At 47.5% G+C, this 57,671-nt stretch carries 60 protein-coding genes (1 of these 60 running past the window's edge); 39 read left to right on the forward strand and 21 right to left on the reverse strand.

The features are described 5' to 3' along the window. From METPAY_RS11865 to METPAY_RS11885, 5 genes are all read left to right on the forward strand, one after another. Positions 1–173: hydrogenase iron-sulfur subunit (locus tag METPAY_RS11865; RefSeq protein WP_048148153.1), on the forward strand; the 173-nt coding region annotated here is incomplete at its 5' end. A gap of 6 nt (positions 174–179) precedes the next feature. Further along, complete coding sequence (locus tag METPAY_RS11870; RefSeq protein ID WP_048152786.1) at positions 180–593, forward strand: molybdopterin dinucleotide binding domain-containing protein; 414 nt, start codon at positions 180–182, stop codon at positions 591–593. After that, positions 594–1,931 carry a formylmethanofuran dehydrogenase subunit B gene (locus tag METPAY_RS11875; RefSeq protein WP_013330389.1) on the forward strand — a complete coding sequence of 446 codons (1,338 nt, stop codon included), beginning with the start codon at positions 594–596 and terminating at the stop codon, positions 1,929–1,931. Then, entirely contained in the window at positions 1,924–3,636 is a 1,713-nt protein-coding gene (locus tag METPAY_RS11880) for a formylmethanofuran dehydrogenase subunit A (protein WP_048152787.1), read from the forward strand. The genes METPAY_RS11875 and METPAY_RS11880 overlap by 8 nt, the downstream gene beginning before the upstream one ends. Positions 3,637–3,646: 10 nt before the next feature. Beyond that, on the forward strand, positions 3,647–4,447 hold the full coding sequence (locus METPAY_RS11885; protein WP_048152840.1) for a formylmethanofuran dehydrogenase subunit C: 801 nt from the start codon (positions 3,647–3,649) through the stop codon (positions 4,445–4,447). A 93-nt stretch (positions 4,448–4,540) separates the two neighbouring features. Here METPAY_RS11885 and METPAY_RS11890 read toward each other — a convergent pair whose 3' ends face one another. From METPAY_RS11890 to METPAY_RS11955, 14 genes are all read right to left on the reverse strand, one after another. Beyond that, a complete protein-coding gene (locus METPAY_RS11890) occupies positions 4,541–5,695 on the reverse strand; it encodes a hypothetical protein (RefSeq protein ID WP_048152788.1) in 1,155 nt (384 codons plus the stop codon). 333 nt (positions 5,696–6,028) lie between these two features. Continuing rightward, positions 6,029–6,598, reverse strand: coding sequence for a type IV pilin N-terminal domain-containing protein (locus tag METPAY_RS14370; protein ID WP_052418804.1), 570 nt, complete (start codon positions 6,596–6,598; stop codon positions 6,029–6,031). Then, positions 6,595–7,596: a type IV pilin gene (locus METPAY_RS14375; RefSeq protein ID WP_052418805.1), complete on the reverse strand. Its 1,002-nt coding sequence runs from the start codon at positions 7,594–7,596 to the stop codon at positions 6,595–6,597. Before METPAY_RS14375 ends, METPAY_RS14370 begins: the two co-directional genes overlap by 4 nt. A 22-nt stretch (positions 7,597–7,618) precedes the next feature. Beyond that, positions 7,619–8,272 carry a type IV pilin N-terminal domain-containing protein gene (locus METPAY_RS14380; protein WP_052418806.1) on the reverse strand — a complete coding sequence of 218 codons (654 nt, stop codon included), beginning with the start codon at positions 8,270–8,272 and terminating at the stop codon, positions 7,619–7,621. A gap of 3 nt (positions 8,273–8,275) precedes the next feature. Further along, entirely contained in the window at positions 8,276–9,001 is a 726-nt protein-coding gene (locus METPAY_RS14385; protein WP_052418807.1) for a type IV pilin, read from the reverse strand. Positions 9,002–9,017: 16 nt separating this feature from the next. Next, positions 9,018–9,632 (reverse strand): type IV pilin N-terminal domain-containing protein, encoded by a 615-nt coding sequence (locus METPAY_RS14390; protein WP_052418808.1) that lies wholly within the window; start codon positions 9,630–9,632, stop codon positions 9,018–9,020. 2 nt (positions 9,633–9,634) lie between these two features. Then, positions 9,635–10,420, reverse strand: a complete 786-nt coding sequence (locus METPAY_RS14395) for a type IV pilin (protein WP_052418809.1) — start codon at positions 10,418–10,420, stop codon at positions 9,635–9,637. Between the two features lie 635 nt (positions 10,421–11,055). Beyond that, positions 11,056–12,237, reverse strand: coding sequence for a cytochrome c biogenesis CcdA family protein (locus METPAY_RS11925; RefSeq protein WP_048152789.1), 1,182 nt, complete (start codon positions 12,235–12,237; stop codon positions 11,056–11,058). A 266-nt stretch (positions 12,238–12,503) separates the two neighbouring features. Continuing rightward, positions 12,504–13,124, reverse strand: coding sequence for a type IV pilin N-terminal domain-containing protein (locus METPAY_RS14400; protein WP_052418810.1), 621 nt, complete (start codon positions 13,122–13,124; stop codon positions 12,504–12,506). Continuing rightward, the gene (locus tag METPAY_RS14405; RefSeq protein ID WP_157199075.1) at positions 13,121–14,071 is read right to left on the reverse strand and encodes a type IV pilin N-terminal domain-containing protein; all 951 of its coding nucleotides are present in this window, start codon (positions 14,069–14,071) and stop codon (positions 13,121–13,123) included. Before METPAY_RS14405 ends, METPAY_RS14400 begins: the two co-directional genes overlap by 4 nt. 17 nt (positions 14,072–14,088) lie before the next feature. After that, positions 14,089–14,700, reverse strand: coding sequence for a type IV pilin N-terminal domain-containing protein (locus tag METPAY_RS14410; RefSeq protein WP_052418812.1), 612 nt, complete (start codon positions 14,698–14,700; stop codon positions 14,089–14,091). Between the two features lie 3 nt (positions 14,701–14,703). Continuing rightward, the gene (locus tag METPAY_RS11945) at positions 14,704–15,447 is read right to left on the reverse strand and encodes a type IV pilin (RefSeq protein WP_048152790.1); all 744 of its coding nucleotides are present in this window, start codon (positions 15,445–15,447) and stop codon (positions 14,704–14,706) included. A 15-nt stretch (positions 15,448–15,462) separates the two neighbouring features. Beyond that, complete coding sequence (locus METPAY_RS14415; protein ID WP_052418813.1) at positions 15,463–16,083, reverse strand: type IV pilin N-terminal domain-containing protein; 621 nt, start codon at positions 16,081–16,083, stop codon at positions 15,463–15,465. 3 nt (positions 16,084–16,086) lie between these two features. Further along, entirely contained in the window at positions 16,087–16,842 is a 756-nt protein-coding gene (locus METPAY_RS11955) for a type IV pilin (protein ID WP_048152791.1), read from the reverse strand. 306 nt (positions 16,843–17,148) lie between these two features. On the opposite strand from METPAY_RS11955, the gene METPAY_RS11960 reads away from it, so the two are divergent. The 8 genes from METPAY_RS11960 to METPAY_RS11995 all read left to right on the forward strand — a co-directional run bounded on the left by METPAY_RS11960 (position 17,149) and on the right by METPAY_RS11995 (position 23,350). Then, positions 17,149–17,763 carry a DUF7226 domain-containing protein gene (locus METPAY_RS11960; RefSeq protein WP_048152792.1) on the forward strand — a complete coding sequence of 205 codons (615 nt, stop codon included), beginning with the start codon at positions 17,149–17,151 and terminating at the stop codon, positions 17,761–17,763. Between the two features lie 87 nt (positions 17,764–17,850). Further along, entirely contained in the window at positions 17,851–18,903 is a 1,053-nt protein-coding gene (locus METPAY_RS11965; RefSeq protein ID WP_048152793.1) for a FecCD family ABC transporter permease, read from the forward strand. Beyond that, the gene (locus METPAY_RS11970) at positions 18,900–19,685 is read left to right on the forward strand and encodes an ABC transporter ATP-binding protein (RefSeq protein ID WP_048152794.1); all 786 of its coding nucleotides are present in this window, start codon (positions 18,900–18,902) and stop codon (positions 19,683–19,685) included. Before METPAY_RS11965 ends, METPAY_RS11970 begins: the two co-directional genes overlap by 4 nt. A gap of 228 nt (positions 19,686–19,913) precedes the next feature. After that, entirely contained in the window at positions 19,914–20,567 is a 654-nt protein-coding gene (locus METPAY_RS14420) for a type IV pilin N-terminal domain-containing protein (protein WP_157199076.1), read from the forward strand. A 2-nt stretch (positions 20,568–20,569) separates the two neighbouring features. After that, a complete protein-coding gene (locus METPAY_RS15365; protein ID WP_052418815.1) occupies positions 20,570–21,142 on the forward strand; it encodes a type IV pilin N-terminal domain-containing protein in 573 nt (190 codons plus the stop codon). A 9-nt stretch (positions 21,143–21,151) separates the two neighbouring features. Further along, positions 21,152–22,054: a type IV pilin N-terminal domain-containing protein gene (locus METPAY_RS11985; protein WP_048152795.1), complete on the forward strand. Its 903-nt coding sequence runs from the start codon at positions 21,152–21,154 to the stop codon at positions 22,052–22,054. Between the two features lie 4 nt (positions 22,055–22,058). Beyond that, positions 22,059–22,598 (forward strand): type IV pilin N-terminal domain-containing protein, encoded by a 540-nt coding sequence (locus METPAY_RS15370; RefSeq protein WP_052418816.1) that lies wholly within the window; start codon positions 22,059–22,061, stop codon positions 22,596–22,598. A gap of 95 nt (positions 22,599–22,693) precedes the next feature. Then, the gene (locus METPAY_RS11995) at positions 22,694–23,350 is read left to right on the forward strand and encodes a class I SAM-dependent methyltransferase (RefSeq protein ID WP_048152796.1); all 657 of its coding nucleotides are present in this window, start codon (positions 22,694–22,696) and stop codon (positions 23,348–23,350) included. A gap of 32 nt (positions 23,351–23,382) precedes the next feature. Here the strand turns inward: METPAY_RS11995 and METPAY_RS12000 are convergent, their stop codons facing one another. After that, positions 23,383–24,258, reverse strand: coding sequence for a Rossmann-like domain-containing protein (locus tag METPAY_RS12000; RefSeq protein ID WP_048152797.1), 876 nt, complete (start codon positions 24,256–24,258; stop codon positions 23,383–23,385). A gap of 268 nt (positions 24,259–24,526) precedes the next feature. On the opposite strand from METPAY_RS12000, the gene METPAY_RS12005 reads away from it, so the two are divergent. After that, positions 24,527–25,270 (forward strand): class I SAM-dependent methyltransferase, encoded by a 744-nt coding sequence (locus METPAY_RS12005; protein WP_281174107.1) that lies wholly within the window; start codon positions 24,527–24,529, stop codon positions 25,268–25,270. Between the two features lie 10 nt (positions 25,271–25,280). On the opposite strand, the gene METPAY_RS12010 is transcribed toward METPAY_RS12005, so the two are convergent. After that, positions 25,281–25,859, reverse strand: coding sequence for an FmdE family protein (locus METPAY_RS12010; protein ID WP_048152798.1), 579 nt, complete (start codon positions 25,857–25,859; stop codon positions 25,281–25,283). 211 nt (positions 25,860–26,070) lie between these two features. Here METPAY_RS12010 and METPAY_RS12015 point away from each other — a divergent pair, with 211 nt between their 5' ends. The 21 genes from METPAY_RS12015 (at position 26,071) to METPAY_RS12110 (ending at position 48,136) form a co-directional block, all read left to right on the forward strand. Continuing rightward, a complete protein-coding gene (locus METPAY_RS12015; protein ID WP_157199078.1) occupies positions 26,071–26,889 on the forward strand; it encodes a hypothetical protein in 819 nt (272 codons plus the stop codon). Positions 26,890–26,911: 22 nt separating this feature from the next. Next, a complete protein-coding gene (locus tag METPAY_RS12020) occupies positions 26,912–27,685 on the forward strand; it encodes a hypothetical protein (protein WP_157199079.1) in 774 nt (257 codons plus the stop codon). Positions 27,686–27,754: 69 nt separating this feature from the next. Next, a complete protein-coding gene (locus METPAY_RS15025; protein ID WP_157199080.1) occupies positions 27,755–27,949 on the forward strand; it encodes a hypothetical protein in 195 nt (64 codons plus the stop codon). Positions 27,950–27,961: 12 nt separating this feature from the next. Continuing rightward, positions 27,962–28,795, forward strand: a complete 834-nt coding sequence (locus METPAY_RS12025; RefSeq protein ID WP_084600871.1) for a radical SAM protein — start codon at positions 27,962–27,964, stop codon at positions 28,793–28,795. A gap of 265 nt (positions 28,796–29,060) precedes the next feature. Further along, the gene (locus tag METPAY_RS12030; protein WP_048152855.1) at positions 29,061–29,372 is read left to right on the forward strand and encodes a nucleotidyltransferase family protein; all 312 of its coding nucleotides are present in this window, start codon (positions 29,061–29,063) and stop codon (positions 29,370–29,372) included. 49 nt (positions 29,373–29,421) lie between these two features. After that, positions 29,422–29,709, forward strand: coding sequence for a HepT-like ribonuclease domain-containing protein (locus METPAY_RS12035; RefSeq protein ID WP_048152802.1), 288 nt, complete (start codon positions 29,422–29,424; stop codon positions 29,707–29,709). A 357-nt stretch (positions 29,710–30,066) separates the two neighbouring features. Next, complete coding sequence (locus tag METPAY_RS14435) at positions 30,067–30,867, forward strand: type IV pilin (RefSeq protein ID WP_052418819.1); 801 nt, start codon at positions 30,067–30,069, stop codon at positions 30,865–30,867. Positions 30,868–30,869: 2 nt separating this feature from the next. Further along, positions 30,870–31,520, forward strand: coding sequence for a type IV pilin (locus tag METPAY_RS14440; RefSeq protein WP_052418820.1), 651 nt, complete (start codon positions 30,870–30,872; stop codon positions 31,518–31,520). A gap of 203 nt (positions 31,521–31,723) precedes the next feature. Further along, a complete protein-coding gene (locus tag METPAY_RS12050) occupies positions 31,724–34,192 on the forward strand; it encodes an oligosaccharyl transferase, archaeosortase A system-associated (protein WP_048152803.1) in 2,469 nt (822 codons plus the stop codon). A 193-nt stretch (positions 34,193–34,385) separates the two neighbouring features. After that, complete coding sequence (locus METPAY_RS12055; RefSeq protein WP_048152804.1) at positions 34,386–35,075, forward strand: GTP-binding protein; 690 nt, start codon at positions 34,386–34,388, stop codon at positions 35,073–35,075. After that, the gene (locus METPAY_RS12060; protein WP_048152805.1) at positions 35,072–36,130 is read left to right on the forward strand and encodes an ATP-binding cassette domain-containing protein; all 1,059 of its coding nucleotides are present in this window, start codon (positions 35,072–35,074) and stop codon (positions 36,128–36,130) included. The genes METPAY_RS12055 and METPAY_RS12060 overlap by 4 nt, the downstream gene beginning before the upstream one ends. Before the next feature lie 57 nt (positions 36,131–36,187). Further along, positions 36,188–36,961: a DUF364 domain-containing protein gene (locus tag METPAY_RS12065; RefSeq protein WP_048152806.1), complete on the forward strand. Its 774-nt coding sequence runs from the start codon at positions 36,188–36,190 to the stop codon at positions 36,959–36,961. Positions 36,962–36,978: 17 nt separating this feature from the next. Beyond that, a complete protein-coding gene (locus METPAY_RS12070) occupies positions 36,979–38,055 on the forward strand; it encodes a hypothetical protein (protein ID WP_157199081.1) in 1,077 nt (358 codons plus the stop codon). 132 nt (positions 38,056–38,187) lie between these two features. After that, on the forward strand, positions 38,188–39,402 hold the full coding sequence (locus tag METPAY_RS12075) for an ABC transporter substrate-binding protein (RefSeq protein WP_211251537.1): 1,215 nt from the start codon (positions 38,188–38,190) through the stop codon (positions 39,400–39,402). 156 nt (positions 39,403–39,558) lie between these two features. Next, on the forward strand, positions 39,559–40,437 hold the full coding sequence (locus METPAY_RS12080) for a proline iminopeptidase-family hydrolase (protein WP_048152859.1): 879 nt from the start codon (positions 39,559–39,561) through the stop codon (positions 40,435–40,437). 293 nt (positions 40,438–40,730) lie between these two features. Further along, the gene (locus tag METPAY_RS12085; protein WP_306413937.1) at positions 40,731–42,443 is read left to right on the forward strand and encodes a formylmethanofuran dehydrogenase subunit B; all 1,713 of its coding nucleotides are present in this window, start codon (positions 40,731–40,733) and stop codon (positions 42,441–42,443) included. Next, on the forward strand, positions 42,440–44,140 hold the full coding sequence (locus METPAY_RS12090) for a formylmethanofuran dehydrogenase subunit A (protein ID WP_048152809.1): 1,701 nt from the start codon (positions 42,440–42,442) through the stop codon (positions 44,138–44,140). Before METPAY_RS12085 ends, METPAY_RS12090 begins: the two co-directional genes overlap by 4 nt. A 57-nt stretch (positions 44,141–44,197) precedes the next feature. Next, positions 44,198–44,791 carry a PH domain-containing protein gene (locus METPAY_RS12095; RefSeq protein ID WP_048152810.1) on the forward strand — a complete coding sequence of 198 codons (594 nt, stop codon included), beginning with the start codon at positions 44,198–44,200 and terminating at the stop codon, positions 44,789–44,791. A 62-nt stretch (positions 44,792–44,853) separates the two neighbouring features. After that, complete coding sequence (locus tag METPAY_RS12100; protein WP_013330356.1) at positions 44,854–45,039, forward strand: hypothetical protein; 186 nt, start codon at positions 44,854–44,856, stop codon at positions 45,037–45,039. A 29-nt stretch (positions 45,040–45,068) separates the two neighbouring features. Then, positions 45,069–46,280, forward strand: coding sequence for a molybdopterin molybdotransferase MoeA (locus tag METPAY_RS12105; RefSeq protein ID WP_048152811.1), 1,212 nt, complete (start codon positions 45,069–45,071; stop codon positions 46,278–46,280). Next, positions 46,274–48,136, forward strand: a complete 1,863-nt coding sequence (locus METPAY_RS12110; protein ID WP_048152812.1) for a substrate-binding domain-containing protein — start codon at positions 46,274–46,276, stop codon at positions 48,134–48,136. The genes METPAY_RS12105 and METPAY_RS12110 overlap by 7 nt, the downstream gene beginning before the upstream one ends. Positions 48,137–48,220: 84 nt before the next feature. Here METPAY_RS12110 and METPAY_RS12115 read toward each other — a convergent pair whose 3' ends face one another. From METPAY_RS12115 to METPAY_RS12125, 3 genes are all read right to left on the reverse strand, one after another. Continuing rightward, positions 48,221–49,657, reverse strand: a complete 1,437-nt coding sequence (locus METPAY_RS12115; RefSeq protein WP_211251538.1) for an APC family permease — start codon at positions 49,655–49,657, stop codon at positions 48,221–48,223. Positions 49,658–49,873: 216 nt separating this feature from the next. Continuing rightward, positions 49,874–51,310 (reverse strand): APC family permease, encoded by a 1,437-nt coding sequence (locus tag METPAY_RS12120; RefSeq protein ID WP_084600877.1) that lies wholly within the window; start codon positions 51,308–51,310, stop codon positions 49,874–49,876. Positions 51,311–51,322: 12 nt separating this feature from the next. Beyond that, positions 51,323–52,717, reverse strand: a complete 1,395-nt coding sequence (locus tag METPAY_RS12125) for a glutamate decarboxylase (RefSeq protein ID WP_048152813.1) — start codon at positions 52,715–52,717, stop codon at positions 51,323–51,325. A gap of 321 nt (positions 52,718–53,038) precedes the next feature. Between METPAY_RS12125 and tsaA the strand changes: the two genes are divergently transcribed. The 4 genes from tsaA to wtpC all read left to right on the forward strand — a co-directional run bounded on the left by tsaA (position 53,039) and on the right by wtpC (position 56,537). Then, complete coding sequence (tsaA, locus tag METPAY_RS12130; RefSeq protein WP_048152814.1) at positions 53,039–53,584, forward strand: tRNA (N6-threonylcarbamoyladenosine(37)-N6)-methyltransferase TrmO; 546 nt, start codon at positions 53,039–53,041, stop codon at positions 53,582–53,584. Between the two features lie 106 nt (positions 53,585–53,690). Continuing rightward, complete coding sequence (gene modA / locus METPAY_RS12135; RefSeq protein ID WP_048152815.1) at positions 53,691–54,518, forward strand: molybdate ABC transporter substrate-binding protein; 828 nt, start codon at positions 53,691–53,693, stop codon at positions 54,516–54,518. A 163-nt stretch (positions 54,519–54,681) separates the two neighbouring features. After that, positions 54,682–55,476, forward strand: coding sequence for an ABC transporter permease (locus METPAY_RS12140; protein WP_048152816.1), 795 nt, complete (start codon positions 54,682–54,684; stop codon positions 55,474–55,476). Between the two features lie 11 nt (positions 55,477–55,487). Continuing rightward, entirely contained in the window at positions 55,488–56,537 is a 1,050-nt protein-coding gene (gene wtpC / locus METPAY_RS12145) for a tungstate ABC transporter ATP-binding protein WtpC (RefSeq protein WP_048152817.1), read from the forward strand. A 4-nt stretch (positions 56,538–56,541) separates the two neighbouring features. On the opposite strand, the gene METPAY_RS14780 is transcribed toward wtpC, so the two are convergent. Both METPAY_RS14780 and METPAY_RS12155 read right to left on the reverse strand, forming a co-directional pair. Then, positions 56,542–57,225 (reverse strand): molybdopterin-guanine dinucleotide biosynthesis protein B, encoded by a 684-nt coding sequence (locus tag METPAY_RS14780; protein ID WP_084600879.1) that lies wholly within the window; start codon positions 57,223–57,225, stop codon positions 56,542–56,544. Between the two features lie 13 nt (positions 57,226–57,238). Next, positions 57,239–57,671, reverse strand: the 3' portion of a protein-coding gene (locus tag METPAY_RS12155; RefSeq protein ID WP_048152818.1) for a hypothetical protein. The gene runs 158 nt beyond the window's last position; only the last 433 of its 591 coding nucleotides appear in the window; the start codon falls outside the window, past its right edge; the stop codon is at positions 57,239–57,241.

The raw sequence follows: 57,671 nt of genomic DNA on the forward strand, positions 1-57,671 counted from the left end.
AATGCGCAAAGCGTATGTTCCTTATCAAGAACGTGCTCAAGAACATCGGTCTCGACGACAACAGGATCCGTATGACATTCGTATCCGCATCGGAAGGTGCAAAATGGGGTATGGTCATGGAAGATGTCGTCAAGACGGTTAAAGAACTGGGCCCGAGCCCGCTGAAGAGGTGAATCGCAATGGCTAAGCAGATATTATTGAATATGATTACCCAGCGCGCTGTCGAAGAGGGTATCGCAATGGAGATCGGTAAAACATCTCCACAATACTTTGAGGCCTGTTCACTTATTGAGATGAACGAGAGCGATATCGAGGATCTCGGTATCACACCCAACACCAATGTCAAAGTGACAAGCGAGAGCGGCGAAGTTATTGTAAAAGCCGTAATTGCACGCCAGACCTGCTACAAGGGTCTCTGTCATATCAGGCAGGGTGTCTGGGCAAATCAGGTCGTTCCCCCGAGGACACAGTCCACAGGAGAGCCCCAGTACAGCGGTTTCCCTGTAATCGTGGAACCGGCCCCTAATGAGAAGATCAAGACTGCCCTTGAATGTGTTCAGGGAGCAGTCGGTCTCTGGATAGGTGATGAGTAAATGCCAAAAGTAATCAAGAACGTCGGATGTCCGTACTGCGGCTGCTCATGCGATGATGTTGAGGTAACTGTTTCCGATGACGGAAAGCATGTTCTCGAAGTCAAGAACGTATGTGCAATCGGTACAGAGATCTTCATGCACGGCGGTGACCGCGAGGGCCGTATCAGGCTTCCGCGTATGCGCCAGGAAGACGGCACATTCAAGGACGTCAGCTTTGAAGAGGCAACAGACTTCATGGCAAAGACGCTCCTGAAGGCAAAGAAGCCTCTTATGTATGGTTTCGGATCAACAAACTGCGAAGGACAGGCTGCAGCGGCCCGTGTCATGGAGAGGGCAGGCGGAATGCTCGACAACTGTGCATCAATCTGCCACGGAAGTTCATTCCTTGCAATCTTCGACAACGGTTACCCGTCCTGTACACTCGGTGAAGTCAAGAACCGTGCAGACGTAATCGTGTACTGGGGATCAAACCCTGCACACGCACACCCGCGCCACATGTCACGTTACTCGATCTTCCCGCGTGGATACTTCTCAGGAAAGGGACACAAGGGCAAGACCGTTATCGTCGTGGACCCGCGTTTCACAGACACTGCACGTGTCGCAGATCATGTCCTCCAGGTAAGGCAGGGTCATGACTACGATCTGTTCTGTGCATTCCGTATGGTCCTTCACGGACACGCAGACGATATCCCCGATGTCGTTGCAAACATCCCGAAGGAGAAGATCCTCGAGGTTGCAGAGATCCTGAAGAACGCACGTTTCGTAAACATCTTCTTCGGAATGGGTCTCTGCCACTCCGACGGAAGGAACCACAACATCGACATCGCCATCTCGATGACACGTGACATCAACCAGTTCACGAAGTGTACGATCATGGCAATGCGTGGACACTACAACATTGCAGGTCCCGGTCAGGTATGGTCCTGGGTCTTCGGATTCCCGTACTGTCTCGACCTGACGAAGAAGAACATGGCTCACATGAATCCCGGTGAGACAAGTTCGGTCGACCTTGCAATGCGTGACGAAGTCGACGCATTCGTTAACATCGGTACGGATGCAGGTGCTCACTTCCCGATTCCGGCAGTCCAGCACTTAAAGAAGCACCCGTTCATCACAATCGACCCCAGCGTCAATATGGCAAGTGAGATCTCCGATCTTCACGTCCCGGTAAAGATCTGTGGTGTGGATGACGGCGGTATCGTATATCGTATGGATAACGTTCCTATTCAGTTCAGGCAGGTAGTAAACGCACCCGACGGTGTTCCCTCGGATGAGGAATTCCTCGACGGAGTTTATGAACGCATGGTAGAGCTTGAGGGGGAGAAGTTCGATGAGTGAAATGATCATCAAAAACGGATTTGTTTTTGACCCTCTGGCAGGCATCAAAGGCGAGAAGAAGGACATCGGAATTAAAGATGGCAAGATCGTCGATGCCTCGGAAGTCAAAAAGGGCAAAGAGATCGATGCATCCGGCAAGACCGTAATGGCCGGCGGTGTGGATATCCACACGCACGTTGTCGGACCTAAGGTCAATGTCGGCCGCCTGATGCGTCCCGAGGACAAGCTCTTCAGGAGCAGGACCAAAGAGCGCAACACAAGGATGCAGATGGGATTCGCCGTCCCGAGCACATATGCAACAGGGTATGCATACGCACGTATGGGATACGCATATGTGAACGAGGCAGCAATGCCGCCGCTCCACTCTCCTCACGTTCACGAGGAGATCCGCGATACACCTATCCTGGATATCTCGGCAATGCCTGTAATGGGCAACAACTGGTTCCAGATGGAGTACCTCAAGCAGGGCGAGATCGAGAACAACGCCGCATACACCGCATGGCTCCTCAGGGCCACGAAGGGTATCGGTATAAAGTGCGTCAACCCCGGCGGTACAGAGGCATGGGGATGGGGTATGAACTGTCTTACAATTCACGACCCGGTCCCGTACTTCGACATCACCCCCGCGGAGATCGTCAAGGGACAGATCCAGACGAACGAGTTCCTCGGCCTTCCGCACTCGCTCCACGTTCACGGAAACAACCTCGGAAACCCGGGCAGTGCAGAGACGACACTCGACACGCTCAAACTTGCCGAGGGCATCACAACGAACAACAAGTTCGGTCGTGAACAGGTTCTCCACAACACTCACCTTCAGTTCCACTCATACGGCGGAACCGGCTGGGGAGACTTCGAGTCCGCATCACAGAAGATGATGGACTACGTGAACAAGCAGAAGAACATCTCATTCGATGTTGGTTTCGTCACACTCGACGAGACGACAACGATGACCGCAGACGGTCCGTTCGAGTACCACCTCAACCATCTCAACCACCTGAAATGGGCGAATGTTGATGTCGAACTCGAGACTGCAGCCGGTGTCGTTCCGTTTGTCTACGACAAGAACAGCAAAGTCTGTGACATCCAGTGGGCAATCGGTCTTGAGCTTGCGCTCCTCGCAAAGGACCACATGAAGTGCCACCTTACAACAGACCACCCGAACGCCGGTCCGTTCACACGCTACCCGCGTGTAATTAAGTGGCTCATGTCCAAGCAGGCACGTGACGAGCTCCTGCACTCCTTCAAGTATGCAGACAAGGTCATCGATGCAACGATCATCGAATCGATGGACCGTGAACTTGATCTCTACGAGATTGCACAGATGACCCGTGCAGGTACGGCAAAGTGTCTCGGTATCTCCAACATGTATGGAGGACTCACACCCGGCATGAATGCAAACGTTGCAATCTACGATCTCAACCCCGAGGACATGCCTAAGGACCCGGAGATGATCGAGAGTGCATTCTCACGTGCAGCATACATGATCAAGGACGGTGTAGTTGTTGTTGAGAACGGAGACGTTATTGCAACGACCCCGAGGAAGACTATCTGGACCGATGCAAAGTATCCGCTTAACGAACTTGTCGAGCGCGATATCCGCGAGAAGTTCCTGAAGTATTACACTGTTGAGCTTGAGAACTACATGGTCTTTGACGATCACGTGTACAACACGGTTCCGCTCGAGGTTGAATCCCCGGCAGCGTGAGGTGAAAAAAATGAGTACAGTTACAATTACATCAAAAGGCGCTCATGAACTTTACCTTGAGGCATACAACGTAACCCCTGATGCATTTGCCGGAAAGACAGCTGCAGAGATTGCAGAGATCGAGTGCCACGAGGGTAACTACAAGGGAACCCTCGGGGAATACTTCGATATCGCAGGTTCAGCAGGTGCAACGGCAGAAGAGACCACGATCATCGTAAATGGCGACTGCAAAAAGATCAAGCGCATCGGCCAGAAGATGTCCGCGGGCAATGTCATCGTCGAGGGCGACTGCGATATGTACATCGGCGGCTGGATGCAGGGCGGAAAGCTCCTTGTCAAAGGCAACGTCGATTCGTTCTGCGGTATTGCAATGGCCGGCGGAGAGCTTACCGTCGAGGGCAGTGCACAGAACCATGTCGGCTCCGCATACCGCGGGGACTGGCGTGGAATGACCGGCGGTGTTCTCCGCGTAAAGGGCAGCGTCGGAAACGATATCGGAACGTTCATCAACGGCGGAACAATCATCATTGAGGGCGACGCATTCATCCATGTCTCTACACACGGAGAAGGCGGAACCATCATCGTGAAAGGAAACGTCGAAGGCCGTGTCGGCGGTCAGATGGTCAAGGGCGACGTATACGTATACGGCGACATCAAATACATGATGCCCGGATTCAAGTACGTCGACGAGGTCGAGGCTGAAGTCGACGGCGAGACTGCAAAATTCGCACACTATATCGGTGACCTGGGCGAGCGCCATCCCAAGAGGAAGGGCCAGATCGTCTACGGTAACATCTATAAAAAACTCTAAAACAATTTTTTTGTTTTCCCAGGTTTTGATGAAAGCCTGTGAATGATTTTGTTATTGTAATTATTATCGTATGGTTCTAATGAAAATTTTATTTTAAATCTGCCACCAAACGACGAATGCGCCGATTATAACCAGAACGAACCCCATTACGAGCCTGAGTTTATTCCTGTATTTCACTCTTGCAAAATCGACGAACTTCGGTGAAAGCCCGAGAGCGACTGCGAATGTAATCAGAAGCAGGGGCATCACAAAGAACAGATTGTACAGGATAAGGTACGGGACTCCTTCATAGAATGTCATCTCCGATGAAAGCAGGCTGATTATTGCGAGATAGATCCCACCGGTACACGGGAGTTCGAACATTCCGACAATAATCCCGAGGAAGAACGATGAGGGAAGTGTCGCTTTGGCAACGAACCGTCCGATGACTCCTTTTGAGGAGGCCGGGATCGATAAGGACGCCTCCGGGTTCTTTTGTAATGCGTCGGTAATATTGATCAGTCCGGCCGTTATCGCAACGATCCCGGCAAATATCGAGAAATAGAACGATAATCCTGAAAAACCGACAATGCTCATTATCCCGAGTCCGGCCAGGACATAGAAGATGAATACTGCTGATGTGTAGAGCAGTCCTGAAATAAGGACTTTTTTCCCCGGGCCCGATGCCATTAGTGAGACCAGAAGAAAAACGAGAACTGCAAATGCACAGGGATTTATTCCGTCCAATAGTCCGGCAGCTGCGATGATCGAGAGATCCGTCAGCATGTTCTCTCCCAGAGATTCATTCTGGTAATATTCTTCTTCCGTCAGCCACTTTTTTTCATAATCTGTGTCCGGAATGAGTCCTTTATTGAGAGAATCGAATACATCCCCGGCATTCTCCATAACCGGTGACATTCCGGGCAAAACAACGGTGTCCCCGGTAAAGAGGATCGGGTAAGATACGTAGTGCACGTTGTAGCGGATTCCGAATTCGTACATGAGAGTCAGGTTTTCCGTGGAGTTGTAGATGTCATAACAGTGCACTTCAATTTCCGGATAACTCTCGGAGAGGTTTTCGATGAAGGGTATTACCCTGCTGCATGAACTGCAATGGCTACTGTAGAATACGGTTACAGTCGTATTTGCAACTGCAACTTTCTGGCCGTAATTTTGTGAAATATTTTGATCATCGTCATAGGCCTGAACAGCCTGCGTGAAAATGATTAAAATTATGAATAAGGCGACAATATATCTGGTTCTCTGCATTTGAGATTTCCCATATTAACCGTATAATACAGTTTTATGTTTTCAGAATGGAAAGACACCGGTTTCCCCGGGAAAAAACCCGGAGAAAATTTGAATCTGGATCCACAATTTTTTTTCTATGGTGCTTTTGTAGTGATTCTATGGTGAATTTGCGGTGTCTGTTATAAGACCGGATGCCCGAAAAGACATCCGGGCCTTATACCCGCCACTGTCCCTGCCCCCTTCTCATCTCCTGCTATTACTGCCTCGCAGTTTTACATGAAAATCACGCTGTGATTTACATGAAACAGTCCATGAATCCTTTGTTTCATAAACGTTTTTGATGAAACTCCCTTAAGATGTGATCTTCACCTCAGAGGTCGAGATGAGATTCCCGCTCTTGTCGCTTGTCTTGAGTAAAAATACCTTGCCTACGTTTTTGGAACTCTGATACTTGAGTGCGTTTACAGCGGCACCTCCACCACTTCGGTAGGTAGCATAGAGTCCCGGCTGGAGCATTTCCATAGAGCAATTTTCTGTTGAGATATACAGGGTGTCTCCCGGGTTGAAAGAGGATTTTCCACCGGTATTGATGGTAAGGAACACCTGGTTTCCGTCTTTATCGGTGATTATGCTTCTGTTCAGCACCTCGGAAAACTCCTCAAGATTCGGACCGAAACCCGGCCCGTGCTGGGTGATGAAGACAAGGTTGTCGAGAGGAATTGCATCCCCCCCGTCATGGGTAAAGGTCATGCCTTCGGAGACACTGAACGTCGCGCTGACCTTTGCTTGTGGGGCTTTTGACTGACTGTCGACCATTCCCGAACCGAATGCCGATACGACCGCCGCGATAATTATCGTGACTACGAGCATAAGCATGATCCCGATCACAGGTGAAACCGCATCGCTTTTTACTCCGGTCATGCGCTCACCACAACATCCTTATCTAAGATCGTCTTCCCGGTCGGGATGTAGACCAACTTTACGTTCACAGTATCGCCGCTTCGAAGGTTCTCCCACCCGCAGCCGAGAACGGCCTGTATGTTATCTACCTGCGAACCGTATCCTTTATCATCTGTCCAATCATCCGCAATGATATCCACAGGTACAGTCTCTTCACCGGTATAAACAGTGTACACTTTTTTGCCACTATCGCTTTTGTACTGGTAATAATAGGTGTGGAAAGGCTTCTGCCATCCACTATCCACACCTGTTGTTTGACCGTAGCCCCCTGAATAAGCAGTTATAGCATTCCCATCATCATTCCAGGGATAACCCCCTGCCGTGGAGTCAGGATTTTGACAGGACCCAATCGGCTCTGCCGTCATGACGGTACCCTGTTCCAGGATGTAATTCCCGAAATAAGCTGATTCTGGATAGGAGTTGTGCAATGTGGCAGGAACATTGCCCTCCACGCCGGCACCTGACCCGAATGGAGCAACACCATCATCTTCGTATAAATGTCTCACCGTACTCGAGGTACCCCCAGTGCGAGTATTGTGAACCCCGGGCAGGACTTCGGCTCCTCCGTGATATACAGTACCAATATTCAGACCGAGAATGCAGCCAACGCCGGTGGTTTCATAATCGGGACTCATTTTTGGCGGGTTCCCTACAATATAGGTATTAGTCTTAACGGTGGTAGTCCATGAAGTGATGAGTTTCAGGTCACTTGTATTGATAGGCTCGCTCACGCCTGTTACCAGTGCATGGAATCCGCTATCATGGTATGTACCGGAGTTGGCTATGCTGACATCCATACTGAGAGTAGGTGTCTTCTGGCTGCCTCCGTCAATTAGTCCGCCTGCAAATCCGCTTACGACCGCGGCAATGATTATCGTCACGACAAGCATCAGCATAACGCCGACGACCGGAGATACAGCACAGTCGGATTCCTGGAATTTTAATAAATTTTTCATCATTTATCCTCCTTGAAAGATAATCTCATACAGTGATCAGTACATCACTCTTTGAGATCAGGTGACCCTCCATGTCACTCACCTCAAGTATGAAGCTCTTGCCTATACTATCCTGGTTCCTGATGCAGTGTGCCCATGCTGCTACCTGGGTTCCGTTGTATGTGTAACCGTCAGCGGCGATATTGATGCCCTCAAAGTCGGTAGGCGCAACGTTCGGCTGAAGAATGTTGCATGTACAGTCATCCGGTTCGATAGTTACGGTGTCTCCAGGGTTGAACGAGACCATGTAGTATCCACCCCATGCTGCTTTCATCGGTTGTGGGCCATGGTCCGTAATTACACCATGCCTGTCGGTGGTAATTGTCCTCTCGCTTTCCACCATTATCGTGGACATATCAAGTGTCTGTGCTGTCGATGACTCGAGGTTCGGCCCGAATGTCGGCCCGTCGCGGATCGTGAATATCAGGTCTTTTGTCGCGAGAGAATCGCCGCCTGCATTGGTGATGGTCATGCCTTCGGATATGCTGAAAGTTCCTTTGACATTCGCCTGCGGAGCTTTAGTCTGACCGTCGATAAGACCGCCTGAAAAAGCGGATACAACTGCCGCTATGATGATTGTCACCACAAGCATCAGCATTACACCGACAACCGGGGAGACCGCAGAATTATTCCTTTTCATATCTCAGTCCCCCCTGACGGTGACATCTTTTGCAAAGATCGTTTTCCCGCTCGGCACGAAGATCACCTTTACCGAGACCGTATCGCCAGACCGGAGATCTTGCCACCCGTGTCCAAGCACGGCCTGCATGGGATCCGTGTATGCATCATCGTCCATTTCATAATATTCATAAGAGTCTTCTATGCCGTAACCGCTCGTATAATTGCCTCCCGTTCCGTCATTCATGCCGCCGAAAGGCTGTGCGCTCATGCTCACGCCCGGCGCAAGTGAGTAATTACCGAACCAACGCTCGGGAGCGTTGTTCGGTCTCAGGGAACTTCCGTTAATCGCCGATTCTCCTGCTACGGTTGCCATTCCGAAACCATAAGGCGCGATGCTTGCCACATTCAGGCCGGCTGAAACAATCGATGGTTCATTGACATTCACCACGTTTCCTACGGAAATATTGCCGCCTATAGAACCGTTCTTCTTCCATGATGTGACAATTTTAAGGTCGCTTGTCTGGATCGGATCGCTGACCCCGGTTACAATCGCGGAAAAACCGCTGTTTGCCCAGGTCCCTGAATTAGTAATCTTGACATCCATGGCAAGGTCCGGAGACTTTTGGCTGCCTCCTGCAACAAGGCCGCCTGCAAACCCGCTGACAACAGTTGCGATGATTATCGTTACCACAAGCATCAGCATGACACCGACAACAGGGGACACAGCCTGATCATTCTTCATCGTCATCCCTTCTCCCCCCTGATCATGCAGTTATCGTGACCTTGCTTCTGCAGATGAGATTCCCGCTCTTGTCGCTTACATCAAGGTAGAAGGTGTTTCCGATATTTTCGTTGTTCTTGAAGCAGAGTTTCCACTTTTCCTGGTAGTTGCCGGAATTGTTATAGCTAAATCTATCTGTTTCAAGATAATCAGCGTAATCGTCCGGGACGACTATCGGCTGGAGCAGATCGCATCTTATACTCGACGAGTTGATGTACAAGGTATCTCCGGCTTTAAACGATGTAACAGATGTGCTGCCATCTCCGGTATCCAGTGGTCTCTCCCGACTATCGATAATTAATTTCTTATCGATAATCTGCGCAGTAACCTGTTCGAGATTCGTGCCGAATACAGGACTGTTTCTGACCGTAAATACAAGATCATTTGTCGCAAGAGCGTCTCCGCCCATATGAATGATCTCCATTCCCGAGCCAATGCTGAATGTCCCCTGGATCGTTGCCTGAGGTGCTACCTGCTGGCTGCCCACCGAACTACCTGCAAAGGCTGAAACTACCGCTGCTATGATAATTGTTACCACAAGCATCATCATAACACCGACAACCGGTGAAACTGCTTCGTTGTTTATCTTAATTTCCATGTTTAGCCCTCCGTAACTGCAACATCCTTTTCGAAAATCACTTTTCCGGTCGGGATATGGATTACTTTAACATTCACCGTATCACCGCTCCGCAGTTTCTCCCAATCATCTCCTAATACTGCCGTCGCTGCGTCTACAGAAGCGTCGGTATAGGAGCCGCCTGGATTATATTCGTAAGGGGTTACTACGCCGTAACCGCCGTCATCACTCTGCCCTGTAGAAGACCCGATTGCTTTTTCCGAGTTGCTGCCATATGCGAATGCAACAAGTCCTGTTCCCTGGATGAGGGAGTAGTTTCCGAACTGTTGATCAGGTTTGTCAAAAGGATTCGTCAGGGACTGTGCACCCGATGAAGAGTTCACACCCGGCCCGTACCCGTATGGCGCGTTGCTTTCGATAAGCGAGGTTATGGAACCACCGTTTCCGATTTCCGGGCTGTTGACATTGGCAACCAGTGGTGTCGAGGTCTCTCCTCCTGAAGTAATGTCTCCGGAATTACTATCAGTGACTCTCCAGGAGGTTGCGATTTTTATATCCTTTGTCTTGATAGGATCGCTGACACTCGTAACAGTTGCCGAGAACCCACTTCCGACATAGGTTCCCGTGTTTGAAATCTTTACATCCATTGTAAGTAAGGGTGCATTTTGGCTTGTTCCCCCGACCAAGCCACCGGCAAAACCGCTTACTACCGCTGCAATGATGATGGTGACAACCAGCATCAGCATTACGCCGACAACAGGAGACACAGCCGCTTCGCTATGCCCCGGTTCTTTCTTTAAAAAATTCATGTTAACTCCTCTGGCCATGAAGGCCAATTCACCAAAAGTGGCTCATAAAAATTACGTGAAACCACTCGCCATAAATGGATTAATTAGCGCTTATACTTAAAATTGATCATAAATTAAGCATTATTTGTTAACCTAACCAAATTAATTAGATCGACTTTAATGGGAAAATGACAAATACTTAAAATTTATTAAGTACGCAAATGCGCATAATTGTCCTGTCTCACTGGTGTCGGGAAAAATCTGGAACAGAAAATATATTTTTTCAAACTACACCCTGATTGTAAAGTAAAGCTTAAATAAGGCGAAAAATAGCGAAAAGCGTGATTTTTTACATCCACACAGAAGCCTCAGATTCCACGATCTCCTCCTTCTTCGATATAAACATCGTCTGAAAAAAAGAGGTCATTCTCATGCCGTTATTTCGATGCGATCCGGGCTTTAATCGTTTAAAAAACGGCAATTCTCCGGTTTTCAATCTAGTTCTCAATAAAGCCTGTTAAAAAGAGCAAAATGAGCTCAAATTGCCGTTTTTTGGCGACATTTATTTCACGAAAACGTTCATGAAACAGAGGTTTCATGTAAGTCACAACGTGATTTGCATGTAAAAGGATCTAACATGAAAAAAAGATCGTTCGTTAAATCTGCCACCACACGACGAAAGCACCGATTATGATGAGAACAATTCCCATTACGAGCCTGAGTTTATTCCTGTATTTTATTCTTGCAGAATCGACGAACTTCGGTGAAAGCCCGAGAGCGACTGCGAATGTAATCAGAAGCAGGGGCACTACGAAGAATAAATTGTACAGAATAAGGTATGGGACTCCTTCATAGAATGTCATCTCCGATGAAAGCAGGCTGATTATTGCGAGATAGATCCCCCCGGTACATGGGAGTTCGAACATTCCGACAATAATCCCGAGTAAAAACGAAGATGGAAGGGTAGCTTTGGCAACAAACCGGCCGATGACTCCTTTTGAAGAGGCAGGGATCGACAGGGATGCTTCCGGGTTCTTTTGGAGTGCGTCGGTAATATTGATCAGTCCGGCCGTTATCGCAACAATGCCGGCAAATATCGAGAAATATAAGGATAATCCTGAAAAACCGACAATGCTCATTATTCCAAGTCCGGCCAGGACATAGAAGATGAATACTGCTGATGTGTAGAGCAGTCCTGAAATAATTACCTTTTTACCCGGGCCCGATGCCATGAGGGAGACCAAAAGAAAAACGAGGACTGCAAATGCACAGGGGTTAATTCCATCTAAGAGTCCGGCAGCTGCGATGATCGAGAGATCCGTCAGCATGTTCTCTCCCAGAGATTCATTCTGGTAATATTCTTCTTCCGTCAGCCACTGTTTTTCATATTCTGTGTCCGGAATGAGTCCTTTATCAAGAGAGTAGAACACATCTCCGGCATTCTCCATAATCGGCGCCATTCCCGGAAGAACAACGGTGTTCCCGGTAAATAGGATCGGGTAAGATACGTAGTGCATGTTGTAGCGGATCCCGAATTCATACATGAGAGTCAGGTTTTCCGTGGAGTTGTAGATGTCATAATAGTGCACTTCGATTCCCGGATAACTCTCCGAGAGGTTTTCGATGAAGGGTATTACCCTGTTGCACGAACTGCAATGACTGCTGTAAAAAACGGTTGCCGTGGTGTTTGCAGTTGAAATCAGTTGCCTGAACTGATCTTCCTGTGATACTCCCGTGTGGACATATGAAAAATTTGTTTCCCCTTCCCAGGCATAAACGGCCTGTGTGAAAAGGATTAAAATTAAAAACAGGGCAATAGTGTACTTTGTCTTCAGCATTTGAGACTTCCCGTATCAATTCTGTTTAGTTTTCAGTTTTAAGAATGGAAAGACACCGGTTTCTCCGGGAAAGACCCGGAGAAGATTTGATTCTGGAGTTAACAATTAGTTAATCTATGATGCTTTTGGTGAATTTGTGGTGAATTTGCGGTGTCTCTTATAAGGCAGGATTTGCCTGTTCGTAAAATCCAGCCTTATACCCGCCCCTGTCCCTGCCCCCCTCTCTCCATGTCCGCCGTTATCAGGCATTGTTCAAAGAATGCCCGTTACGATGTGATCGTCACATCGCATGAAGAGATGATGTTTCCTGACCTGTCTCCTGCCTGAAAGATAAAGTTCTTTCCTACATTGTTGGGATTACGGTAGCAGAGATACCAGAGAGAGGCATAGCAGATATAGCCGCCGGATTTACACTTGTAATAAGTAGGGTTCTTTTCCCAGTCCCAGCCACGTATTGATGATCCCACATCTGGCTGAAGAATTGGTGCCGTACAGTTGTATGCCGAGATGTAGAGGGTGTCTCCGGGATTAAACGAGGACTTGCTGCCTGAAGTGTTCAGTAACACTAAATCTCCTTCTTTATCTGTGATTATGCTCCTGTTGATCTCCTCTGTTGTGAGAGATTCTGTGTTCGGTCCGAAACCTTCCCCGTTCTGGGTGATAAAGACGAGGTCATTAAGAGGTATCGCGTCCCCGCCGTCATGTGTGATTGTCATGCCCTGCGAAACGCTGAACGTCGCGCTTATTTTTGCCTGCGGGGCCTTTGACTGGGTGTTTGCCAGACCTCCGGCAAATCCCGAGACTACCGCTGCTATTATAATCGTCACGACAAGCATGAGCATCACGCCGACAACTGGTGAAACTGCATCTTTTTCTACTCTGTTCATGCGCTCACCGTCACATCCTTGTCAAAGATTGTCTTCCCGCTCGGTATGTAGACGACCTTGACATTAACAATGTCGCCGGTTCGCAGGTTCTCCCACCCGCATCCCAGCACTGCCTGGGTATTGTCGACCTGTCCGCCGTCGGCAATGATGCCAGCTGGAGTGGTCTCATTGCCGGTATAGACACAATACACATACTTGCTATACGGGTCGTTGATTTTACCATCTGACTGATACTGGAATAAACTGGTAATTAACTGCCTGTCTTCAGACTGTACATTTGTGCCGTAGCCGCCATAAAAAAATGCGCCTCCAAATTTACCTTTACCCGGATAACCCCCGACGACAGGATCGTTTGCCTTACATTCACCGACAGGTTCGGCTGTCATGACTGTCCCTTGTTCCAGGACGTAGTTCCCGAAATATGACGTTTTTTGATAGGAACTCCACTTTGTGACAGGAACCGATCCCTCAACGCCGGCACCTGATCCGAATGGCGCAACACCGCCTCCATTCGTGTAGGTCCTGTCAGTATGGGTGTTGGGGACACCCGGAAGTACCTCGGCACCTCCGTGATAGACAGTTCCGAGCGCCAGTCCGGGAACGCATCCCGCTCCTTTAACTTCAACCCACTGCGTTGCGTCGTTCTTATCCAGCACGTCAATATATGTATTTGTCTTCACGGTGGTCGTCCATGAGGTGATGATTTTCAGGTCGCTTGTCGGGATCGGCTCGCTCACTCCTGTTACTTTTGCATGAAATCCGCTGTCCCTGTAAGTGCCGGAATTCGTTATGCTGATATCCATACTGAGAGTAGGAGCTCTCTGTTTGTCGCTGTCTATGAGTCCTCCTGCAAACCCGCTCACGACAGTTGCGATTATAATTGTCACGACAAGCATGAGCATCACACCGATTACAGGAGAAACTGCGGAATAATTTTCATTTTTCATTTTAAGTCCTCCATAGATCATACAGTGATCAGTACGTCACTCTTTGAGATCAGGTGTCCCTCCGTGTCACTCACTTCCAGGATGAAGCTCTTGCCGATACTGTCCTGGTTCCTTATGCAATGCGCCCAGGCTACGGTCTGTGTCCCGTTGTATGTGTACCCGTCATCTTCAACATTGTCCTCGAAATCCGTCGGGGCGACATTAGGCTGGGAAATATTGCATGTGCAGTACTCCGGGTCAATGTTTATCGTGCTCCCCGGGTTGAAGGAGACCATGAAGTACGTCCCCTGTTCAGTTACCACAGGGCCGGTACCTCTTTCGGTAGTTACGGTAGTCTTGGACAGATCCAGCGCCTGGGCTGTTGAAGACTCGAGATTCGGGCCAAATGTGGGCCCGTCCCTGATGGTGAATATAAGGTTCTTTGTAGGTAGAGGCTCCCCGCCTGCATGAGTGATAGTCATACCTTCGGATATACTGAAAGTCCCCTTGATGTTTGCCTGCGGGGCCTTGTTCTGCCCTTCTATAACTCCTCCTGAAAAGGCGGAAACGACCGCTGCAATTATGATGGTGATAACAAGCATCAGCATGACGCCGATAACCGGAGAGACCGCAGAATTATTGTTTCTCATATCTCAGCCCTCCAGGACGGATATATCCTTTGAGAAGATCGTCTTCCCGGTCGGCACGAAGATTACCTTCAATGAGACAGTATCTCCTGATCTGAGTTCTTCCCATCCGTAGCCGAGCAGGGCCTGCATCGGATCGGTGTAATCGTCGCTGTCGAACCCGGTATAGATATATTTTGATACCGCACCGTAGCCGCAAAGATGGCCCTGTTCGTCAGTATAGCTGTCTCCTGTTCCGTCATTCCTGCCGCCGAACGGCTGTGCACTCATACTCACACCGGTTGATAGCGTGTAATTCCCGAATTGGCGTTCCGGAGCTTTGTTCGGTGTCAGGGCGCTTCCTGAAATGCCGGATTCTCCCGGAATTGTCGCCATTCCGAAACCATAGGGTGCGGTGCTTGCCACGTTAAGACCGGACGAAGTCACGGACGGCTCGATAACATTTACCACATTTCCTATGGACGTATTGCCGCCTATAACATCATTTTTCTTCCATGACGTGACAATCTTGAGATCGCTTGTCCGGATTGGATCGCTCACTCCTGTCACAGTTGCAGAAAAACTGCTGCCTGTCCATGTCCCCGAATTGGTAATCTTAACATCCATGGCAAGGTTAGGAGATTTCTGGCTGCCTTCTGCAATCATGCCACCTGCAAACCCGCTCACGACAGTTGCGATTATTATCGTCACGACAAGCATGAGCATGACGCCGACTACAGGGGATACAGCCTGATCATTTTTCTTTATCATTCTTCTTCCCCCTGATCAGGCCGTTATCGTGACCTCGCTTCTGCAGATAAGGTTCCCGCTCTTGTCACTGATATCAAGGTAGAAGGTGTTTCCGATATTTTCGTTGTTTTTAAAGCACAAATTCCACCGGTTCTGATAGTCGCCGGTACTGTTATAGCTATAGCCGTCGCTCCTGATATTATCGGAATCAGAATAATCCTCCGGGACGAGTATCGGCTGAAGCAGATCGCACCTGATATTTGATGAACTGATGTAGAGAGTGTCACCTGATTTGAATGAGGTAACATCTGTACTGCCGTCTCCGCAGTCAAGTGGTCTTTCCCTGCCGTCGGTTATCAGCTTTTTATCGATAATCTGCGAAGTGGCCTGTTCAAGGTTCGGTCCGAATACAGGGCTGTTTCTTACAGTGAATACGAGATCATTGGTTGCGAGAGCATCTCCGCCCATGTGAATGATCTCCATGCCTGTTCCTATGCTGAATTTCCCCTGGATAGTCGCCTGCGGGGCTTTCTGCTGGTTGTCCATCGAACTGCCTGCAAATGCGGAGACCACTGCTGCTATGATGATTGTCACAACAAGCATCATCATAACGCCGACTACCGGCGATACTGCATTGTTATCAGATTTAAATTCCATGCTTTAGCCCTCCGTAACCGAGACATCCTTTTCGAAGATCACTTTCCCGGTCGGGATGTGGATCACTTTGACGTTCACGGTATCTCCAAGTCTCAGTGATTCCCATCCGGTACCGAGCACGGCCTGCGCAGAATCATAATTGTTCCAGTATAAACCCCCGGGAGTGTATGAATAGTCATCAACGACGCCGTAACCACCTTCGTCACTCATACCGGTAGACGAGCCGATGGCATCGTCAGAACAACTGCCGTATGGGTACGCAACAAGCCCTGTTCCCTGTACAAGCGAGTAATTTCCAAAGTGCTGATCAGGGTTTTTGTAAGCACTTGTCAGGGACTGGCCACCCGAAGACGAGCTTACACCCGGGCCGTACCCGTACGGAGCACAGCTGTTGTTACTTCTGGGGCACCTTACGTTTAGAACAAGAGGTGTTGTGGTGCTCCCTCCGGAGGTCACGTCACCTGTGGCACTGTCTGTAACCTTCCAGGAAGTCGCGATCTTAATGTCCTTCGTTGAAATAGGATCGCTGACACTCGTGACGGTTGCCGAAAATCCACTCCCTATATAGCTTCCAGTATTCGAAATCTTTACGTCCATTGTAAGCAGAGGCGCCTTTTGGCTCGTTCCTCCCACAAGGCCGCCTGCAAACCCGCTTACTACCGCTGCAATGATGATGGTGACAACCAGCATCAGCATTACACCGACAACGGGAGACACAGCGTCTTCTCTATGCCCCGGTTTTACCTTTAGAAAATTCATGTTAATTCCCCGTGGCCGTAAGGCCGGTGTTCTAGAAGTGGGTCATAACAATCGTGTGAAACCACTTCCTTAAGTACGAGATCATGAAGTAATTGTATTTAACTGAGATCATTTGTATATTATTTTTTATTAACATTGTTAAATTAATGAGATCTACAAAGCCTAAATAGTGATATATATATGAACATTGTGAGCCGTTGGTTGCGCACGAAATTTGATCTTTTTCGGCCGGAAAATTATTGTTCCAATGACAGATTTTATCTTAAGGTTTCAAATTCAAATTAAGTGTAAGCCGGGAGGAGTCTGATGGAAAAAAATAATCCGGGAACAGATCGTTATGATGCCGGTAAACAAAATTTGCGGGAGTCTTCTTTCGATATCGATTCCGGATCATATATCGATCTTGATGAAATGCTTATCTCAGTACAAAAAGATCCTTTGAATCCCGTCAGGGTACCGTTTCCGCAGGCAAATGATCTTGATAAGATCCTTGATGTAGTAGTTTCTTTCAATGAAAACCGGAAAACGAGTGAGCAGATATCAAAGCATCTTAAATTTCACGGACGACAGGGCGACTATTATGCAAATGCCGCGGTATATCTTGGACTATTGGCAAGGGATCAGTATTCGGTCGGTTCATTCGTTTTGACAGGGCTTGGAAAAGAGATTAAACGCTGTCCGATCAGGATATGCAGGACCCGGATATTATTCGTTCAACTGCTGAAAAAACCGGTTTTTCGCTCGACGCTGATTCTGCTTAGAGATTATGATTACGATGTAAGTAAGATTTCAAAGGATGACATAGCTCATATCATAATGGAGAATTACATGGGCTATAGCCTGACAACAAGCAAAAGAAGGGCCTCTACAGTTATAAACTGGATGAACTGGGCCTGTCATAATTTTAAATTTAAGTCTTAATTATCTCCGGGCAATATTGCAGTTATAATCACGTTCATTTAACTTTATGAGTTATTTGATCAATTGCCCAACATTTTATTGCATTTTATGAGCGATCCCGAAAATAATGAGAGAATACTCCCGAATTACCGGTTAAGGTTTGTAGTCCTTGTTGCCGCAGTTTGTTTCTGTGCCCTTTTCTCGCTTGGAGTCGGGCGTTTTTCCATCAGCATGCCCGATGTTGTGATGATTCTTACTTCAAATATTCTCTCGATAATAAACGCATCTCCTATTGAAGAAACATGGGACTATGCGATGAATAGTGTCGTGATGAATATCCGCCTTCCGAGAATTCTTGCTGCATTACTTGTCGGTGCGGCTTTATCTACTGCAGGTGCGGCATACCAGGGAATGTTTCAGAATCCGTTGGTCTCCCCTGACATTCTCGGTGCATCGGCAGGAGCGGGTTTCGGGGCATCTCTTGCAATTTTTCTCTCCCTTGGAAGCGGTGCTGTAACCATGTTTGCTTTTACAGGCGCCATCACCGCGGTAGGTGTCGCATATTGCATAAGCCGGCTTACCAAAGGGTCCCCTATTTTAGGAATGGTTCTTGCAGGTATTCTTGTAGGAAGTCTTTTTTCGGCTTCGCTTTCCTATATCAAGTTGATCGCCGATACCACCGAGCAGCTTCCGGCGATAACATACTGGCTCATGGGAAGTCTCTCGGCTTCGACGATGTCAGATGTTTTTTACGCCGGACCGCTGATCATTGCCGGACTGATACCGCTTGTTCTCCTTAAATGGAGGCTGAACATCCTGACCCTCGGGGAGGACGAGGCGAAGAGCATGGGGGTGAATACCAGGCTCCTGCGTGTTGTCGTCATCGCATGTGCAACTCTCATCACTGCGGTTGCCGTGGCCATATCGGGGATAATCGGGTGGGTAGGCCTTGTAATTCCACATTTCTGCCGGATGGTCTTTGGGTATGACTACAGGCTGATCATTCCGGCGTCCATATTCATGGGCGGCGGTTTCCTCCTGCTGGTCGACGATTTTGCACGGACGATGGCATCGATCGAGGTTCCACTGGGAATCCTTACCGCATTCGTCGGCGGGCCGATCTTTGCATACCTTTTGATTGTCAACGGGAGGCGATCATGACACTTGAGGTTGAAAATCTGACGTTTTCCTACGGGAAAAATCTCAGGGATGTGTTATGCGATGTCTCGTTTTCTGCAAAGGATGGGGATCTTCTTGCAGTTCTGGGACCTAACGGGGTCGGGAAGAGCACGATGTTTCGCTGCATTCTCGGGTTCCTGAGAAATTATTCGGGCTCTGTTTTCCTGGAAGGAGCCGATATAAAAACACTTGATCACAAGCAGATTGCAAAGAAGATTGCATATATTCCGCAGTCGACTTTTCCTGTGTTCAACTTCACTGTTCTGGATGTCGTCCTTATGGGGCTTACAAACCAGATCAGTATCCTCTCCGAGCCGAAGCAGCAGCATGTCGACGAGGCGTACGAGGCGATGAAAAGTCTCGGAATCGCCCACCTGAAGAATGCAGGTTACGGGGAGATCTCCGGGGGGGAACGGCAGCTTGCACTTATTGCCCGTGCTCTTGTCCAGAAGGCAAAGATATTGATCATGGACGAGCCGACCGCGAATCTGGACTACGGAAACCAGTGGAGGGTAATGAGGAGGATTGTGAATCTTGCAAAGGACGGGTATATCGTGATTCTTTCCACCCATAATCCTGATCATGCATTTCTCTATGCAAATCGTGTTCTGATGATCCAGGGAGGGAAGGTGATTGCGGACGGTGCTCCCGAGGATGTAATGACCGCCGATCTGATCCAGAATGTATACGGGGTGAGCGTGTGCATCGAAGACTACGAGAATGTCCGGCGTACTCATAAGATCTGTATTCCGCGCGATGAGTAGATTTGGGGTGTTGGGACCAGAAATTGAAAGATTTGCCGGTAAGATCGATCAGAGCTCATACATTGCCGGGATCGTTATGAAAAGACTCTTTTCAATAATTAAAATAAATTAGCTATTGTCATATGATTAATTAATGTAATTTAATTTATTTTAGTTGACGATTAAATACACATCTTTACAAACCTTTTCTGCATGGTGCTTTAGTGCATCATATCTATGGTGAATGGAATGAAGAACGAAAATGCGGTTTCACCCGTTGTGGGCGTCATGCTAATGCTGGTTGTGACGATTATCATCGCAGCGGTAGTGAGCGGTTTTGCAGGTGGTCTTGTAGGGAATTCACAAAATGCCCCAACGGCCACAGCAGAGATCGACATAAAAAATGGAGGAGATTCTTCTAACTCCTACTTTTCGATAAAGATACTTGGTGTCAGTGAACCAATCCACACGAAAAACCTGAAGATTGTGACATCATGGACTACAAAAGACAGGGATTCTGGTGAAACAATTAGTGGTGGAAATACAATTCTTGCAGGGTCCGTTAACGTCAGTGTGGGAGAATCCGGCTTGAATATAGCTTCGTATTCTGTTCCTACCGGTTATGGTGTTGGGATAGCTGAATGGGCGAACAGTACTTTTCATCCTCCCGGAGCTCAGTGGGGCAATTACACCTTAATGGCCGGTACAACATTACAGGACAGTCCGTCAGGCGATTATTCAGACTATGAATATAATCATGCTTCTGACAGATATGATGCCATGCAGGAAATTCTTGGAGAGAATTGGTGTAATCTTGGAGCAGGTGACACCGTTAATGTACGCATTATTCATGTTGCCTCAGGAAAGTCAATTATCAACAAGCAAGTCTCTGTGGAGGAGTAGTTATGCAGGGAAAAAGCTTTAATTCTGAATCTGGGGTATCTCCTGTTGTCGGTGTTATGCTGATGCTTGTTGTAACTCTGATTATTGCAGCGATTGTTTCCGGTTTTGCAGGTGGTTTAGTCGGTGAGACTTCAAAACTTCCTCAGGCAACAATTTCAGGAACATATAGCCAGTCGAACGGAATGACAATTTCTCATAACGGTGGAGATGCAATCCCTATCACCACTACAACAGTATATGTCCGTCCGACAAAATCATTCGGAGCGGATGCTGATAAATACGCCTGGGAAGTAAACAAAAGTATCATTGTAACTACGGGTGATGATAAGAAAGCATGGGCCAAAAATGCAGATTTGAGCCTCAATGTCACGAAGTCCTTTATTGCAGGAGATACTGTAAGAATATCTGCCGATAATCTTTCATATGTTCAGGAACGGCCTGATGGAACTACTGATTATCTAGATCCTAATCTTGGATTTAAAAACTCCGAAAATATCGGTCTTTCATTTACTATTGAGCTTCAGGACTCAGGCGGAACAACAATTGCAGAGACTACAGTTTCAATATCAGGATAGGTGTTTTGAATGAAGAAAGAAAGATTATTGAAATTTATTGATGATTCAGCTGTATCCCCTGTTGTCGGCGTTATGCTGATGCTTGTTGTTACAATAATTATTGCAGCTGTTGTTAGTGGTTTTGCCGGGAATATGGGGGCAAATTCGGCTCAGGCTCCGCAGCTCTCAATGGACGTAAAGATCGTGAATTCGGGTTACTGGCAGTCCAGTTATTTTAAAGCTGTAGTTACCGGAGTTGACAAGCCGATAGACACAGCCGATCTTAAAATCGTAACATCGTGGGCGAAGGGGCTTATCAACGGAGATGCCGTCGAGGGTGGTACAGATATCGTGCCGGGTGAAAGAAATTTCAATGTTACATATAGCATGAATCCATGGTCTAACTATGAGCTTTGGCAGTCTGTATGTCCTCAGGGATATGGGCCCGGAGTCGGGTTGAACGGAACAGAAAATGCCAATTTCTGGCCTTATGAACGGACGGTGAATTCACCTGATTATTCTAAAAACGGTGATCCTAAAGCTACGATGGCTGAAATAGAATCTGGAAATTTGACCAATTATTCCTGGTTTGGGAATTACAAACTGCAGGCGGGAACTATTATGTTTGCCAGGCCCTTTGGCGGTGATAAAGGAGGTCAGGCTACAGGAGGAGGCAGTTTTGATGTAGGATACGGCATAACTCCGCAGGATTCCGGAAATACAGGTGGCGGAAGATATTATTATGCCTACGGATATTCGGCGAGGACGGGCGGCACAAAAGCCACATTTGATGAAACGAGTGTTGATCAGATGATGGCTGTTCTTGGAGATGACTGGAATCTGCTCCGTGCGGGTGATACAGTTAATATGAAAGTCATTTACACGCCCACCGGTAGCGTGATCTGGCAGAAAAATATCCAGGTGGAGGGCTAAAGCAATGGAATTTTCAGAGATAAATGAAACCGCTGTGTCCCCTGTTGTCGGGGTAATGCTTATGCTTGTAGTGACAATCATAATTGCTGCGGTGGTGAGCGGTTTTGCAGGGGGATTTAGTAGTTCAGACGATTCAACACCAAATGCAGTAATTTCAGGTGCATATTCTTTGTCTACAGATGTTCTTACGATAACCCACGAGGGCGGAGATCAACTTTCAACTCAAAAGATAACGATCAAACTTCAGCAGAACGATGATGACTTCGGAGGGTACCAGAGTTTGTTTTCCCAGTTGGGAACTACAGGAGCAGGACTAAATATGCTGAACAAATCTGAAATTACAAATGTTGAAGGGACTGTCTGGCAAAATCCCATAACCGGTCAGTATACGGTTCCGGTCTTCAGGCCCGGAGAAACTATGTTTTATCCGGCTGGAATTTCCGGTCCATTAGGCAGTGATGCGGTTGGAAAATCATTAATACTTGAGGTTGATTCAACCGATGGCAAACTTATTTCAAAAAGTAAGGTGATGATTGATACATAGTTCCAAGTTGAAAGATCAAGCAGAAAAAACTCTATTTTTTTAATATGTAGCGTCCGCATGTTCAAAAAAACTAAAAAAAGAAGAGTTGTACCAACATGGATGAATCAGTAGACCCTTTCTGGAAGACAAAAGAAAAGGCTCTCGAGTATAATGAATTTGCAAAGAAAGTATTCTCAGGGATCTATCCTTTGATCGCGGAGCAGATGCTGGAGAGGACAAAGATCACGCAGGGAAAATGCCTTGACATCGGCTGCGGTCCTGCTTCCCTTTCGATAGCAGTTGCAAAGCAGTCGGACCTTCAGATCTCGTCGCTTGATATTTCACCGGAGATGTATGAGATCGCCCTTGCAAACATCAGGGATGAATGTCTCTCGGACAGGATTATGCCTGTCACGGGTGATGTCCACAATATTCCTTTTGATGATCTGACATTTGATCTTGTAATCAGCAGGGGGTCATACCACTTCTGGGATGATTTCTCACTTGCGATAATGGAGATATGCAGGGTCTTGAGATCGGATGGAAAAGCCTACATTGGCGGTGGGTACGGAAGCTCTGAAATTCGTGACGAAGTCCTTGCGTCAAGAAAGGAAAGGGGAATAGTCGATGATCCGGTAAAGCCTGTGAGGCCAAGATTTAAAAAGTTCAGGCAGGGAGAGATCGAAGAATCAATCGAATCTGCAGGAATTAAGGATTATTCAATAATAAATGATGATACCGGCTTTTGGATGCTTATTAGAAAAAACAGATGACGTTAATCTGTTTTTTTAATGAACAGAAATTTTCAGATGCATCCGGTATTATATTTCCTCTGGTGTTTTCTAAGCGCTGTTTCCATATCCGGGGCGTTTAAAACATCGTATTCAAATTTTTGAGGGTCGCTTATCGCAACCGACATCGCGATGTCTACATTATTCTCAAAGAGAGCATCGGGAATCAGCTGGGCGCTGGAGCCGTATATTGCACGTAATCTTGCATTTTTAGCATATTCAAACACTTCTTCAAATGTACCGTTTACGAGTGTTGAGCCGGTAATTATTGCAATGTCGGCATTCTCCAAAACCTCTTTGTTTTCTTCGGCCGGGTGAACGGTAATTCCAAGAGGGCCTTCAATTACATCATTCCCGATTATGGTCGTCCGGAAAGTTTCAACAGGCCGCTGATCTGTGACATGCAGCTCCCTGCACCGCCCTGCATAACTTTTGACAAGGCCGCCGTATCCTACGATTACAAGATTGTCGTCAGGTCTTACCATGTCTTTCACTTCAAATCCGGTCTTGTACCCTTTGCCGTTAAGCATCTCATCAGTTACAAAAGGCTGGGATAACGCGTTGAGAGCCGCGAGAGCAACCGAGTGGCGGCTTAGGCGGCTTTCGCGGATGTTCTCATCTGCAAACTCAAAAAGGGACCGGCCTACACATGATTTAAGGTATTTGAGGTCCTGGTACGTCTGGTCATCCCCATATTGCGGGTTGTTGTCCTGAAAACTCATCGCAACTCCGCAGCAGCCCTGTGTTCCGATGACTGCATTCCATCCCGGATTGATTCCAAAATATTTGACAACCGGTTCAGGCATATTCAGCCGCCGGTATTCATCTTTTAACTTTATATAGCCCTTTTTTAGTATTGAGTGTGATTTTGTCCCGTCCATAATATCCATCTCGTATTTTATTCCTTTTCGGTCAGGTAGTTCTGAGAAGAAATCATAATTTCTTTGTCATCTGCGTTGCACAAATAATGAACATTTTAAATTTGTTAAATTGAATATATATTCTGATTCATTTCTTCAGAATGATATCCGTTTTATATACATTGGTGAAAAATTGTCAGCGATTAATGTCTGCGATATCGACTGGAATGAGGCCTGGGGCAATCCTGATCCCGATCATAGAGGGAATACGGTAACCTGCATTGACAGATGGTCTGATTTGCACAGGTGCCGGAAATTTGACAAATCTGCAAAAGAGGATAATTACAGGAAATCACGGGCAAGAATACGGGCAATGGATATCAGTCCTGGTTCAAGGATCCTGGACATAGGTGCAGGGCCCGGGACACTGGCAGTGCCTCTGTCAAGAATCACCCGTGAAGTAACTGCTATTGAGCCGTCTCCCGGAATGCTCACATGCCTTGGAGAGAATATTCTGGAGTTCGGGATTAGTAATCTCAAAGTTATCGAGAAAAAGTGGGAGGATGTTGATCTGTCAGCAGACCTTTCAGCGCCATATGATATTGTAGTCGCATCATACTCGCTTGGTGTGCCCGATCTTAAGGAGGCGTTATTAAAAATGAATGACGCTTCCTGCAGGTATGTTTACATTTTCTGGTTTGCTGATATGCAGTCCCCCTGGCGGAGAAATTATGCTGATATCTGGGAAGACCTGTTCGGTGTTCCTGCACGCGAAAGACGGCCCCCTAATATTATCTTTAATCTCCTAAATCAAATGGGAATTTATGCCAGTGTTGAGGTTGAAAAGGAGGAGAACTACTCTTATTTTCAAAGCATTGACGAGGCGGTAGCCGACCAGTCATCAGGATTAAAACTTAAAAGCGGTGAGCAGGTTGAGATTCTCCGGGAATACCTGAGTGAAAAACTTGTACACGAAAAAAACCGCTATGTCCTGAAGGGCATTTCATACCAGGCAAAAATATGGTGGGAAAAAGATATTTGAATCTCTAATTTTATGAATCAATTCCGGAATAATAAGAACCCTGTGCACAGTTTGCACAGAGTACCTCCCCGTCAATAATTACTTCCTTGTCGTCAACGATCATTTCCCGGCACCTTGTGCAGCGGGTCCTGTTAATTGGGAGTCCGGGCATATCTCCTTTGGGAATATCCACGTGCACTTTTGTAAACCTGAAGAGATCTTCTTCTGGTGCTTCAAGCAGTATTCTTGAAGCCTCTTTCATCGCATCAGCTCCTGTTTTTTCTGTCCGCTTCTTTTCCAATACCTGAACCCTTACTCCTTCACCTGTCCTGTCATCAATATATGTAGCTGCAAATTTACCGTATGGCTTGTATTTCAGGGTTCTGTGCCCCAGTGAACAGCCTGTAATTGCCTGAATGGCATCTGCAAGGCATCTGTCTATTTCAACGTAAACGATAAGGTGCTTATTTCTCTCCATCGGATTCATACCCAGTTCACGCATTCCAATCATTGTCAGGCGGGTTCCAAGGACAATTCCTGCACATAAGCCGCCATGAAACGTTTGCGCTTTTTCAAGCAAAATCTTAAATTCCGATTTATCTTCTGCCATATTATCACGTTTTTGATGTCTCTGGAATTCTCATAACCGGAAAACGGTTATGACTGGTCTCTGGATCAGCAAAGTAAGCATGTTAACATAATCAACTAACTATTATGCGATTATTAAATAATAATGCTTATTTGTATTTGTGAGTACATCTTATTAAAATCGCACGTAATTTTTGAAATGTGGATTGGAAAATATGGATTGAGGACATCTAATGACTGAAAACAATTCTAATCAGTGTTTGATGGAGAAGGTCAGGAATTATTTTACATTAAGAGATATTGAGATAATTCTTGCGCTTGGAGTGGTCGCCTTTCTTACAAGCAGGTATGGACTTTCATATATGTTGCCCGGCGGAACGGCACCTTCTTTTGTTCACGGATTTTTAAAGCTCCCGGGACCCGGTGCCGGAATATTCATAAGCAGCGCATTTATCTGTATCTGGCTTGTACTTGGCGTTCTTCTTGTGAAAAAACCAGGTGCGGCTTTAGGTGTCGGTGTTGTGACCTATATCCTGATGCTGTTAGGCTCGGTTATTCTTGGAACAGGAAGAATGGACTGGCTTGTCGTCATGGTTGCAATTATTATTGAAATATTCGGGCTCCTTGCTATAGAAAAAAAGCCGTGGAGTTACATATTCCCTGCTTTCATAGGGATCATGGGTCTTATTACCCTGGCTTTAATGGCGACAGGGAATGCAAAAATGGGAGAGAGCGGTGCTGCGGCAACCGTATTCCCGCTTGGATATGCAGTGACCGGAATTATTGCCATTTGTATCGCTGTGTTATGCTACATGTACCCGATGAAGTATGTATTCGGGGCAGGCGCAGCTGAGATATTTTATATCGTTTTCTGCTGGCTGTTTAATGGCAAGAGCGGTTTTGCAACGTGGGTTCCTGTAGCACCTGCGATTCCTGCATTGTTATCATTCGCACTTGTATGCGGGTCTTCTATGGCTCTGATTGCATATGGAATCAATGCTCTTTGGAACAGTTATAATAAAGTTCCACTGCCTGATACCGAAACAAACTGATCTTTTTTTATTTTGATTAATTATGGCATATACAACAGGAAGTCCAGGTAATTCTACTGTCTATTTCTCTTTTAAAGAATTGGGAGTAGTGTTTCTGCTTGCCATTTTTGCAGTTGCATCTGAAGAGTATCTGCCGGCACTTATTCTTCCGACCGGGACGATCAACGGATTCGTATCCGATTACCTGATGCTTCCGGGAGGTGCCGGTGTAATTATATTCGGGACTGTTCCCTGTTTTTTTATGATACTGGCCATGCTTCTGATAAAAAAGCCCTGGACGGGAATTTTGACCTCATTTTTAATAATTGCAGTCATCCTTCTCACATCAGGTTATGCGGCCATTCACCTGGTTGATGTATATCTGATTGCGGCAATTATCATTGAATTTGCATTTATGATTGATGAGAACAACAGATTATGGAAAGATCTGGTTCCTGCAGTTCTCGTATTGTTAAGCTTCCTGACACTGGCCTTTTGTGCATTTGCTGCTCCTGAAGGTATTGTCCCGCTGTATTACGTAATCATTGCAGCTGCAGGTCTTGTTTGTGCTTTATTGTGCAGATTTTATCCGTATAGGTATGTTATTGCCGGTGGTATTGCAAATCTCTACTTCCTTTTTCATTATTTCATATTCTGGGGTCCCGGCGGACTGTTCTCGGCGCTGCCGTCCCCTTATTCACTTCCTGTATTGCTTCTTCTGGCGCTTTCAGGTGGTCTCCTTGCCGGACTGATAGCATATTTTGTTAAATATATTCTGAAAAATTTCATTTGGAGGACGAAAAATGGCAGCGTATGAGATAAACAAGTTAGATTTATTATTCGAAAAAATTAAGTTATTTTGTAGAATTTACGGAGGTGATCATTGATGTGTGTTCCAATCATTTTGTCCGATGCAGCTATGGGCCTGTTTACAGCTCATGTTATCGGAATAGGCATTTTGGCAGGAGTTATGATATTTAACTCTAACAATGTCCGCAATGAAGCAAAGTCAGTTCTTGGTATAAATGATGGAATAATCGGCAGTGTCTGCAGACAGTTTTCTTCAATTAAATCAAGATAAGGTGAATGTAAGATGTCAGTGGCAGATTATGCTTATCCTCCGATACTTCATCTGGAGCCGACAACTGCGTGTAATCTGAAATGCAGTTTTTGCCCGCGTGAGTCTCTTTGCAGTTCGGATGAATACATAAAATTTGAAGCGTTTAAACAGATACTTGATGCTTCAAAATGCCGGTACCTTACATTACATGGATGGGGAGAACCTCTTATGCACGAGGATCTCCCCTCCATGATAGAATACGCCTCGGCAAAGAGGAAATTGTCTGTCAATTTTACAACCAATGCAACTCTTCTTAACAGGTATGGCCCGGAACTACTGGGCAGCGGTCTTGATGCAATAGCATTCAGCATGCCGACCCTGGAAAATTTTACATCACTGATTGAAAATAACATCCGGGATTTTATCACAGAAAAGGAAACGTCAGGAGATAATCTGGGCCTTAAGACTTATGTCAACATAGCCCTGATGCCTGAAAATTATGGTGAGATCTCTGAAATGATCCGGCTTGCGAAGGATATAGGGGTCGATTTTGTAAGTTTTGAGCGTTCTTTTCCGTGTGATAAAGAGATGTATAAGATGGAAAAGCCTGTAATTGCGCAGATAAAGAGAACTGCCCGTGAAATCGGGTGTGAGGTAAAACTTCCTCCTTCCCATACGACACCGTGTTGCCTGTTCAAAAACACGATGTTTGTCAGGACCAATGGTGATGTTGCACCGTGCTGTTACCGGACTGATGTAAAACTTGGAAATGTTTTTTCTGACAGTTTTTTTAAAATTATGAAAAACCGCGTGATGTTCTCAAAAAAGATGTCGAGAGATGAGATCTGTAAAAATTGTATGATTTAAATCTAGTGACACATTTTTAGTAATATTGAGTTTTTTATTACAGGGTGTCTATTGATATCATATGATCTCTATCCCGCGCGACGAATGGACAGCGATAATTTCAATATAGCAGGGTGCATCCCTGATTGGTTAGTCTCATATTTTTTTTCATACCAGGCATTGGCAAATGTTGATCCTGTCCCTGCGGAGGATAAACCAAGAACTGATTTCCATAGTAAACCTCATTACCTCGTCTGGATATGTTATTCATAAACCGGGGATTTTTATGGCAGGTAATTATAAAAGCATAAGGGAGGAGATTTTAAAGAAACTTGATGCAAATCTGCCTTATATTCAACAGAGTTTTGGGATTGAATCTATCGGCATATTTGGTTCTGTCAGCAGGGGAGAGGACACCGCAGATAGTGATATCGATGTATTAATTTCATTTTCGGCCGGTCAGGCTACTCTTTCAAATCTGGTTAATCTGGGAGATTATTTGGAAGAACTATTCGGTCGAAAAGTAGATCTGGTTACCGAACGTGCTTTGAGTTCTTATATTCGTCAGGATGTTATGTCCGAGATAATCCGCGTATGAACCACGACAGGATGTTTATCTGTCATATACGTGATGAAATAGAGTTTCTTTGGATGCTACTGAATCTTTGACATATGAAAAACTGGATGCCGATAAAATAATGCAGCATGTCGTTCAGAAATCACTGGAAATTATTGGCGAGGCTGCAAAGAATGTATCTCCTGAGTTGAAAGCAGAATATCCTGAAATACACTGGTCGGTTATTGGAAAAATGGGGGACCGTCTGACGCATGGTTATTTTGATGTCAGCTGGGATATTGTGTGGAATGTTTTAAATGACGACATTCCTTCCTTAAAATCCGGGATTTCAGCAATAATATCTGATAATGAATGGTGACGCACTCATATTGTCTGAGTAATTATTTTATCTCATTTTTTACGCTGTTTTTACAATTTTTAGCAATTCATCCGGGATTACAGAGTGTCAATTGACATCATATGATCTGCATACCGCGCGAGGGGTAGATCTTTGCATATATATCCTATAGGCGGGTGAAAAAAATTCAGGTGATCCACCGGGGGCTGTTTTGGACTTTTAAGTACCTGAAAGCTCACTGGCGGATAATTAAAGGATTCAATCCATTATTACTTAACTTATTAATGTAATTTAATTTATTTTAGCCGAATATTAAGTATCAGTCCTTACAAACTTCGTGATCATGGTGCTGTAGTGCATCATATGTATGGTGAATGTATGAAAAACGAAGATGCGGTCTCACCCGTCGTGGGCGTCATGCTGATGCTTGTTGTGACGATAATCATCGCGGCGGTTGTGAGCGGTTTTGCAGGAGGGCTTATCGGATCTCAGGAAAAGTCCCCTACGCTTTCTATGGATGTTACAATCGCAAACACGGGAAGTTATGTTGGAAGTGGATTTACGGCATCTGTATTTGGTGTAAGTGAACCTATAAGTACTTCAGACCTGAAGGTTGTTACCTCATGGTCGACGACTATGAAGGATAATACCGATCCCGGTCTTACAGAGCAGCAAAAAACAATATCGAATGGTGATATTTTTACAGGTGGAAACACGAGTCTTCCAAACAGTGCCAATGTGATCTGTTATGTGGGTATGAGGACAAATGAAGTAACAAACTGGTCGTCGGCACCGTATGGAATGGGGGCAGGAATCGACCAGACAAACCCGACTGACCCCTTTGGAAGCGACGCTGATGCAGACCAGAAAACCGGATGGTTTGGGCAGTACACATTAAGAGAAGGCGTGAACATTTTTGCGTATCCGTATGGATCTAATTCGGGTGAGGCAATAGGAGGAAAACTGTCAACACCGGCAGAAAGTGGTTATAATGGTGCAACACCGTATGCCTATAAGTGCGTCTCGGGCGGTTATGAAGAAGGACAGGCCGATCCCACACAGGCAGTACTGGGATACGGCTGGGAACAGCTTCGTGCAGGAGACACTGTCAGCTTAAAGGTAATTTATACACCGACAGGTGCTGCAATTTACAGCGCTAATATTGCTGTGGAGGACTGATTATGATAAAAAATAACGATTCAGCGGTATCTCCCGTCGTCGGTGTCATGTTGATGCTTGTAGTGACAATCATTATCGCGGCGGTTGTGAGCGGATTTGCAGGCGGATTTGCAGAAGGGCAGACAAAAGCACCGCAGGCGACTATTCAGGGAGAGTTCAGTGTAACTTCTGGTCTTAAAATTGTCCATGCCGGTGGAGAAGCAATTCCTACGGCTGATATGTTGATAACAGTTAAGAACGGGCCCACATTCGGTCCGAATCTTGAGGCTATGTCAACGAACGCACTAAACCTTGCGACTGTTATTAATTCAGATGGTGTGGCTGTAATGTCCTATGATTCGACCAATGGCGGTTTTGAAGGTTATGGCATTTCCTCGTTTAATCCGGGAGATACACTCTATGTTAATATTTCAAACTGTAATCCGACAATACTTCAGCCGACAGTTGCATTGAGTTCTAGAAAAGGAGATTATAGTTATAATGGCTATCACTGGATATTCACGGATAAGAATGGTATTGTTAATCCGGATAATGCTTTCTGGGCACTGAACTTTGTAAACCAGAAGAATATCGGCAAATCATTCTACCTTGATGTGAATGACAAGGCCAGTGGAACGCTGATCTCACGTGCAGTTGTAACGATCAAGGGCTAAAAATAGATTTTTCATTTTTTTAGAAGACCTGATGCCAGAAAACCAGTACAACCCTAAACCTCTCTTTTATTCAGAAGGCAAACTCATTTCCGGTCTTCTTTTCTTTCCGTCAAAATAAAACTGACAGATAATTGGAACTCTTGAAAATTCAGAGGAGAACAGGGGTAAAATTATTTGTTTATCCGGCTGAAATACTATCTGATATGTTTGATTTCACCAAAAAAAGCATAAATGTTGTAATAATTTTATTCATATTTGCTCTTCTTGCATTTATGCTGAGAATCATTCCTCTGTTTCTCCTTCCTGATACAGGGTATATCCACGTGCTAAGGGGTGATGCGGAGTACAACCTCAGGCAGATAGAGGTTATGGCCCATAACTTCCTGCAGTATGACTGGTTCGATCCGATGACAGCATACCCCGACGGGAAGAATATCGGGTGGGGGCCTCTGTTCCCGATGATAGCAGGTGCCTTCGTAATTATAACAGGTGCATCAGGCCAGGCCGCGATCGTAAACGCCGCATCATTCGTCCCCCCTCTAATGGCGGCTGTAATGGTTCCGGTCGTCTATTTCATCACGGAATCCGTTAGTAAAAGCAGGTTTGCCGGGATTATCGCGGCTGCGCTGATATCCGTCAGTTCTCTCTTCTTCCTGAACTATACATCATACGGGTATGTCGATCATCATGCGGCGGAGATTCTCTTTTCAGCAATATTCTGTATGTTCTATATCTTTGCAGTCCGGGACTCTGCCGGTGAATTCAAACCGGATATCAAAGACAAAGAATTTTTGAAGGTCTTTGCGTACTCCGTTCTTGCAGGTGTATTTTACAGCGCCTGTTACTTCACGTCTCCGACAACTGTCCTCTTCCTTGTATTAATATCGATATTTACATTGATCTCCTGCATAATTACTCACAATTCAGGGAATATTCCGTATAAGTTGGGCTTTATAAACACTGTCGCAATGATAATCCCGGCTATCCTGGCATTGTTATTCGGAATAAAATATGACGGCTTTGCGATCTCGTCGTATACGGCGGTTCATGTAATAATTCCGGTTCTGGTAATAGTTGCAACATGGGTCCTGGTCCTGATATCATTCGGGCTTCGAAAAACAAATCTTAAGGATAATAAAATTGCATATCCGTCCGTTCTTATTCTGGCAGGTGTTATTGCCCTGTTTGCATCCGCAATAGTTGTGCCTGATATTTTTTCGTCCCTCTTCTCGTCTGCAAACCTTGTTTTCGGTTTTGGAAATGTTGCGATTGCAGAGATGCAGCCGATGACCCTCGATTTTATCCTGCAAAGTTATCAGATCGGCCTGGTTCTGGGTGCAGGGGGGGTAATAGTCGCGTTATACAAATTGTATTCGACAAAAGAGAACGGCTACCTGTTTGTTCTTCTCTGGATGCTCATGACGGTATATGTGTCGATAAAACACATGAGGTTTGATTATTTCGTTGCAGCGCCCTTTGCACTCCTTTCTGCATTGTGTATATATTATGTATATTCCCGGTATTACGGCGACTTTCTGTCATACATAGGGAAAGAGAAAAAGCCTGCTGAAGGAAAATCAAAGAAAAAAAGTGTGAAGGCCAAAGACGATCACCTGACCGGAACTGCAATATTTTTAGTTATTACAGGAATTACAGTCGTTTTCTTTGCTGCATCCATTATAAACGACGTCCAGTTCACTGAAGAGTATGCCGGAGTCAGTTTTGAGAAGGACAAATGGCTGGAGGCAATGGAATGGATGAACGAAAATACTCCTGATCCGGGTGTAGATTATTACGGGGAATATTCTTCGTATTCGTTCGTATATCCTGAAGATTCGTATGGTGTAATGTCCTGGTGGGATTTCGGTCATATAATCACGCTTGCAGGGAAAAGAATCCCGGTTTCAAACCCGTTCCAGGATAATGTCCAGGGAGATACGGGATGTGCATATTTCCTAATCTCGGGATCGGAGGAAGAGGCCGACCGGATAATAGATAACGCCGGAGCACGATTTGTCGTCACAAACTCGGAGCTTACTACCCCGGAGAAAGGAATCATGACTATTCTTTCGTGGGTCGATCCCACGGATATAACGGTCGATTATATGATAAGTCTCTATAACTCTGATGATTATAGTGATAACGGGTATTCGAGGGTGTATACCTCGAATTATTATAATGCAACTGTTGTAAGGCTCCAAAACCTGGACGGAACTTATATCGAGCCTGAAGAGGTTGATGTAATTACGACCGTCACAAGTGGCGGCGTAAGATCCATCACCGGTTATCAGACCATGGACTATGACACTGCAGTTTCGGAAACGACTTCCGATGACATCCTGGTAAGCGAAGACCCGTATACGCCCTGCTGCACAGTTCAGGCGCTTAAGAACTACAGGCTTGTTTTTGAATCGTCCGATCCCGATGACAACGTCAAAGTCTTCGAATACGTAGATGGTTATGAAGTTCCGGGAGAAGGCACGGTGGAACTTAATCTTAAAACCAATACCGGGAGGGAATTCGTATACACCCAAAAGAGCGAAGATGGCAAATTTGTACTCCCGTATTCAACAATAGGCAACCCGTATAATGTAACTGCAACAGGCCGGTACCATATCATTGAGACCGATGAATACTTCGATGTCTACGAGGAAGATATCGGTACTAAATAATAAATTAAGATCTTACATCCAATTTTTGAAATCCAGATGCCGGTAATGATATAGATCCTCCCCGGAAGCGGGGATCATGCTTGTATTCCTTGTAGGGTGATATTTTTGAGATATGTTAAACATTTTACATTTATTAATCAGCACTATTTAGCAATTATTATGAACAAAAAAGGCGCACCTTTTACTAACATCCATGAAGATGATAACAGTTGCCGGACCGCCGTCTTCCGGCAAGACTTCGGTAATTCTTAAAACAATTGCCACGCTCGGCCTTCCGGAAGGGAGCGTTGGTGTTGTCAAATTCGACTCCCTCACATCATTTGATCACATAAGGTACAACGAGAGCAATATCCCCGTTCAGACGGGATTTGCGGGAAAGATCTGCCCTGATCATTTCTTCGTCAGCAATATCGAGGACGCCGTCTCATGGGGTAAGAGAAAGGGCTTCTCAGTTCTGATCACAGAAAGCGCCGGACTATGCAACCGCTGTTCGCCGTATATCAAGGGCATACTCTCTGTATGCGTAATCGACAACCTCTCGGGCGTCAACACACCCCGAAAGATAGGGCCGATGCTCAAGTATGCCGATATCGTGGTCGTGACGAAGGGAGATATCGTATCGCAGGCCGAACGCGAGGTATTTTCCTTCAACATAAAGGAGGTCAATTCGAACGCGAAGGTGATCTTCGTCAACGGGATTACCGGGCAGGGGACATTCATGCTTGCCAAATACTTCAGCGAGGCGACCGAGATCGATACCCTGAAGGACAGAACCCTGAGGTTTACGATGCCGGCGGCAATCTGCTCCTACTGTACGGGGGAGACGAGGATCGGCGATTTCTACCAGATGGGGATGCTTAAAAGGATGGAGTTCGAGGAATGAGTTCTTACGACTTCTATGAAGAGATCGCCGAAACGCCTGTCTGCGTTATACTGGAGCGCTATCCCCTTGCCGTCGACTACCTTGCAAATCACAGGCTTGGTGGAATAGATTCATCCAAAACTCTTCCCGCTGCCCTCCTCGATGTCGATCCGGAGATGCTCGAGGAGTTCGGGCTCGACAATGAAAGCATAATCGATCACTTCTGCACGTTTCTCGAGGCATTTCGTTCTGACCCAGACGACCGGCCGGATGCAATCTCATCTATTACGATCATCGGGGGACGGAACAAGTCCGGAGAATCCGAGAATGAGGAGCTGACGGTCAGGCCGGGCGAAATAATCAGCATCGTCGGTCCCACCGGTTCCGGAAAGAGCAGGCTCCTTGAGGATATCGAGTGCATGGCCCAGAAGGACACGCCGACACTGAGGCAGATCCTGATCAACGGAACTGTTCCCGACGAGATGCGACGGTTCGATACCGGCGGGAAACTCGTGGCACAGCTATCCCAGACGATGAACTTCGTAATGGACCTGACAGTCCGGGAGTTTTTGGAGATGCATGCGAAGAGCAGGATGGTATCCGATGTCGAAGACGTTGTCGAGCGGTGCTTTGAATGTGCGAATTCCCTTGCGGGAGAGAAGTTTTCGCCCGATACAAAGGTTACACAGCTCTCCGGAGGCCAGTCAAGGGCTCTTATGATCGCCGACACTGCATTGATGAGTGCCTCTCCGATAGTTCTGATAGACGAGATCGAGAACGCGGGAATAGATCGTAAGGAGGCAATCCGGCTACTTGCCGGCAATGAAAAGATAATCCTGATGTCCACGCATGACCCACTCCTCGCCCTGAGGGCAGATAAGAGGATAGTAATCAAAAACGGGGGTATCGCAAAGGTTCTCACTACGACGGCAAACGAGAGGAAGAATCTTGTAAAGATCGAAAAGGTCGACAACATTCTTTTAGGCCTGCGCAACAGCCTGAGGAAGGGGGAGGTCATCGACGACGGCGTTGTTGAGGAATTTATGGATGAATGGTTCTGGTCTTTTCTGAGATAAGAGGTGTATGGTGGAAGAAAGAATGAAGGTTAACATTCGGATTGTGAGGTATGAATAATGAGTACGTGGGATATTTATGACGCACTGATCGAAGGGATTCCCGATGACGTCATCGTCGGGGATGTGGTGATCGGGGCTGAACTGACATATGTTCAGATAGATGGTGGCGGGGGTGTAGCACCCTACAGGCCATATTGGCAGCGTGCACCGCAGTATAACGGGAACAAGATAGGCAAACCGCTGAAGGAAATAGCGGAACTGGTAAAATCATGGAATTTTATCGAGGCATCCGTCGGTAATGCCGCGATTGTTGCGTGGTACAACCACCCTGAAAACGCACAAAAGAACGGAGTTGAAATTCCCAAACAGGGACGTGTCGAGGGAAGGCTCAAAGATCCGTTCATCAACTCTCAGAACGAGATCCGCGGCAAAAAGGTTTGCGTTGTTGGCCATTTCCCGTTTATTGAAGGCCTATTCGAGCCGGTATGCGACCTAAGCGTCGTCGAGTGGGACCCCGGCCCCGGCGATTATCCGTATAATGCATGCGATTTCCTGCTCCCTGAGTGTGATTTCGCATTTATAACATGTGCGGCCATAGGGGACAAGAGCCTTCCGAGGCTCCTGGAGTTATCGGGAAACGCAGAAAAAGTCGCGATAGTGGGGCCGGGGACGCCTCTTGCACCGCAGTTCTTTGATTTCGGTGTTGGAGACCTTTCAGGTTTTGTTATAAACGATCCTGAAATGGCAAGGAGAATTGCATCGGGGGCTGAGTTCCAGAGGATCTATGCGGCAGGAACTAAGGTGAATTTCCTCGCATCCTCGTCAAAATGATGAATTGTGGTGAAAAAATGCAGATTAACTTCTCAGGCTTGAGTTTTATCTTTGGATTATTGTTTTTTTGCGGGGTATGCATTGCCCCGTCATGTGCAGCGACCGAATATATCCTGTCCCAGGATACGCAGGAGATGTACAAAAACGGGATCAATCATACCGGTTCGGATGAGGCCGTTATAATCGTCAGGGACGATTTCACGATATCTGCTGTAAACTGCTCCGGGATAGAGTCGGAAGGTCCCATAACAATAAAAAGCGATTCGGGGAATGTCCTGACAATCACGGTTTCCGGCAGCGGCAAAACAACATACGGTATTAAAGGATCTTCTGTGGATATCACGGGTGGAAATATCGATGTCAGGGCCGGAGGGGAGAGCACGGATATCACGTGTGGAATTTATTCTTCGGAGGGGCAGATCTCAATCTCCGGCGGAACTGTAAGCGCGACTGCCGACAGCAGCACGAGCCATAAGAACAAGGCTCTCTACGCGATCGGGTCAGTAATCATCTCAGGCGGCAGCGTAACCGCTTCGGCTGCCGGAGGTGCAAACAGTTTCGGAATAGATGGTGACGGCGATAATGGCGAAGGCGGCGTCCTGATCTCCGGCGGAGTGGTAGAAGTATCTGCCACAGGCGGAGGAACGAGAAACTTCGGTGTCGACAGCAGGTTTGGAAAAGTTGTATTCTCGGGGAATTCTGTAACTACGATCTATGAGGATGAGAGCGGGGAGAACCAGAACTACGTATTCAATTCAAATGTAACCTCGATCACGGGAGACGAAGCGGTTGTATTCGCCGGTGAAGGCTCCGCTTATAAACTACAAAAGGATGCAGTACTGGCGCGGGACTTCGCCCTTATTCCCGGAAAGACCTTTGAGATTCCCCAAGGTCTGACCCTTGCAGTAGAAAAGGGAGTTGACTTTTCAGCCGATGGTGCCGAACTCCTGTATGAAACCAAATACACCAATAAGAAGGGGCAGACTGTATATACCTCAGCACCTGTGGACCCTAATTCTGTTGCAACGCCACTCTCCGTATTCGGGATTTTTGCAGGAATCATGGCTGCGTTTGGAATTGCCCGGAGGAAATAATTTTTTTTCCGGCTGAAACCGGAACAGCTGTCTTTTTTTGCCATTCCTGTTTAAGTTGACAAGGTTAACATTTAAAGCCTAACAAAATCTAAAAATAAAGCATTATATGTTAAAAGGATGAACACTTTTTTCATGAGAACTCATTTTGGTTATCATATTTTTATTGTGCTGTGTGTTTTCCTGGCGTTCTTTTCCGGAATTGCTGCCGCAGAGGAGACCAGGACATTTGTTGATGATGTGGGAAGAGAGCTGATACTCCCGGTAAATATCACTGCAGTATCTCCATCCGGTCCGCTGGCCCAGATTGTGCTCTATTCAGTCGATCCTGATCTCTTCGTGAGTATTTCGAGTAAATACAGCGACGCACAGCTGAAGTATATAGATCCGCGTGTTGCCGCACTGCCTGTCACTGGCCAGTTCTACGGGGCGAAATCTACCATGAATCCTGAAGAGATCATGGAGATGAACAAGCAGCTCGGAATTGATCTCGTGCTTGATATCGGTGAGGCGAAGAGCACGATGAAAGAGGATCTTGACAAGATACAGGCGCAGACAGGTGTAAATTTTGCATTTGTAACGCAGAACAACCTGTCGGACATTCCGGGATCGTATCTTACCCTGGGTGAGCTCCTTTCCGAGGAAGAACAGTGTGAGAAGCTTTCTACATATACCTCAGATCTTCTGTCAGAGTTTGCTTCGGGAATGAACGAGATCGGCGACAACAAAAAGAGCATGATCTACGTCGTCAGTATCGACGGGAATTCGGTATATCTCATAGGTTCGGGCGAGAACTCCTATCATGGCGAGGTAATCAACTATATCAGCGACAATCTCGCAAATGAAGCCGTTACATCAAGCGGCATGGGAGACGAGTATACGATGGAGGACATTCTCCAGATGAATCCCGACTATATCATCGTCGCCTATAATGCTGATCATGAATATTATGACACGATCATGAACAGCGCCGACTGGCAATCGCTCCGGGCGGTCCAGGACGGAAATGTCTATGAAGCACCATACGGCCCTTACAGCTGGATGGGAAGCCCGCCATCTGTAAACCGCCTTTTATCGATGATATGGCTCGGGAACCTCTACTACCCTGATGTATTCGACTATAACGTCGACGACCGCGTAAAGGAGTATTACTCGTTGTTCTATCACTATGACCTGACCGATGACGACCTGTCCGAATTAATGGAATACGCAAAGCCGGCCGGCTCATCATCCCTGGGTTCAGCAACATCGACAGGGACTTCCGCCTATGCAAACCAGTCGCCGGCACCGCTGTTCGCACTGATGGCAGGGCTCGGGCTTGCGGTTTTGATCAAAAGACGCAACCATTAAATCTTTTTTTTGAATAGTTCCATGGCTGGTGTCATGGAAATCGGTAGTCATGTGCCATGTATCACGTGAATCCTGATTTTATTGTTGATGTTTTTATTTGCGGCATTATGTACGACTATGTCATCTAAATATGGAGATAAGATAAATATTACAAATATGGATGACAACAATCGGGAAGGGTATATCTCGACGGAAAACGGGCGGATCTGGTTCAGAATTGTCGGAGCAGACGGCAAAAAGACACCACTCCTTCTGCTGCACGGAGGGCCGGGTGCTTCTCATGACTATTTCGAATCCCTGTCGGTGCTCTCTGATGAAAGACCGGTGATATTCTATGATCAACTCGGCTGCGGAAACTCGGACAAGCCTGAAGATCTTTCAATTTATACAGTTGAAAACTACGTGAAAGAATTAGGCGAAGTTCGTAATGCTCTCGGGCTTGACGAAGTTCATATTCTCGGGCAGTCGTGGGGCGGCGGGCTTGCGGCTGCGTACTATCTCGACGGAAATCCAAAAGGAGTGAAGGGCCTGATCTTATCTTCCCCTCTTCTCGATACGGGAAGATGGATCTCAGACCAGAAGGCGTACCTGTCGGAGATGCCTGAAGAGATACAGGAGCATGTCAGGTACACGGAGGAGACCGGGAATTATGATTCAAAGGAATACCAGGACGCGATGAACTATTATTATTCGGTTCATCTATGCAGGCTCGATCCATGGCCGCCTGTTTTGGTTAAAACGTTTGAAAAGATGTCGATTCCTGTTTATATGCATATGTGGGGGCCGAGCGAGTTCACATGTACAGGAATCCTGAAATCGTTTAACCTGACCCCAAATTTGTCCGAAATAGATGTGCCTGTCCTTTTCATCTGTGGGGAGTATGATGAGGCGGCGCCCGGCTCAATGAAATACTTCAGCAGTCTTGTAAGTAACCCGGAACTTCTTATCATCGAAGATGCGTCACACGAGAATCATCTGGAGAAAGAAGAGGAATACACAGCAGCCGTAAGGAAATTCCTGAATGCGGCGGATTAAAGATCAAATTGGATTTGTCCCCCGGTATATATATGATGTGCTCGAAGTTTGACAGATCTATTTTCTTTTGTTTCAATGTTCAGATGATATGGTTGATTTATGAAATTTATGAGATATAAAGCGGGATTGTGTAAAAAAAGAAACATTTATTCAGTTTGATGTCCGACAGATGATTAACTGATGTACTCCGGATTATATTCCCGCGTATTCATTCCTGAACAGCTTTTATACGATAAGAACAAGGTTCTAACCTGCTTTCCGGGGCCTTTGTCGGAGGTTGCCCTTTGAAATTAGTGATGACCAGTGGCAGAACGATACGGCAGGGCGAACAGCTTTATTATAAGGATCATCCTGAGTATACTGCCCAGACTTCTTTATGCTATATCAACCCCCTGGATCTCCTCGGGATCGGGGTGGACGACGGTCAGAAAGTAAAAATTTCCAGCGAAGCGGGAGAAACCATTTTTAAAGCAGTATCCTGTGCGGATATTTTACAGGGGATGGTTTTCATTCCCGTCGGCCCGCATGCGAATTATATCCTGCATTCAAAGACCCACGGGACAGGTGCCCCGGATTACAAATGGGTGAACGTCGACGTTGTCCCTGCCGGCGAAGATGAGGAAATTCTCACGGCATGGGAGATTCTCGAGCATGAGGGCGGCTGCCGTTTTGATATCGGAGATCCTGTCTGCGTGACGAAGTCTCCCTGCGGGGACTGTGTAATCGACGATGTCGTCTGCCCCCTTTGCGGTTGCCTCTGCGACGACATCCGGATAACGATTAAGGACAACCAGATTACGGGCGTCGATAACGGGTGCAGTTTGAGCAACGGCAAGTTCACTGCACGGGGGAGGCTGAAAGAGCCTATAATGAGAGAGGGCTCCGGCTGGAAAAATATCTCCTATGACGAGGCGATCGACTACACCGCCAATATGCTCCTTGATGCCGACAGGCCGCTTCTCTTCGGGTTCTCGGGGACTTACGGCGAGGCCCAGTGCATGGGGATATCGATCGCAGAGATGTGCGGTGCGGTGATCGACAACTGCTCGTCGATCTGCCACGGTCCGTCCATAATGGCCATCCAGGAAGTAGGGCATCCCGGCTGTACGCTTGGCCAGATCAAGAACAGGGCCGATGTCATAGTATACTGGGGATCGAACCCGATAGAATCCCACCCGCGTCATATGAGCCGTTATTCCACATACGCCGACGGCTTCTTCCTGAACAACGCCTTCCGCGAGAGGAAACTTATCGTAGTCGACATCAGGGAGACCGATGTCGCGAAGAATGCCGATGAGTTCATCCAGATAAAACCGGGTGGGGATTATGCGGTGTTCTCCGCCCTGAGGGCTATTGTCAGGGGAAAGAGAGATGTAATTCCCCCCATGGTCGCCGGTGTAAAGCGGGAGCAGCTCTTCAGGGTTGTAGACATGCTTCTTGAGGCCAAGTTCGGAGTTTTTTTCACAGGGATAGGCCTGACCGAATCGCCCGGGAAATACAAAAACGTCCGAAACGGAGTAGAACTCGTCGACGAGCTTTCGAGGCATACCAAATTCACGCTGACTCCGATGAGGGGGCACTGGAACGTATACGGGACAAACCAGACATTCGCTTATCTGGGCGGTTACCCGTATGCAATCGATTACTCGCGTGGCACTGCATTCTATAATCCCGGAGAAACCTCGGCTGTCGATCTTCTCAGGAGAAAGGAGGCCGACGCGTGTATTATTATCGGCAGTGATCCCGGGGCGCATTTCCCGAGAGAGTGTGTCAAACGTCTTTCCGAGATCCCGTGCGTCGTTATAGATCCCTTTGTCGCACTCAGCACGGCAGTCGCCAATGTGCATATTCCTGTTGCCGCATGCGGAATCGATGCCGAAGGGACCGGCTACCGCCTGGACGCCCTGCCTCTCTGGGTGAAAAAAGTCCTTGAACCCACCATGCCTAACGATCTCGATGTTCTCACCCGGATATACAATATAATAAAGGAGGCGAAGGGATTATGAGCGAATATCTCATCAAAAACGGCTGGGTCATCGATCCCCTGAACAATATATACGGCGAGGTAATGGATATCGCCGTTAGGGACGGAAAGATCGTCGAGTCTGTCGGAAGCTCCGCCGAGGTGATCGATGCGGGCGGAAACCTGACTATGCCGGGCGGTGTGGATTCCCATACACATATCTGCGGAACGAAGGTGAACTTCGGCAGGTACATGAGCCCCGAGGATATGCGTGCAGGAAGGGGGCGTGCCCGCCGGAATATGCATCCTGTCTCGGGATACAGCGTCCCGACGGTTTATGCGAATACCTACCGCTACAGTGCCATGGGGTATACGACAGTTCTCGAAGGTGCGATGGCTCCGTTCGAAGCCCGGCACACTCACGAGGAGTTCGCCCATACAACCCTCCAGGATACGATGGCCAATACGCTTTTCGACGGCAACTGGTCGGCGATGGAGGCGATCCATGACGGCGACCTTAAGAAGACCGCCGCCGTCGTAGCATGGTACCTGACTGCGGCAAAAGGATTTGGGTTAAAGCTTACAAATCCCGGCGGGACCGAGGCATGGGGATATGGTAAGGACGTAAACTGTATCCATGAAAGGGTACCGTATTTCGATGTGACGCCTGCAGAGATCATAGACTACATGATACGGGCGAACGAGTTCCTGAAGCTACCGCATTCGGTCCACCTTCACTGCAACAACCTAGGAAAGCCGGGCAACTACAAGTGCACTCTTGAGACGATGAACAGGACGCCGGACTTAAACGACAAGAGGCAGACCCTTTACCTCACGCACGTCCAGTTCCATTCTTACGGCGGATCTTCCTGGCATGATTTCTGCTCGAAGTCAGACGATGTCGCGTGGATGGTGAACAGAAAATCACAGGTTGCAATCGATATGGGTCAGGTGATGTTCGGGAGGACGACCACGATGACGGCAGACGGTCCGATGGAGTTTAATCTCTTCCGTCTCTACAACAACAAGTGGAGCAACCATGATGTCGAGCTTGAGACCGGGTCAGGAGTTATTCCGGTATTTTACAGCAGGAAGAATCTCGTCAATTCAATAATGTGGGCGATAGGGCTTGAACTCGCCCTACAGGTGAAAGACCCGTGGCGCTGCATGCTTACGACCGACAACCCCAACGGAGCTCCGTTTGTAAAGTATCCCGAGATTGCCGCCCTTTTGATGAGCAAAAAGTACCGTGATCTCGAGATGGAGACCGTTCATCCGGATATCTATAAACGTGTTCTGCTTCAGACTCTTGACCGCGAACTCGACTGGAACGAGATCGCGATAATGACCCGGGCGGCGCAGGCGAAGGCTCTCGGAATAGTAGATCTCGGAAAGGGTCATCTTGGAGTCGGTGCAGATGCGGATATCGCCATATACCCGTTAAAACCGTACGAGATCGATCCTACGGTCGAGTATGAGAAGGTGATAGCAGGTCTTTCGTGTACCGAGCATACGATAAAAAGGGGAAGGCCGGTCTCAAGGAAGGGCGCATGCCTTGTTCACGGGAGTAATACTACGTTCTGGGTAAAACCGGAGGTTCCAGAGGAGTATGACATCAGCCGTGACCCGGAGTTCATAAAGAAGTTCGAGAGGTATTATACAGTCAGGATGAGCAATTATCCTGTCCGCGAGGAGTACCTGCACAGGAATTACTGTATCGAGACGAAACCCGATTTTTAATTTTCAATATCTTTCCTGAGTACTCATTTATATAATCTCCATTCAAAAGAGATCCATATGTCAGAGATAGAGCTATTTAAGGATTTTAAGCCGGTGACGCGGTTTAAAAAATATAATCTTATCGTGGTCTCTCTGGTAGTAATTATCCTGTGGCTTTGTATTGCGTGGATCATACCTGTTTTTGAGAACACTCTTCTGAATATTATAGTCGTTGCTCTGTTGATTATCTCCCTCCTGGTTACTGTAGTATGGAATTCACTTTATTACAAATCGATCGTCTATCACCTGAACGAAACCGAGATGACATGGAAGAGAGGGGTCTGGTTCAGGCAGACTGGAATTGTTCCGTACAACAGGATTACCAATGTCGATATCGTGCAGGGGCCCCTGATGAGAATTTTCGGAATATCGAATCTCAGGATCCAGACTGCCGGGTACTCTGCGCAAAATGTTGCGGAGATCAGGATAACTGGTATTGAGGAGCCCGAACCTCTTCGCGAAATGATAATGGGCTTCGTGAGGAGCAGGGGGGCGGTCGCGGCAGCAACGGGCGGTGATGATAGTGAGAGTCCCGGTCAGGTTTCATCCGGAGAGATCCTTGACGAACTGCGGGAAATCAGGAAAATACTGAATAAAATAGCTGAAAAATAATCCTTTTTTTTGTGTATATAACATTAGGTAAACTCTAATTTATTGTAAAGCAATGATCATATATGGATGATGAGTATAAGGCCAGACTCGCCGGAATATTCCGTGAGAAGGGGATAGAGAAGGTGATGACATGCCCCCAGGCGATGGAGATAAACAAAGAATATGGCATCCCTCTGGCAGATATTGGTAAATACTGCAATACAAGCCAGATAAAGATCCGCGGATGCCAGCTCGGCTGCTTCAGATAAACATTTTTTGGGACAATTCAGGGTTAATTATGAAATCGTCTTTTTTGAGCCTGATTAGAGTAGACGAAGCAGTAGATCTTGCAAAATCCATTGCACCCGCGATGCCTCCGGAGAAGGTTCTCCTCGATGATGCCCTCGGGAGGGTTCTTTCAGAGGATGTCATGTCCGATATCGATATCCCGGGCTTTGACCGGTCATGGAAGGATGGCTATGCGGTCTTTGCCGCAGATACGACAAATGCGACCGATTCGATCCCTTCTATGTTGAAACTGAAGGGAAGGATCGATATGGGTGCGGGGGAGAAAATGTCGCTTTCAAGGGGGGAGTGCTTCAATATCCCTACCGGCGGCCAGATGCCTGAAGGAGCAGATGCAGTCGTAATGGTCGAGTACACCGATGAGGTAGGCGGCGATATTCTTGTCAAACGGCCGGTTGCAGTCGGTGAGAACGTTGTAAAGAAAGGCGAAGATTTTCCTGAAGGCGGCGTTGTTTTCGGAAGAGGTGAGGTTCTTTCTGCATCCGATCTCGGTGCCCTGGCTGCGATAGGCTACTATGAAGTGCCGGTCATGAAGAAACCGGTCGTAGGAATAATCTCTACAGGAATCGAGATCGTCCCTGTCGACAAAAAACCGGAGATAGGAGAGGTCAGGGATGTAAACAGCTACCTCTGTTCCGCGTTCGTCAGGAAACAGGGGGGAATCCCGCTGCATCTGGGAATTGTCAGGGATAATGACGAGGAGATGATCTCCCTTATCCGGAGCGGCGTGGACAAGTGCGATCTGATCCTGATATCCGGCGGGAGTTCGAAGGATATACGTGATATTACCGCCCGTGTTCTCTATGCAGAAGGCGAGGTGCTTGCACACGGCGTAATGCTTGCACCGGGCAAGCCGACGATTATCGCAAAGGTTAGGGATACGCCTGTAATCGGAATTCCCGGTCACCCTGCCGCGACATATATGGTTCTCTCGGTAATTGTCCGTCATCTCCTCGCAGCAATGGCCGGTTTTTCAGATACCATGAAATCCGTCAGGAAGGCGAAGCTTGTCACAAACATATCCTCGGAGAAGGGCCGCGAGGAGTATGTGCGTGTAAAACTGGTCGCAGAAGACGAAGCCATGCCTCTTTTCGGGAAGTCGGGTCTCCTGAATACGATCGTGGAAAGCGACGGCGTAATTAAGATCCCGGCCGGCCGCGAGGGCTTTGAGGCCGGTGAGGAAGTGGAGGTATTCCTTTGGTAAAGAGATATCTCTCCCAGATAACCCTCGATGAGGCTGTTGAGAAGGTGCTGGAACTTTTCGGGGGCCTTAAATCCTCAGGGACGGTTCCTCTTGCAGAATCTGCGGGGAGAATTACAGCCTCCCCCGTATATGCGGGATACAGTGTTCCTGTGACCAATGTCTCCGCGATGGACGGGGTCGCACTGAAGAGCAGCGATACATTCGCGGCGAGCGAGCAAAACCCGGTTTCGGTCAGGGATTTTCTCAGGGTAAATACGGGGAACGCAGTGCCGCTTACATACGATGCGGTCGTCATGATAGAGGATGTGTGGTTCGAAGAGGAAGGCGAAGGGATTACCATCCGGAAGAGTGCAAGACCCTGGCAGAATGTCAGGGCTGCAGGCGAGGACATAAAGCAGGGAGAGCTCATTGTTCCGAAGAACTACAGGATCAGGCCGTTTGATATCGGGGCGCTCGGGACATACGGGGTAACCGATCCGGTGGTTAAAAAGCTCAGGGCCGGCCTAATCCCAACCGGCAGCGAACTTGTTCCGATCGGAACGAAACCGGGACCCGGACAGGTCGTCGAGAGCAATATCACGATGGCGGCGGCGTGGCTTGGAGAGCGGAACGTCGATACGATCTGCTATCCCCCGACACCCGATGATCCCGAAATGATAAGGGACGTGATCTCTGAGGCGGTTCTTGAAAACGATATTATAATTGTCTCCGCAGGGTCGTCCGCCGGAACAAGGGATTTCACGGCAGGAGCGATCGGGGAGCTGGGGAGACTTGTGTTCCACGGGATCGCGATGATGCCGGGCAAGCCGATGATCCTCGGGGAGATCGAAGGCAAACCTGTAATCGGCCTCCCGGGCTATCCGATATCGGCCCAGGTTGTACTCAGGGAGGTGCTCGGCCCCCTGCTTGACACTCTCGGTTTCAGGGGTCCGCCTTCGGAAAAACTTGAGGTCTCTCTTGCCGGCGACCTTACTTCAAATGTAGGTTATGACGAGTTCGTCCTCCTTTCCGTTGCGAAGCACGGCGATCATTATATCGCGTCGCAACAGTCGAGAGGTGCGGGAGTGCAGATGGCATCCATACGATCAAATGCCTACCTCAGGCTTCCTGCCCCGATAGAGGGCTATGCCGAAGGGGAGAGGGTTATAGTGAATATGACCCGGAGCATCGGCCATGCCGACAGGTCTCTGCTCGTGACCGGTATCATGGAACCGCCGATAGGCTGGCTCTCGAACATCCTGAGCGAAGAGGAGATCTGGCTGCATAACGGCAATACCGGAAATATCAGCGGGATTATCGCCATGAAAAAAGACATCTGCCATGCGGCGGCTCTTCATGCACTCTCGGTCGAAGGAGGATATAATACCGAATATATCAGGCAGTACATGCCGGGCGAAGAGATCCACATGACCGGCATTGCAGGAATTATTCTCGGCATCGCATCAAAGACTGGTATAGGAATCGACGAACTGCCCGGCTCATCCATAGTCAACCAGCCGGCAGGATCGGAGTGCAGGATAGTCCTTGACAGGCTTTTTTCCGGAAGATCAATCGATCCCGAATCCGTGAACGGGTATTTCCGGGTCGTAAACAACCCGCTCTCAGCTGCAATAGCCGTTGCAGGCGGAAACTGCGATGCGGCGCTTACGTCGTATTCGATAGCGAAGACCTACGGCCTTGAATTCGAGCCTGTTGCAGTCGAACAGTACGAACTCGCAGTACGGGCGGAGCACATGCAGGACGAGAGAGTTCTAAGGCTAATCGATGCAATATCCTCGGAAGAATTCATACGGGTTCTGGATGATGCCGGCAGTTATGATTCCGGTATTACAGGAAAGCGAAGAATAATCCAATAATTGAAAAACTGAATTCTGATTATAGCTGATTGAATTGTCTGCTGTAATCTGGATAAAAAGAAAATATTCAGAATATTATTATTTTTAAGTGCTCTGCTCAGACTCAGTTTTATCTTTTTGCCTCAGGTCCCAGCCGGATTTTTTGTATCTGCTGATGAACAGCGGCCATGTTCCGAGAAGCAATATGCCTGCGAGGAGAATTCCTGCATAGACAAGGGGATTCAAATTCGCCCCGGCAGGCTGGAAGAATCCGATGACGAATGCAAGGACGCTGGCAATGAGGCCGAGAGACGCAACAACGCCCATCGCAGGGACACGGAAGCCTCTCTTTTTATCCGGCTCCGTTTTCCTGAGCCGCATTGCGGAGAGGAACATCATTACGTACATGATGAGATATAGCTGGACGCACATTGCCGATAGTATCCAGAACGCCTCCTGCACCGAGGGGATAAATGCAAAGAACAATGCCAGAACCGTTACGGCAATTCCCTGTACCAGCAATATATTCTCCTGCATTCCGTTTTTGTTGATCTTCTGGAACCACGGCGGGAGATAACCCTCCTGTCCGACCAGGAGAAGTCCTTTGCTCGGGCCGGGAATCCAGATAACGACAGATGCCAAAATTCCAATAACGATTAGAGCTGCCATGACGTGCGTTCCCCACGCGATTCCGACATAAGAGAACATGACATCGAATGCCTGGAGGACACCTGTCGTCAGGTTGATGCCGGATGCAGGGAGACACACCGATATTGCCAGGGTTCCGGGAATGAACACCAGGAGAATAAGGATGCAGGCAAGAAGCATCGCTTTCGGGAATGTCTTCTCCGGGTTGTGCATATCCGTTACGTGCACCGCGTTCATCTCCATTCCGGCGTAAGAGAGGAAGTTGCTTATGATAAGTACTATACTTGCAAACCCTGCCCATACAGGAATGAAACTTGCCTCGGACCCGGTTATATATGACTTTCCTCCGGTCGATATGAAAACGACCGCCAGTACTACGAGTACCAGGACGGGAATCAGAGTGCCTACGATTAACCCCTTGCTTCCAACCTGCGAGAACGTCTCTACGCCTCTTAATGCCAGGTGGTTGGCAATCCAGTAGACCGCAATTATGACAATTCCCACGAACAAACCGTTGTTTGCCAGCCCCGGATCGAATATATAAGCGAGGGCCGCAGCAAAGAAGGCGAGCTGGGCGGGAAACCACACAACGTTCTGTACCCACTGCTGCCATATGGCAAACATTCCTGCGTTTCCGCCGTATGCTGCGTTGACCCACCCGAACACTCCCCCTTCCCAGCCGCTTGCAAGTTCTGCGGACACGAGGGCCGTCGGAACAAGGAAGACAACCGCAGGGATCACGTAAAGGAGAATTGATGCCAGCCCGTAGGGAGCCATAGCCGGCAGGCCGCGTATGCTTGCGACCGCGACGGTGGTCAGGAGGGCCATCGTTATCCAGTTGATTGCCTTTGGGGGAGTTGGTGCTGTTTTGTTTTTGTCGCTATTATCTTTCAATTCAGCTCACCTGCTGTTTATCTATGTAATTTTATGTTCCGGCTTCCCGTCATATGACATAAGTGGGAAACCGTTTCTCTGCTATGTGAACTTATTTTGATATATATCGTCATTTTTCTGAGATTAGTATAAATGCGTTGTCATTGGGCCGCTATGATATGGAATTCTGAAATATTCAGTTCCTGAACTTAAAAAAATGAAGAAGATATTGTATCTTCAGTTTTCCTGCTTTGAGTCGTTATTGCCTTTTGGCCTGAGATCCCATTCGGGTTTTTTGAATTCATGCAGGATGAACGGACCCGAACCCAGGATGATGATGCCTATGAGAAGTATTCCTGCATAGAAAAACGGATTCAGGTTTTCTCCTGCTGGCTGTATGAAGCCGATAAGGAATGCGGCAACGCTCGCTATCACACCGACCGAGGCTACAAACTTCATCGCAGGGACACGGAATCCGCGTTTTACATCCGGTGCGGTCTTACGGAGGCGCATTGCAGTCAGGAACATCATTACATACATTATAAGATATAGCTGAACCGCCATCGCCGACAGTATCCAGAAGGCTTCGCCGACAGAAGGTATGAGTGCATAGAATAGTGCGAGTGCAGTGACGATCAGACCCTGTACTGCCATTATGTTCTCCTGCATTCCTGCCTTGTTGGTCTTCTGGAACCATGGCGGAAGATAGCCTTCCTTTCCGACGAGGAGCAGGCCCCTGCTTGGACCGGGAATCCATGTTACGACAGATGCAAGTATGCCGATGACGATGAGGACTGCCATCAGTGTAGCTCCCCATGTAATTCCTATATGAGCAAAAAGGGTCTCAAATGCAACGAATACACCTGTTGTCAGATCGATCTGTGATGCAGGAAGGCAGGTTGCAATAGCCAGCGTTCCGGGGATGAAGATAAGAAGTATAAGGATCGATGCCAGGAGGATCGATTTGTGGAAGTTCTTCCCGGGGTCGTGCATATCGGTTACATGGACCGCGTTCATCTCCATGCCTGCAAATGACAGGAAATTGCTTATTATAAGGACAACTCCGGCAAAGCCCGCCCATGCGGGGATGAAACCGGAGGCCGAGACACTCATCTGCGGCTGTCCCCCGGTCCCGACGAATATTATTGCAAGGACCACAAGGGCAAGTACCGGTATAAGTGTACCTATAATGAGCCCTTTGCTTCCGATCTCCGAGAATGTCTTAACACCTCTCAATGCCAGGAGAGTAGCTATCCAGTATACAACTATGATGACGGCCCCGATGAAGACCCCGCTTCCTGCCAGCCCGGGGTTGAAGATATATGCAAGTGCGGATGCGAAGAAGGCGAGCTGTACAGGGAACCAGACGACATTCTGGATCCACTGCTGCCATATGGCGACCATGCCGGCCCTGCCGCCGTATGCCGCATAGACCCAGCCGAATATACCGCCTTCCCATCCGCTCGCGAGTTCGGCTGCCACGAGTGCCGTAGGGATAAGAAAAACGGCGGCGGGAATCACATAGAGGATGATGGAGCCCAGTCCGTATGGTGCCATCGCCGGAAGGCCGCGTATGCTCGCGACCGCGACGGTGGTCAGGAGGGCCATCGTTATCCAGTTGATGGTCTTTGTCTGTTTTACTTCAGCCGGTCCGGCCTTATCTTCATTTGTCATGATCTGACCTCTTCAGTGATGGAATCCGGACCCTGACTTCTCGTCGTGAACCGGTTCCGGCTGGCTCTCAAGTGTCGGAAGCTGGCGCTTTAAATCGTCGAGGAAAAGGTCTGCCAGGTCGTGTGAAAGGCCTCTCCTGACCACTATACGAAGTGCAGCGAGATCGGTCCTGTTAGCCGGGAACGTGTATGCAGGGATGAGCCACCCGCGTTCCCGCATCTTGTTCGATACGTCGAAGACAGAGAAATTTTTCACATTGTCTTTGAGTTTGAACGCGAATACGGGGAGTTCATCGCCTCTTGTAATAAGCTCGAACGGTCCGAGCTTTTCGATCTCTTTCGAGAGATACAGGGCCACCTCGCGTGCATAACCCTGTACTTTCGTATAGCCGTCAAAGCCGAGACGGAGGAAGTTGTAGTACTGGAGTATTATCTGCGAACCGGGTCTTGAGAAGTTGAGAGCAAATGTCGGCATGTTCGATCCCAGGTAGTTGACGTAGAATATCAGGTCTTCGGGGAGCATCTTTGCATCTCTCCAAACGACCCACCCGACACCTGGGTATACAAGCCCGTATTTGTGCCCGGATGTGTTGATCGATGCGACCCTCGGGAGGCGGAAGTCCCAGATTAAGTCCTGGTCGAGGAATGGTGCGATCATACCGCCGGACGCGGCATCGACATGGACGGGGATGTCGATCCCTGTTTTCTCCTGGAACTTGTCCAGTGCATCACAGATCTCCTTTACCGGCTCATATGATCCGTCGAATGTGGAACCAAGTATTGCAATGACTCCTATGGTATTTTCGTCGCAAAGTTTTATGGCCTCCTCTGCCGAGAGGTGGAAGCGGTTTCCTTCCATCGGGACGAGGCGCATCTCGACGTCCCAGTAGTTCGCAAACTTCTCCCAGCAGACCTGAACATTGATCCCCATAACGATGTTGGGTTTGTCGACAGGTTTTCCTCCGGCCTTTCTCTTGTGCTGCCATCTCCTCTTCATCGCAAGGCCCCCGAGCATAGCGGCCTCGCTCGATCCTGTAGTCGAGCACCCGGTCGAATTGTCGGGATCTGGTGAATTCCAGAGGTGGCTGAGGATGCTTACACACCGCATCTCGAGTTCGGCGGTCTGCGGGTATTCGTCCTTGTCGATCATGTTCTTGTCGAATGTCTCGGACGCGAGTTTCTGTGCTTGGGGCTCCATCCAGGTGCCGACAAATGTAGCGAGGTTCAGCCTTGCATTTCCGTCCAGCATCAGTTCGTCGTGAACAATCTGGTAGGCTAGGTCCGGGCTCATCTCCTTTTTGGGCATTGTGCACCTGGGAATACTCTCGAAGCCTTCCTGTGCGAAAACCGGATCGATTCTTATCTCTTTTGCATTATGTTTAGGTCCTTTCGGATGTTTTAGTCCCATTTTTCATTCCTCCAACAAAAAAAATGAATCAGGTATTCCGAAGCAAATGATTCGAAGGATCCCGGGTGCCTGATTCGTTCGAAATTTTCTGTTCAGCAGACAGTATGAAATTCTGGTATTTAAATGTTCTTTTTGGATTGTGGTTTCTTCTCAATTAAAGGTCTCAAAATTAAGATTGCAATGTAAAAAAAGAAGTTTTTACTTATCATAGTTCTCAATATTTAACAGGACTTAAAAGTTAGCAATAATGTCTTTACAACCTGATATAACCATATTTATGGTTCCGGGAAGATTTAGCAGAAGATATATGAAGTGATGTTTATGGCAACTGAAGATACTGTAAATTACTGGAAAGGAAGGGAAATTGTCTACAGGCCGATAGGCGTGATACATTCCGAGCACACCGAGCAGGAGAATACACCGATCCAGGGGATATTCAATCCGTCTGTGGGTGAGATAGAACTCTACCCCGAATATGAAAAAGGGCTGAAGGATATAGACAAATTTTCACATCTCATTCTGTTGTACCATTTCGATCGCTCCACAGGCCCGAAGCTGATCCAGGAGCCTTTCCTGGACGGTGAGAGCCCGAAGGGAATCTTTGCGATCCGTCATTTCAACAGGCCCAATCCGATCGGCTTCTCGATTGTCGATCTCCTCGGTGTGAAGGGAAACAGGCTGAAGATAGGTTCGGTCGATATCCTGGACGGAACACCGCTGCTTGACATCAAGCCGTATGTATACAGGTTCGATCACCGCGATGAGGTAAAGAGCGGCTGGGTTGATGAAAAGCACCTTGACGATATCGAAGAGTGGAATGCCACCCCGAAAGAATTGAGAGACCGGGAAAGAACCAAGTTTGAATGATATTGGAAATAAATTCCTCATCATTCAAATCATCAGGAAAAATTGTTTTTCTATCAATGAATCAAATGAAATTGTTTAATATGCCTCAAAAGTAAAACTGAACCATATGGTTAAAAAATTATTGGCTGCAACAGTCGGCCTTCTGCTGGTTTTTTCCGTATTACTGTGCGGATGTACCGGATCAGGCGATTCGGGCACCGTTCAGGCTGACAATGCATCCGGCGAAGAGAGCCTGCTGGTATACTGCGGCGCAGGAATGAAAGCCCCGATGCAGATCATCGGTGATAAGTTTACTGAAGAGACGGGAATTCCGGTAACATACAATTATGCAGGGTGCGGTCAGCTCCTTGCCCAGATGGAGCTTACACAGATGGGGGATGTCTTCATGCCGGGAGCAACACTTGAGTTTAATAATGCTAAGAAAAAGGGAATTGTAGGGAATGAATCCCTTGTGGCATATCATATCCCGGTCATCGGTGTGCCTTTGGGAAATCCCGCAAACATAACGTCGCTTGAAGATCTCACGAAAGGGGGAGTAAAGGTCTCCATGGGTGAACCTGACAGCATGGCTCTCGGAACGATTGCAAAGAACATTTTCAACAAGAGCGGCATCCTTGACGAGGTAATGGATAATGTCGTTGTCCAGAGGGCGACAGTAAACGAGATTGTAACAGATATAACTCTCGGCAATGCCGATGCAGCGATTATCTGGTCGGATCTCTACAATCCTGAAACAATGGAGATAATTGAGATACCGCGTTCGCAGAACCTGATAAAGATTATTCCGATTGGAACTCTGACATTCTCCGATCAACCGGAGACAGCCCAGAAGTTCGTAGATTTCGTTGCCTCGGATTCAGGCGGCAAAGCCATATTCGAGGAATACGGATTTATCGTGTATCCTAATTCGGAATATGCGGACATCACTCCCTAATTTTTTTATTTATGAAGTCTGCAGTTTTTGTGTTTTCAGGAATCTGTTCTTTTGGCAATATTTCTGCAGGAATAACCGGCATAACAGATTAAGAGGAAATTTATGTATATATCTGTAAATGGAGGGTTCAGGATTTTATTGCCCGGAAAGGTGAGTGGAATAAGTGAGTGATATCAGGCATTCCCGGCTCAAAAGGTTTTCAATAGGCGTCGGGGTATTCGTTACTGCTTTCATACTGGTTGTGCTCCTCCTGATTGTTTCATATTCCGGGCCGGAGGCGTTGGTCTCATCGATATTCTCTGATGAGATGATGTTTGCGATCTACCTGTCTATCGTTACATCTGTGACTTCGACCGGGCTTTGCATACTTTTTGCCATTCCGGTTTCTTATGCACTCGCAAGATATGAATTCCCCTTCAAGAACCTAATCAACACGTCAATCGATCTCCCGCTCGCACTTCCTCCCCTTGTGGCAGGTGTCGGCCTTCTTCTTCTCTTTGGGCAGACGGCTCTCGGGAAAGGTCTTGCAGCGGCTGGAATAGAATTCATATTCACACCTCTCGGGATAATCGTGGCGCAGTTCTTTGTAAATCTCCCTTTTATGGTGAGAATTCTCAGATCTACATTCCAGTCGGTAAGCCCGAGGTATGAATATGTCGCGAGAACCCTCGGGTGCAGTGAGCTTCAGGCATTTATAAAGGTCACACTTCCGATGGCAAAGAACGGGTTTTTTGCAGGGACCGTGATTACATGGTCGAGGGCTATTGGAGAATTCGGAGCGGCTTTAATGGTCGCAGGTGCAACGAGAATGAAAACCGAGTCGCTTCCTGTTGCGGTGTTTTTGAACATGTCGACAGGGGATCTCGATATGGCAACGGCCGCCGCGACCATCCTGATAATTATTGCAATCATCTCATTGTACGTGTTTGAAAGATACGGGGGAACCACTCAGATCTAACGGTGTAGCCTATGCTGGAATTAAAAGATATTTCTATTAAACTGGGTGAATTCTCCCTTGAGAAGATAAATCTCTGTGTTGATAAGGGTGAATACATGGTCATCCTCGGACCGACCGGAGCCGGAAAGACTATAGTACTCGAAACGATTGCAGGGATATATCCACCTGATTCAGGGAGCATAGAATTGAACGGAGAGGATATCACGTTTGCCGACCCGAAGGACAGGAACATCTCGATGGTCTACCAGGATTATATGCTCTTCCCGCACCTTTCCGTGTATGAAAACATCGCCTTCGGCCTCTCGGTGAAGAAGACACCGGCAGACGAGATTGAAAAAAAGGTGTCCGAGGTTGCGGAGATCCTCGGGATCTCGCATCTCCTCCACCGGTCCGTTATAAATCTAAGCGGCGGGGAGAAGCAGAGGACTGCAATATCGCGGGCGATCGTGATGGAGCCCCATGTCCTTCTTCTCGACGAACCTCTCAGCGCACTTGATGTAAGAACCCGTGAAAGGTTGAGGAAAGAGCTTAAGAGACTTCATACGAGGTTTAAGACTACCGTTCTCCATGTCACCCACAACTTCGAGGAGGTCTTCTCCCTTGCGGATCGCGTTGCGGTCCTCAACCAGGGAAAGATAATACAGATCGGTGTCCCCGACCAGGTGTTCTCGCAGCCCGAGTCGAAGTTCATTGCCGAGTTCGTGGGCACGGAGAACATATTCCGCGGTGATATAACATCCGGTTCAGGCTGTTCTGTTATTACAGTTGATGGTCTTGAAATTGTTTCCACCGCAACGGGAATTGAGGGAAATGTCTATGCCTCAGTCCGGCCGGAAGACATAATGCTCTCAAGAGAACCTTTGAAGACTCCTGCAAGGAATTCGTTCGAAGGTGTTGTAGAGAGTATCACCAATAACGGAACGATGGTCGAGATCCGGGTAGACGCAGGAATCCCGTTTGTTACTGTTCTTACGAGAAGAGGATTCAGCGATATCGGGATAAAAGAGGGAGATTCGGTTTTCCTGACCTTCAAGGCGGCGGCTGTTCACGTATTTTCGTGATCTTTCAGCTCTTCATGCCGCCCAGGTCAGATACTGCTCTGTCTATTGCATTGCAGGCAGACCGTGTGTCGACGGAGGCGACACCGATCATCACTTTTTTTCTGTTTACTAATATTTTCACGGAGATTATGCCTTCGTGCTCCCCGATCTTCCCGGCGATCTTTCCGTAATCCATAGGAATATTCTCTAAAACACCGGAGAAAGTTACAATTGAGGCACCTGCAGGAGCTCTTTCATCCTCCTCCAGTTCTTTGACAAGCCCGCCAAGAGTATAATAATCATCGAATGCATCGAGCGATTCGATTACGTCATCGACTGTAGGATCTCTGAGCAGGCATTCACCGGATTCCAGCTCTCCCTTGACGATCTTTTTGAATCCGTACTCCTTGAATCCCTCGATTATTGCATACTTCATCCCCAGGTCACAGAGAATTTCAAGAGATCTGTCAAGGTCGTCATCCCTTACTGTAAGAACGGTCTTTTCCGCGTCCACCCCTGCAACGCATTCGGCACCGTGCTCGTAATGCGTAGTCGTATCCTTTCCTTCCGCGAGCTCAAAGATGTGGTGGCCCATGTGCTTGATGACTCCTACCTTTCCCGGAAACATTACTGTCATTCTTTCGAGAAGGCGGTGTATAAAATAGGTTTTGCCGGAATTCGACCTTCCTACTACCTGAATTACTTTCATCCTGAAGCAGTCCCTATCGTGTGCTCACTGAATGAACCGGGAAGGGAACATTCCCTGATTCCATCTCTTCAAGGACTTCGTCTATATGGATTATCTCGCTGTAATCCGAGCCTGCGAGGCAGTACCCCGATTTATCTATGGCCCATACGGGGTATTTTATCGCAGCATCCGGAATATCGATCGTGGGGAGTTTCCTGAAATTAAGGAGGTCGTGCGGATTTCTCTTAAGATTTCCGGCGATCTCATCAAGCTCTTCAACCCACCGCTTCAGCTCTCTCACATCAACCTTGTTCCATCTGAGTATCTGGTTAATCTTCATGTACGCATCTCGTTCGAGAAGAACGACATTGACGGATGATTCGTTGCCGAGATAGAATTCAAAGAAATCGGCTACATCATCAAGTCTTTTTGACAGAAAATCCAGTGAACTGCCAACCCCGCTGATT

The sequence above is a fragment of the Methanolacinia paynteri genome (assembly GCF_000784355.1).
In the GTDB taxonomy this organism is placed as follows: domain Archaea; phylum Halobacteriota; class Methanomicrobia; order Methanomicrobiales; family Methanomicrobiaceae; genus Methanolacinia; species Methanolacinia paynteri.

What these genes read in the sequence shown, in the direction of transcription:
- tsaA (WP_048152814.1), top strand. Translation starts at nt 53,039, where the DNA reads ATGGCAACTGAAGATACTGTAAATTACTGGAAAGGAAGGGAAATTGTC.
- METPAY_RS12015 (WP_157199078.1), top strand. Translation starts at nt 26,071, where the DNA reads ATGACTGAAAACAATTCTAATCAGTGTTTGATGGAGAAGGTCAGGAAT.
- METPAY_RS12065 (WP_048152806.1), top strand. Translation starts at nt 36,188, where the DNA reads ATGAGTACGTGGGATATTTATGACGCACTGATCGAAGGGATTCCCGAT.
- METPAY_RS11890 (WP_048152788.1), bottom strand. Translation starts at nt 5,695, where the DNA reads ATGCAGAGAACCAGATATATTGTCGCCTTATTCATAATTTTAATCATT.
- METPAY_RS11880 (WP_048152787.1), top strand. Translation starts at nt 1,924, where the DNA reads ATGAGTGAAATGATCATCAAAAACGGATTTGTTTTTGACCCTCTGGCA.
- METPAY_RS14420 (WP_157199076.1), top strand. Translation starts at nt 19,914, where the DNA reads ATGAAGAACGAAAATGCGGTTTCACCCGTTGTGGGCGTCATGCTAATG.
- METPAY_RS12080 (WP_048152859.1), top strand. Translation starts at nt 39,559, where the DNA reads ATGGATGACAACAATCGGGAAGGGTATATCTCGACGGAAAACGGGCGG.
- METPAY_RS15370 (WP_052418816.1), top strand. Translation starts at nt 22,059, where the DNA reads ATGGAATTTTCAGAGATAAATGAAACCGCTGTGTCCCCTGTTGTCGGG.
- METPAY_RS14435 (WP_052418819.1), top strand. Translation starts at nt 30,067, where the DNA reads ATGAAAAACGAAGATGCGGTCTCACCCGTCGTGGGCGTCATGCTGATG.
- METPAY_RS11945 (WP_048152790.1), bottom strand. Translation starts at nt 15,447, where the DNA reads ATGATAAAGAAAAATGATCAGGCTGTATCCCCTGTAGTCGGCGTCATG.
- METPAY_RS11885 (WP_048152840.1), top strand. Translation starts at nt 3,647, where the DNA reads ATGAGTACAGTTACAATTACATCAAAAGGCGCTCATGAACTTTACCTT.
- METPAY_RS12025 (WP_084600871.1), top strand. Translation starts at nt 27,962, where the DNA reads ATGTCAGTGGCAGATTATGCTTATCCTCCGATACTTCATCTGGAGCCG.
- METPAY_RS12050 (WP_048152803.1), top strand. Translation starts at nt 31,724, where the DNA reads ATGTTTGATTTCACCAAAAAAAGCATAAATGTTGTAATAATTTTATTC.
- METPAY_RS12055 (WP_048152804.1), top strand. Translation starts at nt 34,386, where the DNA reads ATGAAGATGATAACAGTTGCCGGACCGCCGTCTTCCGGCAAGACTTCG.
- METPAY_RS14415 (WP_052418813.1), bottom strand. Translation starts at nt 16,083, where the DNA reads ATGGAATTTAAATCTGATAACAATGCAGTATCGCCGGTAGTCGGCGTT.
- METPAY_RS11995 (WP_048152796.1), top strand. Translation starts at nt 22,694, where the DNA reads ATGGATGAATCAGTAGACCCTTTCTGGAAGACAAAAGAAAAGGCTCTC.
- METPAY_RS11870 (WP_048152786.1), top strand. Translation starts at nt 180, where the DNA reads ATGGCTAAGCAGATATTATTGAATATGATTACCCAGCGCGCTGTCGAA.
- METPAY_RS12030 (WP_048152855.1), top strand. Translation starts at nt 29,061, where the DNA reads ATGGCAGGTAATTATAAAAGCATAAGGGAGGAGATTTTAAAGAAACTT.
- METPAY_RS14400 (WP_052418810.1), bottom strand. Translation starts at nt 13,124, where the DNA reads ATGAACAGAGTAGAAAAAGATGCAGTTTCACCAGTTGTCGGCGTGATG.
- METPAY_RS12095 (WP_048152810.1), top strand. Translation starts at nt 44,198, where the DNA reads ATGTCAGAGATAGAGCTATTTAAGGATTTTAAGCCGGTGACGCGGTTT.
- METPAY_RS12060 (WP_048152805.1), top strand. Translation starts at nt 35,072, where the DNA reads ATGAGTTCTTACGACTTCTATGAAGAGATCGCCGAAACGCCTGTCTGC.
- METPAY_RS11875 (WP_013330389.1), top strand. Translation starts at nt 594, where the DNA reads ATGCCAAAAGTAATCAAGAACGTCGGATGTCCGTACTGCGGCTGCTCA.
- METPAY_RS14385 (WP_052418807.1), bottom strand. Translation starts at nt 9,001, where the DNA reads ATGACGATGAAGAATGATCAGGCTGTGTCCCCTGTTGTCGGTGTCATG.
- METPAY_RS12090 (WP_048152809.1), top strand. Translation starts at nt 42,440, where the DNA reads ATGAGCGAATATCTCATCAAAAACGGCTGGGTCATCGATCCCCTGAAC.
- METPAY_RS12120 (WP_084600877.1), bottom strand. Translation starts at nt 51,310, where the DNA reads ATGACAAATGAAGATAAGGCCGGACCGGCTGAAGTAAAACAGACAAAG.
- METPAY_RS11960 (WP_048152792.1), top strand. Translation starts at nt 17,149, where the DNA reads ATGGAAAAAAATAATCCGGGAACAGATCGTTATGATGCCGGTAAACAA.
- METPAY_RS12100 (WP_013330356.1), top strand. Translation starts at nt 44,854, where the DNA reads ATGGATGATGAGTATAAGGCCAGACTCGCCGGAATATTCCGTGAGAAG.
- METPAY_RS12070 (WP_157199081.1), top strand. Translation starts at nt 36,979, where the DNA reads ATGCAGATTAACTTCTCAGGCTTGAGTTTTATCTTTGGATTATTGTTT.
- METPAY_RS15365 (WP_052418815.1), top strand. Translation starts at nt 20,570, where the DNA reads ATGCAGGGAAAAAGCTTTAATTCTGAATCTGGGGTATCTCCTGTTGTC.
- METPAY_RS11970 (WP_048152794.1), top strand. Translation starts at nt 18,900, where the DNA reads ATGACACTTGAGGTTGAAAATCTGACGTTTTCCTACGGGAAAAATCTC.
- METPAY_RS14410 (WP_052418812.1), bottom strand. Translation starts at nt 14,700, where the DNA reads ATGAGAAACAATAATTCTGCGGTCTCTCCGGTTATCGGCGTCATGCTG.
- METPAY_RS11965 (WP_048152793.1), top strand. Translation starts at nt 17,851, where the DNA reads ATGAGCGATCCCGAAAATAATGAGAGAATACTCCCGAATTACCGGTTA.
- METPAY_RS11955 (WP_048152791.1), bottom strand. Translation starts at nt 16,842, where the DNA reads ATGAATTTTCTAAAGGTAAAACCGGGGCATAGAGAAGACGCTGTGTCT.
- METPAY_RS14405 (WP_157199075.1), bottom strand. Translation starts at nt 14,071, where the DNA reads ATGAAAAATGAAAATTATTCCGCAGTTTCTCCTGTAATCGGTGTGATG.
- METPAY_RS15025 (WP_157199080.1), top strand. Translation starts at nt 27,755, where the DNA reads ATGTGTGTTCCAATCATTTTGTCCGATGCAGCTATGGGCCTGTTTACA.
- modA (WP_048152815.1), top strand. Translation starts at nt 53,691, where the DNA reads ATGGTTAAAAAATTATTGGCTGCAACAGTCGGCCTTCTGCTGGTTTTT.
- METPAY_RS14440 (WP_052418820.1), top strand. Translation starts at nt 30,870, where the DNA reads ATGATAAAAAATAACGATTCAGCGGTATCTCCCGTCGTCGGTGTCATG.
- METPAY_RS12010 (WP_048152798.1), bottom strand. Translation starts at nt 25,859, where the DNA reads ATGGCAGAAGATAAATCGGAATTTAAGATTTTGCTTGAAAAAGCGCAA.
- METPAY_RS12105 (WP_048152811.1), top strand. Translation starts at nt 45,069, where the DNA reads ATGAAATCGTCTTTTTTGAGCCTGATTAGAGTAGACGAAGCAGTAGAT.
- METPAY_RS12000 (WP_048152797.1), bottom strand. Translation starts at nt 24,258, where the DNA reads ATGGATATTATGGACGGGACAAAATCACACTCAATACTAAAAAAGGGC.
- METPAY_RS11925 (WP_048152789.1), bottom strand. Translation starts at nt 12,237, where the DNA reads ATGCTGAAGACAAAGTACACTATTGCCCTGTTTTTAATTTTAATCCTT.
- METPAY_RS12125 (WP_048152813.1), bottom strand. Translation starts at nt 52,717, where the DNA reads ATGGGACTAAAACATCCGAAAGGACCTAAACATAATGCAAAAGAGATA.
- METPAY_RS14390 (WP_052418808.1), bottom strand. Translation starts at nt 9,632, where the DNA reads ATGGAAATTAAGATAAACAACGAAGCAGTTTCACCGGTTGTCGGTGTT.
- METPAY_RS14370 (WP_052418804.1), bottom strand. Translation starts at nt 6,598, where the DNA reads ATGACCGGAGTAAAAAGCGATGCGGTTTCACCTGTGATCGGGATCATG.
- METPAY_RS14375 (WP_052418805.1), bottom strand. Translation starts at nt 7,596, where the DNA reads ATGATGAAAAATTTATTAAAATTCCAGGAATCCGACTGTGCTGTATCT.
- METPAY_RS14780 (WP_084600879.1), bottom strand. Translation starts at nt 57,225, where the DNA reads ATGAAAGTAATTCAGGTAGTAGGAAGGTCGAATTCCGGCAAAACCTAT.
- METPAY_RS11985 (WP_048152795.1), top strand. Translation starts at nt 21,152, where the DNA reads ATGAAGAAAGAAAGATTATTGAAATTTATTGATGATTCAGCTGTATCC.
- METPAY_RS14380 (WP_052418806.1), bottom strand. Translation starts at nt 8,272, where the DNA reads ATGAAAAGGAATAATTCTGCGGTCTCCCCGGTTGTCGGTGTAATGCTG.
- METPAY_RS12020 (WP_157199079.1), top strand. Translation starts at nt 26,912, where the DNA reads ATGGCATATACAACAGGAAGTCCAGGTAATTCTACTGTCTATTTCTCT.
- METPAY_RS14395 (WP_052418809.1), bottom strand. Translation starts at nt 10,420, where the DNA reads ATGAATTTTTTAAAGAAAGAACCGGGGCATAGCGAAGCGGCTGTGTCT.
- wtpC (WP_048152817.1), top strand. Translation starts at nt 55,488, where the DNA reads ATGCTGGAATTAAAAGATATTTCTATTAAACTGGGTGAATTCTCCCTT.
- METPAY_RS12075 (WP_211251537.1), top strand. Translation starts at nt 38,188, where the DNA reads ATGAGAACTCATTTTGGTTATCATATTTTTATTGTGCTGTGTGTTTTC.